The following is a 57,671-nucleotide window of genomic DNA, read 5'->3' as shown; positions in this document are numbered from 1 at the left end:
ATATGAGACGTCCGTGGTGGATTTCGTCGAGAAGGCGCTTGCTCGCGGCTCGGGTATGCAGGGCGGCGGCGGGTGCTGCCCGGAGACTCTGCGGGAACTCGCTCACCGGGCACGCGGGGTTCGCCCGCCGGGAGGGACGGGGGCGCGTCGGCCTCGGACCGTCACCGTGGTGGTGACGCGCACCAGAGCGGGTGCACGGGGCACCGAACCGAACCCGAACCGCACGGGAGGGTCGACGGGGGCGAGGGCGCCGAGATCCTGCCCGTCCAGGAGCGCGGTGGCGTTGCGGAGCCGCGCGTGGTCCCGCGCGTCGTACCGCTCCCGCCGTCCGCCGCCCGCGGTGCCCCGGGTGCGCACCCCGGGCGGCAGCAGCCGGGCGGTCAGGTTCACCAGTGCGGACCAGGCGGGAAGTGCGGCAAGGGGCCGGGGGACCGCGCGGAGCAGGATGCCCAGCGCGCTGCGCCCGCCGATGCCGAAGCGAAGGCTCAAGGTGCCTGCCTCGACCGTCCAGGTGGCCGCTTCCGCCGTGACCGTCACCGGAACCACGAGCACCCGGTCGAACACGTAGGTGGTGGCGACGAACTCCGCGATGTCGGGAGCCGGGGCCAGCAGCAGCCGTTCGCCGTCCGGCTGCTCGATCATCACGTCGCTGAACGGCCCGAACGGCGAGCTCGTCCAGTGGCCGAGCACCAGGCGCGTGCCCGATGAGGTTCCGACTCCGGCGATCCAGCCGTCGAACCGTAGGTCCCTGCCCGTCACGGGGCCGCTGCCCTTCATGGTGACCGGGTGCCCCGAAAAACAAGATCGCCCCAGTGCGGCAGGGCTGTTCCGGCTGATGAGGGAGATGCCGAGACGTTCGTGAAGCACGCCGCGAGCCGCCCACGGGGCGCGGCTCATGGAGGGGAACCGCGGCACTGTCGGGTCCCCCTCCGATGCGGCGTCGACGGAGCGGATTCGCCGACCGCCGCCGAGAACACCTGCCCGGCCGATACATTCGGCCTCCGGCGAAGGAGAGGGATGCGGTGGGGATCAGCGACTGGCAGCACACCACGCTCACGCAGGTGCGGGACGGGCAGGCCGGGACCGGTCACGGCTGGGTCACCGAGAAGTCCGGCATCAACAGGGAGTCCGTCGAGGCACTGCTGAGGCTCGGGCTGTGCGAGACCGCCGACTACGCGGTGCGGGCCGTGATGGAGCCGCAGCCGGTCGAGTGGGCGGCCCGGCTCACCCCCGACGGCCACGACGTGCTGCTCTTCGCCACAGCCCGTCGCGGGGGACCGCCGCCGCACCGAACCGGGAGCGAACCGGCGCCCGGGCGCCGCGAAGTCCTGCTCCGCCCGAGCGAGATGACGGCGCTGAGGGTCTTCCTCCACCTCGCCGGCCGTCTCCGTCTCGACCCCGCGCCCGGACTGGCCGACGCGGTCCGCGACGCGCGCTTCCAGAGCGCGGAGAACCGCTGGGCGCTTCATGTGACGCACGCCCAGATGCATTCGATCGCCCGCGCTTTCCACCTCGAACGCCTCACGGGCCACGCCACCGCGTCCAATCGTTTCGCCCGCGAGTACGGCGTCCGCTATCCACCGGAGGAGCGGTAGCCGTCCGGCTCCGGAGTTCTCCTTCACGGTGGCGGTGCCGGAAGCCTCCTCATCGGTGGGAAAGCGAAATTCCTCGCGCATCGCTGAATATCATCGACAGCTGGGCGGTCCGGCGGATGTGAGAGATTCCGTTCGGGGAGTTCCTGTGGACGGGACGGGTGGGCTGTGCAACGCCGAACCGGTGCCGGAAAGCAGTTCTGGGGACGCCGAACGGAATCGATCCTCTCGACTCCGCTGCGAACGCCGGCCGGGTAGGGGAAGCCGGTGCGGAATCGGTCCGACCTGCTGATGCGTGACGTGCGATGTCGCTCGATTCGTCCTGGTGTGCGGGTGCGGGCCCGAACGGATCCGGCTGTCCCGCCGGATCCGGGGGCGGGTTTTCGGTGGTCCGCCGAGCGCTTGCCGAAGCCTTCCGGACCTGTGCATTCCGAGTTTGAGGGACATCGGGAAAGGACTAGGGTGAGGGCGTCGTTCATCGACCGATTCACGGGGTAAGGACAGAATTTGAATATGGCACGGAAAGCTGTGACCGGTTTCGTCACGGGCGGTGTCGCAGTGGCGGCGCTGTTCGCCGGAACACCCGCGCACGCGGTGAAGAAGGAGCACACCGTCGTCGATGCGTCGAACACGCGGGCCATGGTGCTGATGGCCGACACGGCGACCGACAAGGTGTATTCCGTATCCGGGGTGTACACCACTCCGGAGCGGGGTTCGTACTACGTGCGCAAGATGGTGAAGAAGCCCGGCGAGCCCGCCAAGGCGTGGGGCGGCTGGGAAAAGGCGAAGCGTGACGCGGAGCCGGACCACCTCGGATATCCGCACCGTTTCACCTGGAAGCTCGCGTCGGACGGTGTGAAGTTCCCGAACGGGACCCGTGTCTCCGTCCAGATCAAGGGGCACGGCTCCTCACCGGCCTTCGCCATCTGATCCGGAGCACCACGCCAGGGCCGCCCGAGCCATCGGGCGGCCCTCCGTCGTGTTCGGGTGACGCGGTGGTGTTCCGGCCCTTCATGGCGGGGAAGGGAAGCCGGCGACGGTTCCGCACCGTTGCCGGCGCCGGATGGTGCGCCGATCGCTGTTCCCGCATCGCCGCCGGAGTGGCTGCCGGGCCGACGGCGCATCGGAACGGAGCCTCGGCCGCCGGGGGCTCTCCCCACCGGCACCCCCCTGCTCACCCCCGGGACGGCCCGGGAGCCGGCCGGTGGACCGGTCGGGTGGGGAGCGCCATGGTTCGCAGGACCCCGGTCCGGAAGGCTCCTGAGGCATGACAGAGACCACCGGAGCGCCATCGGACGCCGGTCGGCCGGGAGACCCGCCGTCCGGCCCGCCGCCATCGGTGACCGCACGCCACGCCGTGACCGGCCGCCATCCCACTCCTGGGCGCCGCACCACTGCGCCCCTCCCCTGCGGCGGCCCCGGTCCCACCCGACGCCACGTGTTCCGCGGGCTCGCGGCATCGGCCGTAGGCATGCTGGCTGCCGGCACTGCCGCCGGCACTGGCCATGCCGCACCGTCCCGTACGCCCCGTGACCCGAGCGCACTCGATCGCGCCGCGGTCCGCAGGGAACTCACCGCGCTGATCGCCACCCAGAACCTGCCGGGCGCACAGGCCGTCATCACCGATGCCGCCGGCCGGGTGACCGAGATCGGGGCCGGAGCCGGTGACCTGGACACCGGCCGGCCGTTCCCGCACCGCTCGCGGCTTCGGGTGGGAAGCAACACCAAGTCCTTCATCGCCACGGTCGTACTCCAGCTCGTGGCCGCCGGGCGGGTCGTGCTCGACGCGCCGGTGGAGCGCTACCTGCCCGGGACGCTGCACGGCAACGGTCACGACGGACGCCGCATCAGTGTCCGCCGGCTGCTTCAGCACACCAGCGGCCTGCCCGATTTCGAGCAGGTCGTGGACGTGGAGACGCCGGGCCACCGCCGGCCGGAGCAGGTCGTGGCCCTGACGCTGCGGTACCCACCGCGTTTTCCGCCCGGTGAACGCTGGGAGTACTGCAACCTCAACTACGTCCTCCTGGGCATGCTCATCGAGCGGGTCACCGGGCACTCCTACGAGCACGAGGTGGAGCGCCGGGTCATCCAACCGCTCGGCCTGCCCCACACCTACTGGCCCCGTTGGTCCGAGCAGCGGCTGCACGGCCCTCACCCGATGCCGTACCGGCCGACGGAGAACGGCGGTCACCGCGAAGTCACCTGCGTCAACATCTCCGGGATCGGGGCGGCAGGTGCCCTCGTCTCCACCGCGCAGGACCTCACCGTCTTCTTCACCGCACTGCTGTCCGGCGCACTGCTGCCGGCAGCCCAGCTCGCGCAGCTGAGGGCGTCCGTCCCGGCGGATCTCGCCCGCGGAGCCGAGTACGGCCTCGGGCTCGCCCGCTATCCGCTGGATCCGGCCGCGGGCGGCGGCTGGTTCTGGGGACACGGCGGCACTCTCCCGGGCACCCGTACCCGGGGCGGCGTCGGGGCGGACGGCCGGGCCGTGCTCGTCGCCGTCAACGAGGCGGCAACGGGCCCCGACTCCGCCCAGGCCGTGACCGACACGGTCGGCCGGATCTTCCGGCACGTACCCCGAAAGGCAGCCGTGCACCGACGACTTCTGACGGAAGGTGGCCCCGCATGACGGCCCCGCGCACCGCACGATTCGCGGCGGTCGGCATCCTCGCCGCGGCCACCGCGTTCACCGTGCTCCCCGGCTCCGCCCCCGCGGCGCCACAGCCCGGGAGCACCGCCCGGATCGCGGGGGCCTCGTCGGGCACAACGGTGCCGGCCGCCGCCACCGCCTCCGACTCCCTGCGGCGCTTCGTGGAGCAGCGCCCCGACTGGCGCGCGTGCGAGCACGAGGAACTCGACGAGGCCGGTGCCCGGTGCGCCACCATCCGGGTTCCCCTGGACTACCGGAAACCGGCAGGACGCACGATCACCGTCGGCTTCTCCCGGATCAAGGCCACCGACACCCGGCACCGCATCGGCGTGATGATGCACAACAGCGGCGGCCCCGGTGGCATCACCCTCGACATGCCGCTCCTGTCCGTCCCCGCCATGGGCCGCGAACTGGCCGCCCGCTACGACCTGGTGGGCATGGACCCGCGGGGCGTGGGCCGGAGCAGCGCCCTGCACTGCGGAACCAGCGGGCACTGGCTCCGCTCCGCGGGCTACGACACCGCCGGCTTCCGCGCCCAGGCCCGTTACGAGGCCCGGCTCGTCGACAGCTGCCGGAAGAGATACGGGAAGAACCTGTCGTACCTGCGGCACTTCACCACCCGGAACACCGCCCGGGACATGGATCTGCTCCGAGAGGTGCTGGGGGAGCGGCGGACGTCGTACTTCGGCGTCTCCTACGGCACCTATCTCGGCGCCGCGTACGCGAACATGTTCCCCGGCCGGACGGACCGGCTGCTGCTGGACAGCGCGATCGACCCGGCCCGGTGGAACGTCTCCATGCTCCGCGACGCCGCCCCGGCGAACGAGAGGTTCCTCGACGCCTGGGCACGGTGGGCGGCGCGCCGCGACGGCACCTACGGCCTGGGGCGCACGGCCGCGGAGGTCCGGGCGAACGTCGAGGGCATCGCCCGCCGCGCCGCCAAGGAGCCGCTGACCGTGGGCCGCTACACCGCCGACGGCCAGCTCGTGCCCATGGTGCTGGCCGCCACGATGGCCGACGACCGGCAGTTCGCCCGCGCGGCGAAGAACATCCGGGTGCTGTACGACGCGTCCCGGGGCCGCACGGTGCGCCCCACCGAGGATCTCGCCCTGTTCCTCGGCCGGCCCACCGCCGACATGGACACCCAGAACTCGCTGCAGCTCGCCCTGCAGTGCGGGGACGTCCGGGCGCCCCGCGACCTGGCCTGGTACCGGAGGAACGTGGAGCGCAGCCGGGCGAAGGCACCCCTGTTCGGCCCGTTGTTCAACGGGGTGAACCCGTGTGCCCTCTGGCCCAATGAGCCGCTGGAACCACCGGTGCGCACCGGCAACGCCGCACCCGGGCTGATCGTCCAGTCCACCGGTGACCCCCGCACCAGCTACGGGAACGGGCTCGGCCTGCACCGCAGGATGCCCAACTCCCGCATGGTCACCATCCGGGCCCAGGTGCACGGGGTGTACAGCATGTACCCGAACCGCTGCGTCGACCGGACGGTCAACGACTACCTGCGGACGGGCGAGCTGCCCGCCCGGGACACGGTCTGCGAGAAGGACCGGGGGAGAGGAGCGGGCTGACACCCGGCAGCGGCCGGGGGGCTTTGCTCCCGGTGCGGGCGCCGGCCCGCTTCCCCCACGGCCCCCGAACCGCAAGCGTCCCGTCCACCCGGCGCGAGCAGTGCCGGATGGACGGGACGGGCCGTGCGCCGAGGTCAGCGGTCCTCGTGGAGCACCATGGCCGAGCCGCCGCCGCGGCGTTCGGGCTCGGCCACCGCGGTCATCCGCCCGTCGCGCCGGAACTCCAGAGCGGCAGCCGCCCCGATCTCCGGAGCGGGAGTGAAGGCCTTCGGCGCGAGCACGAACCTGTGGCCGAGACGCTCCAGCCGCTTGCGCTCCGGCGACTTCAGGAAGGCGGGCTCGGCCTCCGTCGCCGCCTGGTTCCGCTGCGAGATGCGCGGTGCGGCGACCGCCTCCGGCAGCGACATCCCGAGGTCGAGCCGGTTGACGAGGGTCTGGAGCACCGTGGTGATGATCGTGGCACCGCCCGGCGAACCGACGGCGAGCTGCGGCTTCCCGTCCCGCAGCACGATCGTCGGCGACATGCTGCTGCGCGGACGCTTGCCGGGGCCGGGCAGGTTCGGGTCCGGGGTGCCCTTCCCGAGGGGCGCGAAGTCGAAGTCGGTCAGCTCGTTGTTGAGCAGGAACCCGCGCCCGGGCACGGTGATGCCGGAGCCGCCGGTCTGCTCGATCGTCAGCGTGTAGGACACCACGTTGCCCCAGCGGTCCGCCGTCACCAGATGGGTGGTCGACGGCCCCTCGTGCGGCTGCTTCGTGCCGGTGCCCCGGTCGCAGCCCGCGTCGGGACGGCGCGGGTCACCGGGGGCGAGCGGACTGGTCAGCGCCTTGTCCGGACGGATCAGACAGGCCCGTTCCGCGGCGAACCCCGTGGACAGCAGCGCCCGGGTGGGCACCTTCGAGAAGGCCGGGTCACCCACCCAGCGGTTGCGGTCGGCGAAGGAGATCCGGCTGGCCTCCAGATAGCGGTGGAGGGCCTGGGTCCGGTCGGCCTTGGACAGCCCCTTCTCCTCCAGGATGTTCAGCGCCTCACCGACGGTGGTGCCGCCGGACGAGGACGGTGCCATGGAGTAGACGTCCAGCCCGTGGTAGCCGGTGCGGGTCGGCTTGCGGGGGACCGGCGCGTACGCGGCCAGGTCGCGCTCGGTCATCAGACCGGGCCGGGCCTTGTGGCCGGACCCCGGGGCCATCGGCGGCTTCTGTGCGGTGCGCACCACATCCCGCCCGATGCCGCCGTGGTAGAGCGCGTCCACGCCGTCGCGGGACAGCTCCCGGTAGGTCCGGGCGAGATCCGGGTTGCGGAAGAGAGAGCCGACCACGGGGAGCTTCCCGTTCGGCAGGAAAAGGTCCTTGGTGGACCGGAAGTAGCGGAACCGCTTCTCGTTCATGGCGGTCTGGGCCCGGAACTCGTCGTTGACCACGAAACCGTCGTCCGCCAGACGCGTGGCCGGCCGCAGCGTCTTCGACAGGGGCATCGTCCCCCAGTCGTCCAGGGCCTTCTGCCAGGTCGCCGGGGTCCCCGGAACACCCACGGACAGGCCCGAGTTGACCGCCTCCTCCGACGGGAGGGGCTTGCCCGTGGCAGGGTCGAGGAACGAGTCCTTGCGCATCTTCGCCGGCGCGGTCTCCCGGCCGTCGATGGTGCGCACCTTCCGGGTCTTCGCGTCGTAGTACACCAGGTAGCCGCCGCCTCCCACCCCCGCGGAGTAGGGCTCGACCACACCGAGCGCGGACGCCGTCGCCACCGCCGCGTCCACGGCGTTGCCGCCCTTGCGCAGCACCTCCAGCCCGGCCCGGGACGCGTACGGGTTCACGCTGGAGACCGCGCCTCCGCTGCCCCGGGCAACCGCCTTCTTGGGCGGCGGCTTCAGCCCGGTGGCGGAGGCGGCCGGCGCGCCGTCGGCGGACGAGGACGGGGCGACCACGGTATGGACGATCAGGGGAAGTGCCAGCGCGGTCACGGACGCGGCAACGACAACGGCACGGCGGACAGCCATGGAGCCTCCGGGGACTTCGGTCGAGGGGTGCCCGAAACCCTCGCAGCGTTGGGGCGGGCCAGCAATGTCGAGCCGCAAGATTTGCGCGGGATCTGAGGTTCCCGGCCGGTAACCGAGCGGCCCGCCGGTCCCGGGAGATGTCCCCGGTTTCCGGCCGTCCGGCCCGTCCGCCACAGATTTTCCAGCCGCTGCGCGAAAAGTGTTATCGCCGTACTGCCGTCCGCTCTCCTCTGTGCCGGACCGACCGGCGCAGCACCCGAGAGAGCGAGCAGCCATGCACCACGAACACGACGACGACACCCGCACCCTGGCCCCGGTCACCGGCAGCGGCGGTGACCGGCGGGCCGGGCGGCGCGGCCGGCGGGCCCGCGCCCGGCGCCTTCCGGGCGGCGTACCGGTGGTGGCGGGAGCCCTGGTGGTCGCCGCCGCGGTGGGCGGCGGCGCCTTCGCCCTGAGCGGGCCGGACGACACCGGCCGGGACGCACCGGCCGCCGCGTCCGTACGCAACGCCCCGGCCGCCGACGCACCGTCGGCTCCCAAGGCCACCCCCACTCCCGCCCGGACCTCCGCCTCCCCGAAGCCGCGCCGCTCCGCGAAGGCCCGGACCGAGCGGTCCGCACGGCCCACCGCGACGCCCCGGAAGCCCCGCCGCACCGCCACCCCCACGCCCGGAACCGGCGGGGGCATCCCCCAGCGCACGGAACGGAACACCCGCGCCCCGCGCAGCACCGGCGGCGCCCCGGTCACGGGCCGTGCGGCGGAGGCCGTGGCGCGGATCGTCTCCCTCGCCAACGCCGAGCGGGCCCGGGCCGGCTGCTCCCCGCTGCGCGTCGACCGCCGGGTGCAGGCCGCGGCCCAGGCGCACGCCGATGACATGGCGGCCCGCAACTTCTACGACCACGCGAGCCCCGAGGGAGGGCAGGCCGACGGCCGGATGCGCCGCGCTGGCTACCCGGCCGGAAAGTGGGGGGAGAACATACACAAGGGGCCGAAGGACCCCGCGACCGCCATGCGTGACTGGATGAAGAGCCCCGCCCACCGGGACAACATCCTCGACTGCGGCTTCGAGGACTTCGGTGTGGGGGTGAACTTCAGCGGCAACGGACCGTGGTGGGTGCAGAACTTCGGCACCAAGGGCTGACCCGGCGGCCCCGGGGGCGTGACGCGGGCTGACGGGTCCTGGCACGGTGCCCGCCCGCGTCGCGCGGCCCGGCACCGCGCGCCGCATTGCCGAACAGCCCTGGTAGCTCCGCTGCAAGAGCTCTCCGGCGCCTTGCGCTGCACGGCGCCGGCCCCGCGACCTCATCGGGCGCTCATCGTGCCGGGACCCTCAGCCCGGCTCGGCGAGCTCCTGCACCCACAGCGTCCCCCCGGGGCCCGGCACCGCGGCGACCCCGGTGTCCCGGTACCGGCAGTCGAGCATGTTCTCCTCGTGGATCGAGCCGTCCGTCCAGGAGTCCACCACCCAGGCGGGGTCCGACGGCCCCCGGTTCAGGTTCTCCGCCCAGCGCGACCAGGCGTAACCCGCCGCCGAGATCCGGGCGTCGGCGTGCTCCCCCTCGGGGCTCGCGTGGTCGTAGTAGCCGCGCGTCGCCATGTCCCGCGCGTGCGCGCGGGCGGCCGCGGACAGCCGCGGATCGATGCGCAGCGGCGCGCAGCCGGCGTCCGCGCGTGCGGCGTTGACCAGGGAGGTCAGCCGCTGCTCCGGCCCGTGCCCCGGCTCCCGCCGCGGCGCGGCGGGGGTGGTGCGGGTGGTGCGGGGCCGGCGGGACGGTTCGGCGGCCCTCGGGGTCCGCTTCGGCGCCGCGGACGGGGGCTGGGCGGTGGCCGTGGACGGAGTGGGGGTGGGCGCCGGGGTTTCGGTGACGGGTCTGCCGGTGGAGGGTGGCGCGGCCACGGACGGACGTTCCGCCGGAGTCTTCCCGGACGGCCAGAGCAGGGCCAGGAGGACGCCTCCGGCCAGCAGCCCGCCGGCTACCGCGGCGGACCGCTTCGCCCGGCCGCCCCCGGCCGTATTCGGGCCGGACACGGCGGGCCCCGGCGGCTGGACGTACGCCGAGCCGGAGCTCAGCAGCGGTGCGTCCGACGTGGCGGAGCTCGATTGTGGGGCGCTCGGCGCGCCGGAACCGGTTACTCCGTCGGCGGGGGCGCCGGGGGCGGGCGAGCCGGGAGTGCCCGGGGCGGAGGCCGGTGGGTTCGGCGCTGCCGGCGACGGCCCGGCAGGGGCGGCGGGCCCGGTGGAAGCGGGCGCCGGATGGCCGGACGGTGCTGCCGCCGGGATCTGTGGTCCCGCGGAGCCGTCCGCCGGGAGGGCCGTCCCGTGGGCGACGGTTCCGGTCGGGCCGGACAGCCACGACGGGGTGCCGGCCCCGGACAGCGGGAGGACCAGGGCCAGCCCCGCGAGCAGCCCCTCGGCGGGAACGAGATCCGTCCAGTGCCCCGCGCAGCGGCGGCAGGTACGGGCATGGCGGGCGATGCGCTTGCGCCACAGTGGTGCGGGCCGGCCGTCCCAAGCCGTGGTGACGGTGGCCAGGGTGGGGCAGCGCGGTTCGGTGGCGAGGGCCCGCACCACCACCCGGGCGACCTCCAGTTGGTCCTTCATCCGCTTGACCCGGACCGCGGTGTGCTGCGGGGTGGTGTCCAGGGCGGCCGCCAGCTCCGCCCGTGTCAGCGTGCCCGCGGCCTCCTGCCACCACAGGGCCAGCAGATGGCGGTCGTCGGCGTCCAGCCAGCGGGTCGCCTCCGCCACTTCGCGGCGCTGCCCGGAGAGACCGAGGCGCAGGATGGTGAGATCCGTGAAGTCGCCCGTGGGGTCCGGGGCCTCCGCCGCCAGGTCGAGGGAGGTGACGGCCGTCTGCTGCCGGGTGTTCCAGCGGCGCCGTATCTGGTTCATGGCGATGGCGACGAGCCAGGAGCGGAAGCCGGTGGGCTCGCGGAGCCCGCCGAGTCCGTCGAGGGCGCGGAACATGGTCTCCTGCACCACGTCGTCCACATCCGCATGCCCGTCCAGGGCCCGGCCCACGATGTTGTAGACCAGCGGGAGACAGTCGGAGACCAGACGCTCCCGGGCCTGTGGATCCCCTGCCCGGGCCGCGGTCACCAGTTCCGGTAAGGGGATGTCGTCCCTGTTCTGCACTGTGCTCGTCCTCGCTCGTTCGGCCCCGTCGTACGGAGATCCGTGGGCGCCGCGCCGATGACGGAAAACCGGGAGCCGAACCCTCCGGGCACGGCGAACGGGGCCGGTCTCCCGGACGGTTCGGTGGGACGGCGCGGGGCGGTGAGGGCGGCACCGCGGCGGGTGCTGCCCTGCTTGGTATGCCGTGGCCGGCCGGGTACCCGACCGGCCACCGCGAACGCTCCGCGGCCGACCGGATGGCAGGGGTGCGGTCCGCCCCCGGACCGGCGGGCCGTGCGGGCGCCGGGACCCGGCGGTCCAGCGGAGTCCGGCTCAGCCGATGACGCCTTCGATCTCCACGAGCAGGTCGGAACGGCAGATGTCGACGGTGAACCAGGCGATGTCCGCCGACGGGTGGAAGGCCTCCTCGCAGGCCTGCCGGACGCGCGCCATGTGCTCGGGGTGCCGGACATAGACCTTCACCTGGGAGAGGTCGGAGAGCTCGTACCCCCGGGGGACGCCGTGCTGCGCGAGGTTGGATCCGCTGATCAGGCGCTCGATGTTCTCCAGCGCCACCTGGCACTGCTTGTCGACGCTGTCGGCGTGGACGGTCTGGTGGCCGAGAATTCCGGCGGTACCCGAGATGTAGAGCAGGTTCTCGTCCGGACCCGCGCCCCGAGGGGCGAGATGGGTGGCCCGGGCGAAACTCGGCGACTTGGGCCCGTATTCGACCGGATAGTTGTAGGCGGGAATCTGGCGCGGGTTCTCGATATTGATCCGGGTGCCGGTGCGGGAGGCGAGAAAGTAGAAGGCGACGCCTCCGCCGAGCGAACCGATGCCGGTCGCCGAGGGCATGTCCCGGCCCTGCGCGGTGTACTGCTCGAATGCCTGCGCCCGGCCGCGGCAGAAGTCGCGGTAGACCTCGAGCCCTTCCTCGTTGGGCTCGTTGATCCGGCCGATCAGGTTCCACATGCGGAAGATGCTCTGGTGACCGAGCCGCTCGACGAGGTCGAAGGCCGCGGCATAGGCGGCGCGGGTGGCATCGGTGTAGAACTGCTGCTCGGGTATGTGCCCGGCGCAGAACAGATAGTCGTCGTTGTAGGCGTAGTGCAGGCCGTTCTCGGTTCCGGTGCGGACCGGCCGGTCGACCGTCCATCGCTCCGTGCGGGCCTGGTCCGCCGTTTCCGTCATGTGGACGCTCAGGACCGGGGCATTCCCGGAGGCAAGCGGAGTCGAGACCTCCGGGCCGTACACGACGTCGCCGATCACGAACCGGCCGGACTGCATTCCGGATTCCTGGCCGGGGACGAGGTACTCGCATCGCAGCATTGCAGTTCTCCAACACGCCGCGGTCAGCGGCCCGGTGATGAGGTGGGTGTGAGAAGGAAGGCGTGGGGGTGGCACGCGGTGACGCACGGCGAAAACCGGCCCGGGGTGCAGGACGCACGCCGGCGGGCCGTCGCGCACTGACCTTACGACACCGATCGTTCTCGGACACAAAGAATGCCGACCTGGTCAACTTTGCGCTCAGGTCCGGAAGTTGTGAATCCCGTCACAGGAGTGCCCGTCAACAGGCCTTCTCAGCAGGGCTGATGGTTCCCTCGGGGCTCGTAGGATTTCGGATCCCGATGGTGTTCGAAGCGGCGCTCCAGGGTTACGAGCGCTGCCCGCGACGAAGGACGAGACAGCCTGATGACCGTACACACCGACCGCGACAACGCCTGGATCCAGCGATTCGGAAGATCTTCCTCCGGCGATCTGTCCCTGGTGTGCTTCCCGCACGCCGGAGGGGCCGCGAGCTTCTACCACCCGCTCTCCCGATTGCTGCCCTCGTCCGTGAACATGCTGGCCATCCAGTACCCGGGGCGGCAGGACCGGCGCGCGGAGCCCTGCGTGGAGAACCTGGCGGAACTGGCCGACCGCGTCCACGAGGTGCTCCAGCCGCTGACCGGGCAGCCGCTGGCCCTCTTCGGTCACAGCATGGGGGCCACCCTGGCGTTCGAGGTGTCCCGGCGGCTGGAGGAGCAGGGCGTCACCCCGGTCCATCTCTTCGTGTCCGGCCGGCGTGCACCCTCCCGGCACCGCTCGGAGGGCGTTCACCTCCGCGACGACCAGGGCCTCATCGAGGAGCTGAAGGAGCTCAGCGGCACGGACGCCAGGCTGCTCGACGACGAGGAACTGCTCAGCATGATCCTTCCCGCGCTGCGGGGCGACTACAAGGCGGCCGAAACCTATGTCTACCGTCCGGGGGACCCGCTGACCTGCCCGGTGACGATGTTCACCGGCGACGCCGACACCCGGGTGAGCCCGGAGGACGCCGCGGCGTGGCGCGAACACACCACCGGCCCCTTCGAGCTGATGACGTTCGACGGCGGGCACTTCTTCCTGACCGGCCACCTGCAGCGCATCACTGAAGTGATCACCAGCGCGCTGCGCTGAGCGGCAGGCCGAGCGGGATGCCGGCGGCGGTCCGGCGTCAAGGGGCTGCCGCCGGGCACGGACTCGTCGGCGGTCGGTGTCATGCCCTGAAGGGGCGTCATGCGGCGCTGTCCCCGCCCGCTGGGGCCGAGCGGTGCGGACTGCGGACGGCGCCCGAGGGGTGGACCGTCCCGGTGCGTGGAACGACGCCCGAGGGGCCATGTCGGACATGATGGCCCATCAATTTGCCCGCCCAGATGTCAGATCATGCACGGATGGGACCTGCGTCACATTGACTTTGTTCGACGCAAGTAAAAAAATCGTCATTTGATGGGGCCATGTCCTCGTCAGGAGCAATCCGCTCGTCGGCACCCAGAGAGGGCGCCGGGCCGGTGACGGCGCGAGCGGGAACGGCCGGTGGGGCTGACCAGCCACCGGTCGACACGGGGGTCAGCCGTCGGAGCAGGGGCGACGGCACAGCAAGGGGGATACGCAGGATGCTCGGTCGGCACGGCTTCACAGAGCCGCCGTCCCACGGCCCCGCCGGCGACGGCAACGGCCGGCACCACACACCGGAGCAGGTGGTTCGGCCCGGCCGCCGTGCCGCCGGTCCCCGCACATCCGGCCTCGGAGCGGACCGCGGCCACCCGCGCGCGTACCTGACCGCGCGGGCGGCGGACGGTGTGCCTGCGGGCGTCACCGCCCCTGCCGCCCCCGCGGACCGGGCCCCCGCGGCAGCCTCCGCAGCACGGCACATCTCGCGGCGCTCCCACGCGCACACCGCCGCACGTCGCGAGCACCGCCCCACACGCCTGGGCTGAACGCCCCACCGGGCTCTGCGCCCGTTTCTGCGGATTCACGAACCATGAGAGGGAAACGACGTTGCGCGCGGAGCTGATCCAGCCACTGTCCGAACTGCTGCGTGCGCACGCCGAGCAGCGCGGGAACAAGGTCGCCTTCGACGACGGGCGGCGCAGCGCGACCTACCGTGACCTCGAACGCCGGACCGCCCGGCTCGGCGGACACCTCGCCGGGCTGGGGCTGGAGCGCGGCGACCGCGTGGTGTTCCTCCTCAACAACAGCGTCGAGGTCGTCGAGACCTACCTCGCCATCACCCGGGCCGCCTGCGTCGGGGTGCCCGTCAACCCCCGCTCCGCCGACGCCGAGGTGGCCCACGCCGTCGACGACAGCGGCGCCCGCGTCATCGTGGCCGATTCCGCACACCTGGAGCAGGTCACGCGCATCCTGCACGACGGCCGCGACCGGGTGACCCTCGTCCTCGTCCAGGACCCGGGCACAGCGCACCCGGCCACGGCCCCGCACCGCTCGTTCGAGACCATGGCGACCACGGACCCGGACACGCCCGCTCCCGACGACCTCGGTCTCGACGAGCCGGCGTGGATGCTCTACACCTCCGGCACCACCGGCCGCCCCAAGGGCGTCGTGTCCACCCAGCGCAGCTGCCTGTGGTCCGTCGCCGCCTGCTACGCACCCGTCCTCGGACTGTCCGAGAACGACCGTGTCCTGTGGCCGCTCCCGCTGTTCCACAGCCTCGCCCACATCCTCTGCGTCATCGGCGTGACCGCGACCGGGGCCACCGCCCGGATCATGGGCGGGTACGCCGCCGAGGACGTGCTCGCCCTGATGCGCGACGAGCCGTTCACCATGACGGCCGGGGTCCCGACGATGTACCACGACCTGGTGCTCGCCGCCCGCGGAACGCGCCTCGACGCATCCGGACTGCGCGTCTGCCTGGTCGCGGGGGCGGTGACCACCCCCTCCCTGAGCCGCGCCTTCGAGGACACCTTCGGCCTCCGGCTCCTCGACGGCTACGGCAGCACCGAGACCTGCGGCATGATCGCGATCAACCGGCCCGACGGCCCCGCGGTCAGCGGATCGTGCGGCCGGCCGGTCCCCGGCCTCGGCGTCCGGCTCGTCGATCCGGACACCGGCCGCGACGTCCCCACCGGCACGGAAGGCGAAGTCCTGGTCAGCGGCCCCAGCCTGATGACCGGCTACCACAACCAGCCCCGGGCCACCGAAGAGGCCCTGCGCGACGGCTGGTACCGCACCGGCGACCTGGCTCGGCAGGACGACGACGGCTACCTGACCATCAGCGGCCGCATCAAGGAACTCATCATCCGCGGCGGGGAGAACATCCACCCCGCGGAGATCGAGGACGCTCTCCGCGCGGCGCCCGGCATCGCCGACGCGGCCGTCGCCGGCCGGCCGCACGAGAGCCTCGGCGAGGTCCCCGTCGCCCATGTGATCCTGGACGACAGCGGCACCTACAGCGGCGAAGAGACCCTCCGCACCTGCCGGGAGCGACTGGCCAACCACAAGCTGCCCGCGGCGCTGTACGCGGTCGACACGATCCCGCGCACCGGCTCCGGCAAGATCATTCGGCATCTGCTCGCCGAACGCCCCGCCCGCCTGCTCACGGTGGGGGACACCGGGCACGAAGCACTGTTCCGGGTCGACTGGGCCGAGGTGCCGACCGCTGGGTCCTCCGGGGCCGCCCAGGACACCGACGCCCCTGACATCGGGGGAACCGGGTGGGCCGAGATCGGCCCCCGGCACCTGCTGACGGGCGCCGCCGGCCACCCGGACCTGGCCGCGCTGCGCGCCGCCGTCGACGCCGGCACGCCTGTGCCGGAGTTCGTGGCCTGCCACCTCCCGCACACCCTGGCCGGCGGGACTCCGGGCCCGCACATCCCGGCCGGCGCGACTCCGGTCCCGCACGCACCGGCCGGGGCCCGCCCCGCCGACGGCGCCACGGCACGCACCGCCGCCCGGGCCGCGCTGGACACCGTGCACAGCTGGCTGTCGGACGACCGGTTCGCCACCTCCCGCCTGGTCCTCGTCACCCGCTCGGCCGTTGCCGCCGTACCCGGCGACCCCGCCCCCGACCTGGCCGGCGCAGCGGTGACCGGTGCCGTACGGTCGCTCCAGACCGCACACCCCGGCCGGCTGATCCTGCTCGACACCGACGACCACCAGGCCTCCCGAGCCGCCGTTCGCGCTCTCGTCGCGACCGGAGAACCGCAGCTCGCCCTGCGCGCGGGCCGGGCATGCGCCCCCCGGCTGCGTCCCGCCCGCTCCACCACGCCCGACATCCGCCCCTGGAACCCGCACGGGACCGTCCTGATCACCGAGGCCCTCGGCACCACCGGCCGACGGATGGCACGGCACCTCGTCCGGGCACACGGCGTGCGCCATCTGGTGCTGGCCGACCCGGCCGCCGACCGCGCCCCGGACGCGGCCGGCCTCCGGGCCGAACTGACCAGCGCCGGAGCCACCGTCACCCTGGCCGCGTGCGACGTGAGCCGACGCGCGGATGCGGCAGGGCTCCTGGCCGGGCTCCCGTCCGAACACCCCCTCACCGCGGTGGTGCACACCGCCGGCACCGCGGACGACGACGCGCCGACCGCCGAACGGTCCCGGCACACCGACGACGTCAACAGCCACCGTGCCGACGGAACGTCCCGCACCGACGGCACCGCTCGCATAGACGGTGCTCTGCACCTCCACGAACTGACCGCGGGCCTCGCGCTCGACGCGTTCGTCCTCTTCTCCGAGGCGCCCGGCACCCCGGGTGGCGGCGCCGCGGCGGGCTTCCTCGACGCCCTCGCCCAGCACCGCCGGGCACAGGGACTGCCCGCCACATCCCTTGCCTGGGGCCCCTGGGCCGGCACCGATTCCCCGGAGACCGCACCGGGACACGGCACGCTCTCCGCCGAAGAAGGGCCGGCCCTCTTCGACCTCTCCAGGAGCCTGGACGACACCGTCCTCGTACCGTTGCGGCTCGACCACGCCGCACTGCGACTGCGCACCGCCGACACTCCGTTGGCCGCCCTCTGCCGCGACCTCCTGCCCCCGGACGCCGAGGACGCCGAGTCCGCCACGGTGCTGTCCGCACTGCGCGACCGGCTGGCCGCCCTGTCCGACGGGGAGCGCCGGCGCGCCCTCCACGAACTGCTGCGCACCCAGGTCGGTGCCGTGCACGGCAACCTCGCCGGGACGGCGCTCCGCACCCACGGCAGCTTCCGGGAACTGGGCTTCACCTCCCTCACCGGAGTGGAACTGCGCAACCGCCTCGCCGCCGCCACCGGGCTGCGGCTGTCCGCGACGCTGGTCTTCGACCATCCCACCCCCGAGGCACTCGTCCGCCACCTCCACACCGAACTGCTGGAGACCGCCGAACGGCGGGACACCGCGGAAACCCCGGCCTCCGCCGGCGCGGCCGCCCAGGACGACCCGGTGGTCATCGTCGGCATGGCCTGCCGTTTCCCCGGCGGCGTGACCTCGCCGGACGATCTGTGGCAGCTCCTCGCGTCCGCCGGCGACGCCGTCTCCGGCTTCCCGGACGACCGCGGCTGGGACCTGGAACGCCTCTACCACCCGGACCCCGGCCACTCCGGCACCAGCTACGCCCGTGAGGGCGGTTTCCTGCACGATGCGGCGGAGTTCGACGCCGGGTTCTTCGGTATTTCGCCGCGTGAGGCGCTGGCGATGGACCCGCAGCAGCGCCTGCTGCTGGAGGCCTCCTGGGAGGCTCTGGAGCGGGCCGGCATCGACCCGCTCTCGCTGCGCGGCACCCGGACCGGGGTCTTCGCCGGCGTGATGTACCACGACTACGCCGCCCGACTGGACACGGTGCCCGAGGACATCGAGGGCTTTCTCGAAACCGGCAACGCGGGCAGCGTCGCCACCGGCCGCATCGCCTACACCCTGGGCCTGGAGGGCCCCGCGGTCACGGTCGACACGGCCTGCTCGTCGTCGCTGGTCGCCCTGCATCTGGCGGCGCAGTCGCTGCGGCAGGGTGAGTGTTCGATGGCGCTGGTGGGCGGTGCCACGGTGATGTCGACGCCGGGTGTGTTCGTGGAGTTCAGCCGCCAGCGGGGTCTGGCGGCGGACGGCCGGTGCAAGTCCTTCGCGGGCGCGGCTGATGGCACCGGTTGGGCTGAGGGTGTGGGGATGCTGCTGGTGGAGCGGCTGTCGGACGCCCGCCGGAACGGCCACCCGGTACTGGCGGTGCTGCGGGGCAGCGCGATCAACCAGGACGGCGCGTCGAACGGTCTGACGGCGCCGAACGGTCCGTCGCAGCAGCGGGTGATCCGGCAGGCGCTGGCGAATGCCGGGCTGTCCGCCGAGCAGGTGGATGCGGTGGAGGCGCACGGTACGGGGACGACGCTGGGCGACCCGATCGAGGCGCAGGCGTTGCTGGCCACGTACGGTCAGGGGCGTGCGGCGGAGCGGCCGTTGTGGCTGGGTTCGGTGAAGTCGAACCTGGGGCACACGCAGGCTGCCGCGGGTGTTGCGGGTGTCATCAAGATGGTGCTGGCGATGCGGCACGGCGTTCTGCCGCAGACCCTGCACGTCGACGAGCCCTCGCACCACATCAACTGGGCAGCGGGAGACGTCCGGTTGCTCACCGAGCCCGTCGGCTGGCCGCGGACCGGCGGCCCGCGCCGGGCCGCTGTGTCGGCCTTCGGCGTGAGCGGCACGAACGCCCACGTCATTCTGGAGGACCCGGCCGCCGACACCGCGTCGGCCACGGTTCCCCCGACCGGTGTCCCGGCGACTGATGCCGAACCCACTGCTGTGCCGCTGCGTGAGATCCCGGCGGTGGTTCCGTTGGTGTTCTCGGCGCGGGGTGGGGAGGCTCTGGGGGCTCAGGCGGGGCTGTTGGCTTCGTTGTTGGGGTCGGGGTCTGCTGTGTCGCCGGTGGATGTGGGGTATTCGCTGGTGTGTGGTCGTGCGGGGTTGGAGCATCGTGCGGTTGCTCTGGTTCCGGGTGGTGAGCCGTTGTCTGCGGCGGCGGTGTTGGCCGGTGGTGGGGCCGGTGCGGGTGTGGTGCGGGGTGTGGCCGCGGCCGGTAGTGCTGGTGTGGTGTGGGTGTTCCCGGGTCAGGGTTCGCAGTGGGCGGGGATGGCCGAGCAGTTGTGGTTGTCGTCGTCGGTGTTCCGGGGGCGTATGGCGCAGTGTGCTGCGGTGCTGGATCCGTTGACGGGTTGGTCGTTGACGGATGTGGTGCGGGGTGTTGAAGGCTGTGCGTCGTTGGATCGGGTGGATGTGGTCCAGCCGGTGTTGTGGGCGGTGATGGTCTCCCTTGCGGAGGTGTGGCGCTCGCACGGTGTGGAGCCGGTCGCGGTGGTGGGGCATTCACAGGGCGAGATTGCTGCTGCTTGTGTGGCGGGGGCGTTGAGCTTGGAGGACGGCGCCCGTGTGGTGGCGTTGCGCAGTCGTCTGATCGCGGAGATGGCTGGTGATGGCGGGATGCTGTCGGTGGCGCTCCCGGTGGATGAGGTCACCAGGGCTCTGGCGGATTCGGGTCCGGCGGTGTCGGTGGCTGCGGTGAATGGTCCGGCGAGTGTGGTGGTCTCCGGTGAGCGGGCTGTGCTGGAGGTGTTGCAGGGGCAGTGGGAGGCCGAGGGTGCGCGGGCGCGGATGGTCCCGGTGGATTACGCGTCCCACTCGGTGCAGGTGGAGCAGATCGAGGAGCAGCTGAGTGAGGTGCTCTCGGGGCTTCGGCCGAGCACGGCACAGGTGCCCATCTATTCGGCGTTGACCGGTGGCGTGGTTGATGGTGCGGAGTTGGACGGCGGGTACTGGTACCGGAATCTGCGGGAGACGGTGAACTTCGCGGGGGCGACGGAGCGTCTGCTGGCTGATGGTTTCGATGCGTTCATCGAGGTCAGTGCGCATCCGGTGCTGTTGATGGGGGTGCAGGAGACCGCTGACGCCGCCGACCGTGAGGTGACGGCTGTGGGTACGTTGCGGCGTGGTGAGGGTGGTCCGGAGCGGTTGCTGACGTCCCTGGCGGAGGCCTGGTGCGCGGGTGTCGACGTCGACTGGCGCACCGTGTTCGACGGCACAGGCGCACGCCGGGTCGACCTGCCCACCTACCCGTTCCAACGCCGCCGCTACTGGCTCGAAGCACCTGCGGCCGCACACCGTCACGCCGGGGCGGAAGGCATCAGCGCTGCGGAGAACACCTTCTGGGATGCGGTCGAACGCGAGGATCTCGCCTCCCTGACCTCCACGCTGAAGGTGGCGGAAGGCGAGCCGTTCCGTACGGTGCTGCCCGCGCTGTCGTCCTGGCGGCGGCAGCACCGCGAGCTGTCCACGGTGGACCAGTGGCGCTACCGCATCGACTGGCAGCAGTTCCCCGGAGCACAGGCACGTGCCCTCGCCGGGACCTGGCTCGCCCTGGTGCCCCGCGACGGTTCCGGAGACCGCTGGGCGGACGCACTGGAGGCGCGCGGTTCGCACCTGATCCGTGTGCCGCTCGGCACGGAACCCCTGCGCGAGGAAGTCGCCGGGCGGCTCCGCCGGGCCGTCGACGCCGCCGGGCCGGTCGCGGGCGTGCTGTCGTTCGCCGCACTCACCGGCGGCGCACATCCGGTGCACCCGGCTCTGCCGTCCGGCACGGCCGCCACCGTGGTGCTGACGCAGGCACTGGGCGACGCCGGCGTCGACGCCCCGCTGTGGCTGGTGACCGCGGGCGCCGTCGCCACCGGCCGCGCCGGTGAACTCCCCGATGCCGCACAGGCCCAGATCTGGGGGCTCGGCCGAGTCGTCGCACTGGAGCACCCGGACCGCTGGGGCGGTCTGATCGACCTCCCGCAGACACAGGACCCCCTGATCCTCGACCGGCTCCTCGACCGGCTGTGCGGAGTGCTCACGGAGAGCGGGGACGAGGACCAGCTCGCTGTCCGTTCCTCCGGCGTGTACGCCCGTCGGCTCGTCCGTTCCCCGCTGGCCGGTACGCCGGCCGTACGGAACTGGCAGCCGACCGGCACCGTCCTCGTCACCGGCGCCACGGGAGGCCTGGGGCCGCACATCGCGCGCTGGCTGGCCCACCGCGGCGCGGAGCACCTGGTGCTCACCAGCCGGCGCGGAACGGACGCCCCGGGAGCGGCCGAACTGGTCGACGAGCTGAGCGCGCTCGGGGTCAGGGTCACCCTCACGGCCTGCGACGTCTCCGACCGCGACGCCGTCGCCGCCCTGGCCGAACGGCTCGCGGAAGCCGGGGAACCGGTGCGGGCCGTGCTGCACGCGGCCGCCTACACCGAGCTGGCCGCACTGGCGGAAACCGAGCTCGCCGACTTCGCCGCCGTGGTCGACGCCAAGGCGCGGGGCGCGGAGCACCTCGACGAGCTGTTCGGCCCGGAGGTCGACGCGTTCGTCCTGTTCTCCTCGATCTCCGGCGTCTGGGGCAGCGGCAACCACGCCGCCTACGCCGCCGCCAACGCCCACCTGGACGCGCTCGCGGAGCGGCGCCGGGCCCGGGGTCCCGGCGCGACCTCGGTGGCGTGGGGCATCTGGGACAGCGGTGCCGACCGTGCAGAGGTGCTGCCCGAGCAACTGCGGCGTCAGGGGCTGCCCTTCATCGCACCCGAGCCGGCGTTCACCGCGCTCCAGCAGGTCCTCGACCACGACGAGACGTTCGTCGCGGTGGCCGACGTCGACTGGGACCGCTTCGTGCCCGCCTTCACCATGGCGCGGCCTCGTCCCCTCCTCGACACCGTGCCCGAGGCGCGGGTCGCCGTGGAGAGCGCCGACAGCGCCGCCCTCGCGCTTGCCGGCGACGGCGGCACGGGCGAGCCGGGGGAGACGTCGGCCGCCGGCCGGCTCGCCGCGCTGCCCGCGGACGAGCGGCGGACCGCGGTCCTCGAGCTCGTACGGACGCACGCCGCCGCGGTGCTCGGCCACACCTCGGGGGAGTCCGTCGCGGCGGACCGGGCCTTCCGGGACATCGGGTTCGACTCACTCACCGCCGTCGAACTGCGCAACCGGCTCCAGACGGCGATCGGCGTCCGGCTCCCGGCGACCATGATCTTCGATCACCCGACCCCGCAGGCCCTCGTCCGCCATCTGACCGGGACACTCCTCGGCGGCACGACGGACCAGGGCGGGACGGCGGCCTCCGCCACCGCGCCGGCCGGCCCGGCGACCGTGGCAGCCCCGCACGACGACCCGATCGCCATCGTGGGCATGAGCTGCCGCTACCCGGGCGGCGTGCGGTCCCCCGAGGACCTGTGGCAGCTGCTCACCGCCGGCGGCGACGCGATCTCCGGTTTCCCGACCGACCGCGGCTGGGACCTGGACGGGCTGTTCGATCCGGACCCGGATCGTCCGGGCACGAGCTATGTCCGTGAGGGCGGCTTCCTGCACGACGCGGCGGAGTTCGACGCCGGGTTCTTCGGCATCTCGCCGCGTGAGGCGCTGGCGATGGACCCGCAGCAGCGCCTGCTGCTGGAGACCTCGTGGGAGGCGCTGGAGCGTGCGGGCATCGACCCGACGACCCTGCGCGGAACCCGCGGCGGCGTCTTCGTGGGCGCTGCCGCCCAGCCCTACGGCGGCGACCCGCGGCAGGCCCCGGACGGTGCCGAGGCCCACCTGGTCACCGGGACCGCGGCGAGTGTGCTGTCGGGCCGGGTCTCCTACACGCTGGGCCTGGAGGGCCCCGCGGTCACGGTCGACACCGCCTGCTCGTCGTCGCTGGTGGCTCTCCACTGGGCGGTGCAGGCCCTGCGGCGGGGCGAATGCTCACTGGCGCTGGCCGGCGGCGTCGTGGTCATGCCGACACCCGGCCCGTTCGCGGGATTCAGCCGTCAGCGTGTCCTGGCGGCCGACGGCCGCTGCAAGGCATTCTCCGGGGCGGCCGACGGCATGGGCCTCGCCGAGGGTGTGGGGATGCTGCTGGTGGAGCGGCTGTCGGACGCCCGCCGCAACGGCCACCCCGTACTGGCGGTGGTGCGCGGTTCGGCGGTGAACCAGGACGGTGCGTCGAACGGCCTGACCGCGCCCAACGGACCCTCCCAGCAGCGGGTCATCCGCCAGGCACTGACGGACGCCCACCTCGCGCCCGAGCAGATCGACGCGGTGGAGGCGCACGGTACGGGGACGGCGCTCGGTGATCCCATCGAGGCGCAGGCGCTGCTGGCCACCTACGGTCAGGAGCGCGCTGCCGAGAGCCCCCTGTGGCTCGGCTCGGTGAAGTCCAACATCGGTCACACCCAGTCGGCCGCGGGCGTCGCGGGCGTCATCAAGATGGTGCTGGCGATGCGGCACGGCGTCCTGCCGCGGACGCTGCACGTCGACGAGCCGTCACCGCATGTGGACTGGTCGGCAGGGGGCGTGGAACTGCTGACGGAGCCGGTCGACTGGCCGGAGGACGGCCGGCAGCCGCGTCGTGCCGGTGTGTCCTCGTTCGGCATCAGCGGCACCAACGCCCATGTGATCCTCGAAGACGCCCCGACGAACGAGCCGCAGGTCGAAACGGTTCGTGACGACGACGGGGGAGCCGTATCGCCCCTGGTGGTGCCGTGGGTGCTGTCCGGGCGGAGTGCGGAGGCGTTGCGGGCGCAGGCGGGTCGGCTGGTTGCGTTGTTGGAGCGTGAGCCGGGTCTGTCGGTTGCGGATGTGGGTTTCTCGTTGGTGACGTCGCGTGCTGCGTTGGAGCACCGGGCCGCGGTCGTAGCCTCCAGCCGTGAGGACGGAGTGACGGCGCTGATGACTTTGGCGTCGGGTGGTGTGGCGCCGGGTGTGGTGGAGGGTGTTGCGGGTTCGGGGAAGTTGGCGGTGTTGTTCACCGGTCAGGGTTCCCAGCGCTTGTCGATGGGCCGGGAGCTGTATGAGCGCTATCCGGTGTTTGCGGAGGCGTTGGACGCGGTCTGTGGTGAGCTGGACCGGCATGTGGAGCGTCCGCTGCGGGATGTCGTTTTCGGTGCTGATGCCGGGGTGTTGGACCGGACGGGCTTTACGCAGCCTGCGTTGTTCGCGGTTGAGGTGGCTCTGTTCCGTTTGGTGGAGTCGTGGGGTGTGCGGCCGGAGTTTGTGGCCGGTCATTCGGTGGGTGAGCTGACGGCTGCCCATGTGGCGGGTGTGTTGTCGCTGGCTGATGCTGCGGTGCTGGTGTCTGCGCGTGCGCGGTTGATGCAGGCGCTGCCGGGGGGTGGGGCGATGGTGGCCATCGCTTCTTCCGAGGCAGAGGTGCGGATGGTCCTCGAGGACACCTGCGGTGTTTCCGTTGCTGCGGTCAATGGTCCGCAGTCGGTGGTGATTTCCGGTGACCGCGATGCTGTTGTGGCGGTGGCCGAGCGTTTCTCTGCTGCTGGTGTGAAGACGTCGCGTCTGCGGGTGAGTCATGCGTTCCACTCGGCTCACATGGACGGCATGCTCGACGCTTTCCGTGCTGTGGCGGAGAAGTTGTCGTTCGAGGCGCCGCGGATTCCCGTGGTCTCGAACCTCTGGGGTGCTCTGGCTACGGCGGAAGAGCTCTGTTCGCCGGAGTACTGGGTGCGGCATGTCCGTGAGGCGGTGCGCTTTGCTGATGGCATCCGAGCCCTTCACGCCGAAGGTGTCTCGCGGTTCCTGGAACTGGGCCCGGACGGTGTGCTGACCGCCATGGCGCGGGAGTCCCTGCCCGAGGACAGTCAGGCGTTCCTCGTCCCGTCCCTCCGCCGCGACCGGTCGGAGTCGGAAACGCTGCTGAGTGCGGTCTCGTCCCTGCACGTTCACGGCATGGAGATCGACTGGAAGGCCGTTTTTGCCGGCACCGGCGCGCGCCGTATCGACCTGCCGACGTATGCCTTCAAGCGTGAGCGGTATTGGATCGTTCCGGAGCCGCAGTCCTCGGGGCGGGAGGGCGGCGGGGCGGATTCGGCCTTCTGGGAGGCCGTCGAACGTGAAGACGTCCCCACCTTGGCAGCGGCGCTCGACCTGTCGGATGAAGCGTCCCTGCACCAAGTGATCCCCGCGCTCTCTTCGTGGCGGCGCAGGCACCGGAACGCGTCCCTGATCGACAACTGGCGTTACCGCATCGAGTGGAAGCCCCTGCCCACCGTCCGGCCGTCGACGCTCACCGGCACCTGGATCGTCGTCGTCCCGACGCACCGTGCCGACGGCGGAGACGGCCCGGCCTGGCTGTCGCTGCTGGAAGGGCGGGACGCGCAGTTCGTGCGCGTTCCCGTCGATGCCACCGCCGATCGACGAACCGTCGCGGACCTCCTCCGGGAGGCCGTCGGCTCGCAGGACATCACCGGCGTGCTGTCGCTGCTGCCCCTCGGCGAGGACGGCTGCTCGCTCCCCGGTGCCCACGCCTCCGGTGTTGTGGGGTCGGTGGTGTTGGTGCAGGCGTTGGGTGATGTGGGTGTGGTGGCTCCGTTGTGGGTGGTGACGGAGGGTGCGGTTTCGGTTGGTTCCGGGGATCGTTTGGTGAGTGCGGTGCAGGCTCAGGTGTGGGGTCTGGGTCGTGTGGTGGGGCTGGAGCATCCTGATCGGTGGGGTGGTCTGGTGGATGTGCCGTCGGTGGTTGATGGTGTTGTGGCGGGCCGTTTGTGTGGTGTGTTGGCTGGTTGTGGTGGTGAGGATCAGCTGGCGGTTCGTGGGTCGGGTGTGTTCGCGCGGCGGTTGGTGCGGGCGGGGTCTTCTGTGGGTTCGGGAGGTTCTGGTTCGTGGGTGCCGGGTGGGACGGTGTTGGTGACCGGTGGTACGGGTGCGTTGGGTGCTCGTGTGGCGCGGTGGTTGGTGGGTGAGGGTGCGGAGCGTCTGGTGTTGGTGAGCCGGCGTGGTCCGGATGCCCCTGGTGCGGTCGAGTTGCGGCAGGAGCTCACCGCGCTCGGTGCCGAGGTGAGGTTCGCGGCCTGCGACGTCGCCGACCGCGAGGCACTGGCCGGCCTACTGGCTTCCCAGCCCGCGGAACACCCGCTGACCGCTGTGATCCACACATCCGGCGTCCTCGACGACGGCGTCATCGAGTCGCTCACGCCTGAGCGCTTCGCCACGGTCCGTAAGGCCAAGGCGGATGCGGCGTGGAATCTGCATGAGTTGACGCGTGATCTGGATCTGTCGGCGTTCGTGATGTTCTCCTCCTTCGCGGGCACGGCGGGGAGTGCGGGGCAGGGTAATTACGCGGCTGCGAATGCGTTTTTGGATGCGTTGGCGGTGGTGCGGCGTCAGGAGGGTCTGCCTGCTACGTCGGTGGCGTGGGGCGCGTGGGCCGATGAGGGGATGGCTGCTGACGGTCGTGCCGTGGAGGAGCGGTTGCGGCGCAGTGGTGTGGGTGCGATGGCACCCGATCTGGCGTTGGCTGCGCTGCGGGAGGCGTTGCAGCAGGACGACGCGGTGGTGACGGTGGCGGACCTGGACTGGGAGCGATTCGTCCCGTCCTTCACCGCCGCCCGCCCCAGCCCCCTTCTCGCCGAACTCCCCGAAGTGCAGAGGATATTGGTTGGCTCCGGCACCGCGGTCTCATCGGATCCGGCACCCACTCCGGGACTCGGAGACCGTCTGAAGGAACTGCCAGCGGCTGAGCGTGAGGCCGAGATACTCGACCTGGTCACCGAACAGGCCGCTCTCGCCCTCGGACACGCCTCGCCGGATGCGGTGCAGTCCGGGCGCGCCTTCCGTGACCTCGGGTTCGACTCGCTCACCGCAGTCGAACTCCGTACCCGGCTGCAGCGGAGCACCGGACTCGCCCTGCCCGCCACCCTCGCGTTCGATCACCCCACCCCCGAGGCTCTGGCGCGCCATCTCCTCGCCGAACTCACGGAGGAGAACCCGGAGGCCTTCTCCGGGCCTCCGGTCGAGGGCAGCCTCCCCGCGGACGACGACCCGATCGCCATTGTGGGAATGAGCTGCCGGTTCCCCGGGGGCGTCAGCTCCCCCGAGGAGCTGTGGAACCTCGTGGCCGAGGGGCGCAGCGGCCTTTCAGGTTTCCCCACCGACCGCGGCTGGGATCTGGACGGGCTGTTCGATCCGGACCCGGATCGTCCGGGCACGAGCTATGTCCGTGAGGGCGGCTTCCTGCACGATGCGGCGGAGTTCGACGCCGGGTTCTTCGGTATTTCGCCGCGTGAGGCGCTGGCGATGGACCCGCAGCAGCGCCTGCTGCTGGAGACCTCCTGGGAAGCCTTCGAACAGGCGGGAATCGACCCGCTGTCCGTACGGGGCAGCCGCGTCGGTGTCTTCGCGGGCACCAACGGCCAGGACTACGCGACGCTGTCCCGGCATGCTCCGGAGAGCACCGAGGGCTACCGGGGCATCGGCCATGCCGCGAGCGTCGTATCGGGCCGCGTGGCGTACACACTGGGCCTCGAAGGCCCGGCGGTGACGGTCGACACGGCCTGCTCGTCCGCGCTGGTCGCTCTCCACTGGGCCGCACAGTCGCTGCGCCAGGGCGAATGCACGATGGCCCTGGCCGGCGGTGTCACCGTCATGGCCACCCCGGCCGCCTTCATCGAGTTCAGTCGTCAGCGGGGTCTGGCCGCGGACGGCCGGTGCAAGGCGTTCGCGGATGCGGCGGACGGTACGGGCTGGGCCGAGGGTGTGGGGATGCTGCTGGTGGAGCGGCTGTCGGACGCCCGCCGGAACGGCCACCCGGTACTGGCGGTGCTGCGGGGCAGCGCGATCAATCAGGACGGCGCGTCGAACGGTCTGACGGCGCCGAATGGTCCGTCGCAGCAGCGGGTGATCCGGCAGGCGCTGGCGAATGCCGGGCTGTCCGCCGAACAGGTGGATGCGGTGGAGGCGCACGGTACGGGGACCGCACTGGGCGATCCGATCGAGGTGCAGGCGTTGCTCGCCACCTATGGGCAGGGGCGTCCGGCGGACCGTTCGCTGCGCCTCGGCTCGGTGAAGTCGAATCTGGGGCACACGCAGGCCGCCGCGGGTGTCGCGGGCGTCATCAAGATGGTGCAGGCCATGCGGCACGGTGTCCTGCCCCGAACGCTCCATGTCGATGAGCCCACCTCGCAGGTGGACTGGTCGGCCGGTGCTGTCGAGCTCGTGACGCAGCCGGTGGACTGGCCGGAAACCGGGCAGCCGCGCCGAGCGGGAGTGTCCTCGTTCGGAGTGAGTGGCACCAATGCGCACGTCATCCTCGAAGCACCCCCGGCCGTCGCCGAAGTCCCCCTTCCGCATCCCGACTCCGACCCCTCGGTGGTGCCGTGGGTGCTGTCCGGGCGGAGTGCGGAGGCGTTGCGGGCGCAGGCGGGCCGGCTGGCGTCGCTGCTGAAGGATGAGCCGGGGCTGTCCCTTGTCGATGTGGGCTTTTCGCTGGTGACGTCGCGTGCTGCGTTGGAGCACCGGGCCGCGGTCGTAGCCTCCAGCCGTGAGGACGGAGTGACGGCGCTGATGGCTTTGGCGTCGGGTGGTGTGGCGCCGGGTGTGGTGGAGGGTGTTGCGGGTTCGGGGAAGCTCGCGGTGTTGTTCACCGGTCAGGGTTCCCAGCGTCTGTCGATGGGCCGGGAGCTGTATGAGCGCTATCCGGTGTTCGCGGAGGCGTTGGACGCGGTCTGTGGCGAGCTGGACCGGCATCTGGAGCGACCGCTGCGGGACGTGGTCTTCGGCTCCGACGCCGGGGTGCTGGACCGCACCGGCTTCACGCAGCCTGCGTTGTTCGCGGTTGAGGTGGCTCTGTTCCGTTTGGTGGAGTCGTGGGGTGTGCGGCCGGAGTTTGTGGCCGGTCATTCAGTGGGCGAGCTGACGGCTGCCCACGTAGCCGGTGTGTTGTCGCTGGCTGATGCTGCGGTGCTGGTGACGGCGCGTGCGCGGTTGATGCAGGCTCTGCCGGAGGGCGGGGCGATGGTGGCCATCGCCACCTCCGAAGCCGAGGTGCGTGAGTCGATCACGAGTGTCTCCGGTGTTTCCATCGCTGCGGTCAACGGTCCGCAGTCGGTGGTGATTTCCGGTGACCGCGATGCTGTTGTGGCGGTGGCCGAGCGTTTCTCTGCTGCTGGTGTGAAGACGTCGCGTTTGCGGGTGAGTCATGCGTTCCACTCGGCTCACATGGACGGGATGCTGGAGGAGTTCGCTTCGGTCGTCGGGACGTTGTCGTTCGAGGCGCCGCGGATTCCGGTGGTCTCCAACCTCACCGGCACGCTGGCCACCCCGGATGAACTGTGCTCGGCGGAGTACTGGGTGCGGCACGTCCGTGAAGCGGTCCGGTTCGCCGACGGTGTTCAGGCCTTGCACGAGGAAGGCGTCTCGCGGTTCCTGGAGCTCGGGCCGGACGGTGTCCTCACCGCCATGGTCCGCGACTGCCTGCCCGAGGACAGTCAGGCGTTCCTCGTCCCGTCCCTCCGCCGCGACCGGTCCGAGGCGGAAACGCTGCTGAGCGCGGTCTCCGGCCTGCACGTTCACGGTGTGGAGATCGACTGGCAGGCGGTGTTCGCGGGTACCGGTGCCCGTCGTGTCGACCTGCCGACGTATGCCTTCGAGCGTGAGCGGTACTGGATCGTTCCGGAGCCGCGGTCCGACGAGCAGCGGCTCAACACCGCGGACTCGGCCTTCTGGGAAGCCGTCGACAGCGAGGACGTCGCCACCCTGGCGTCCGTGCTGGACGTGCCGGACGACGCATCGGTGCGTGCGATGGTGCCGTTGCTGTCCCGATGGCGACAGCAGGGCCGGGAGCGTTCGACGATCCAGGGCTGGCGCTATCGCGTGGAATGGCGGCCGGTGAGCGAGCCCTCCCCTCAGCCGCTCTCCGGAACCTGGCTCGTGGCCATGCCCGAGGGCAGCCGAGTCGGCACCTGGGCCGGCGATGCGCTCCGAGCCCGTGGAGCCGAGGTCCTGCCCCTCGAACTGCCGGACGGGACACCGGACCGTGACGAACTGGCCCGTCGACTGAGCGATGTCATCGCAGACCATCCGACACTCTCCGGTGTGCTGGCCGTCCCCTCCGGTGTTGTGGGGTCGGTGGTGTTGGTGCAGGCGTTGGGTGATGTGGGTGTGGTGGCTCCGTTGTGGGTGGTGACGGAGGGTGCGGTTTCGGTTGGTTCCGGGGATCGTTTGGTGAGTGCGGTGCAGGCTCAGGTGTGGGGTCTGGGTCGTGTGGTGGGGCTGGAGCATCCTGATCGGTGGGGTGGTCTGGTGGATGTGCCGTCGGTGGTTGATGGTGTTGTGGCGGGCCGTTTGTGTGGTGTGTTGGCTGGTTGTGGTGGTGAGGATCAGCTGGCGGTTCGTGGGTCGGGTGTGTTCGCGCGGCGGTTGGTGCGGGCGGGATCTTCTGTGGGTTCGGGAGGTTCTGGTTCGTGGGTGCCGGGTGGGACGGTGTTGGTGACCGGTGGTACGGGTGCGTTGGGTGCTCGTGTGGCGCGGTGGCTGGTGGGTGAGGGTGCGGAGCGTCTGGTGTTGGTGAGCCGGCGTGGTCCGGATGCTCCTGGTGCGGTCGAGTTGCGGCAGGAGCTCGCCGCGCTCGGTGCCGAGGTGAGGTTCGCGGCCTGCGACGTCGCCGACCGCGAGGCACTGGCCGACGTGTTGGACGGCATTGCACCGGAGCATCCGCTCGATGCTGTCGTCCACTGCGCGGGCACACTCGACGACGGTGTGGTGGAAGCCATGACCGCCGAGCGCGTCGACACCGTGCTGCGACCGAAGGCGGATGCGGCGTGGAATCTGCATGAGTTGACGCGTGATCTGGATCTGTCGGCGTTCGTGATGTTCTCTTCCTTGGCGAGCACGGCGGGGAGTGCGGGGCAGGGTAATTACGCGGCTGCGAATGCGTTTTTGGATGCGTTGGCGGTGGTGCGGCGTCAGGAGGGTCTGCCTGCTACGTCGGTGGCGTGGGGTGCGTGGGCCGATGAGGGGATGGCTGCTGACGGTCGTGCCGTGGAGGAGCGGTTGCGGCGCAGTGGTGTGGGTGCGATGGCACCCGATCTGGCGTTGGCCGCCCTGCGGGAGGCGTTGAAGCAGGACGACACGGTGGTGACGGTGGCGGACCTGGACTGGGAGCGGTTCGCCCCGTCCTTCACCGCCGCCCGCCCCAGCCCCCTCCTCGACGAACTCCCCGACGCACAGCAGGCCCTGAACGTCACGGACGCGAAGGCAGGGGCATCGACCGAGCCGGTCGGCACCGATCTGGCGGAGCGTCTCGCCGGACAGTCCACGAGCGGACGGCGGCGCATCCTCCTGGAGGTGGTCCGCACCCAGGTCGCCACGGTCCTCGGGCACACCTCGCCCCAGTCGGTGGAACCCGATCGAGGCTTCCTCGACCTGGGCTTCGACTCCCTGACCGCGGTCGAACTCCGGAACGGACTGCGGCGTCTGACCGGCATCGCCCTGCCGGCCACGCTGCTCTTCGACCACCCCACACCGAGCGCGCTCGTCGCGCATCTGTGTGACATGACGGCTTCGAGCGAGCAGACCGACGCCCCTGCGGCCGGACCGGTGTCGGCGGACTCCACGCTCGCGGAGCTCGGCAGGATCGAGGCCGCTCTGGCCTCGATGGAGTCCGACCAGGACCGTCGAGAGGTCGTCACCAGGCTGAACGACATGCTGACGAAGTGGCGCGGCGCCGTTCCCGTACCGGACGGGGACGCAGACCGGATCGACGCGGCCACGGACGAGGAAATCTTCCAGCTCATCGACGAGGAGCTCGGAGAGTTCTGAGAACTGCCGTATCCGATCCGATCACGTTGACTGTCTCGCAATTCCAGCTGGGGTGATGTGCTGTGTCCACTGAGGTACCGAACGAAGAGAAGCTCCGTGAATACCTCAAGCGGGTCACGACCGACCTGCGCCGGACCCGGCGCCGTCTTGCGGAGCTGGAGGACGGCACCCATGAACCGGTCGCCATCGTCGGAATGAGCTGCCGCTTTCCCGGCGGGGTCACCTCGCCGGAAGGGCTGTGGGACCTGCTCTCCGCCGGCCGGGACGGCATGACCGAATTCCCGGCCGACCGTGGCTGGGCACTCGATCAGCTCTTCGATCCGGACCCCGACCACCCCGGCACCAGCTATGTGCGTGAGGGCGGTTTCCTGCACGACGCCCCGCAGTTCGACGCCGACTTCTTCGGGATATCCCCGCGCGAGGCCGCGGCCATGGACCCGCAGCAGCGGCTGCTCCTGGAGACCTCGTGGGAGGCGCTGGAGCGGGCCGGCATCGACCCGCTGGCGCTGCGCGGCAGCCGGACCGGTGTCTTCGCGGGCACCAACGGCCAGGACTATCCGCAGCTCCTGGCCGACGCGGAGGACGACACGGCGGGCTACCTGGGCACCGGGAACGCCGCCAGCGTGCTGTCGGGCCGGGTGTCGTACACCCTCGGTCTGGAGGGCCCGGCCGTCACGGTGGACACCGCGTGCTCCTCGTCCCTCGTGGCCCTGCACCTGGCCGCCGAAGCCCTGCGGCACGGGGAGTGCTCCCTTGCCCTGGCGGGTGGTGTGACGGTGATGTCGACGCCGGGTGCGTTCCTCGAGTTCAGTCGTCAGCGGGGTCTGGCGGGGGACGGTCGGTGCAAGGCGTTCGCGGATGCGGCGGACGGTACGGGGTGGGCCGAGGGCGCCGGCGTTCTGCTCCTGGAGCGGCTGTCGGACGCCCGCCGGAACGGTCACCCGGTCCTGGCGGTGGTACGGGGTTCCGCCGTCAACCAGGACGGTGCGTCGAGTGGGTTGACGGCGCCGAACGGTCCGTCGCAGCAGCGGGTGATCCGCCAGGCGCTGGCGAATGCCGGGCTGTCCGCCGAGCAGGTGGATGCGGTGGAGGCGCACGGCACCGGAACTGCACTCGGTGATCCGATCGAGGCGCAGGCTCTCCTGGCCACGTATGGCCAGGGGCGTGCGGCGGAGCGGCCGTTGTGGCTGGGTTCGGTGAAGTCGAACCTGGGGCACACGCAGGCTGCCGCGGGTGTTGCGGGTGTCATCAAGATGGTCATGGCGATGCGGCACGGGGTGCTGCCCCGGACGCTCCATGTCGACCAGCCGTCGTCGAAGGTGGACTGGTCGGCCGGTGCGGTCGAGCTGCTGACCGAGGCCGCCACCTGGCCCGACACCGGCGAGGCCCGGCGGGCCGGTGTGTCCTCGTTCGGCGTGAGCGGCACCAACGCCCACGTCATCATCGAAGGCGCCCCCACTTCTGCTGCCACCGAGGAGCCCCGAGAGGCCACAGCTGCACCGGCGGTGGTTCCGTTGGTGTTCTCGGCGCGGGGTGGGGAGGCTCTGGGGGCTCAGGCGGGGCTGTTGGCTTCGTTGTTGGGGTCGGGTGCTGCTGTGTCGCCGGTGGATGTGGGGTATTCGCTGGTGTGTGGTCGTGCGGGGTTGGAGCATCGTGCGGTTGCTCTGGTTCCGGGTGGTGAGCCGTTGTCTGCGGCGGCGGTGTTGGCCGGTGGTGGGGCCGGTGCGGGTGTGGTGCGGGGTGTGGCCACGGCCGGTAGTGCTGGTGTGGTGTGGGTGTTCCCGGGTCAGGGTTCGCAGTGGGCGGGGATGGCCGAGCAGTTGTGGTTGTCGTCGTCGGTGTTCCGGGGGCGTATGGCGCAGTGTGCTGCGGTGCTGGATCCGTTGACGGGTTGGTCGTTGACGGATGTGGTGCGGGGTGTTGAAGGCTGTGCGTCGTTGGATCGGGTGGATGTGGTCCAGCCGGTGTTGTGGGCGGTGATGGTCTCCCTTGCGGAGGTGTGGCGCTCGCACGGTGTGGAGCCTGCCGCGGTGGTGGGGCATTCTCAGGGTGAGATCGCTGCTGCTTGTGTGGCGGGGGCGTTGAGCTTGGAGGACGGCGCCCGTGTGGTGGCGTTGCGCAGTCGTCTGATTGCGGAGATGGCTGGTGACGGCGGGATGCTGTCGGTGGCGCTCCCGGTGGATGAGGTCACCAGGGCTCTGGCGGATTCGGGTCCGGCGGTGTCGATTGCTGCGGTGAATGGTCCGGCGAGTGTGGTGGTCTCCGGTGAGCGGGCTGTGCTGGAGGTGTTGCAGGGGCAGTGGGAGGCCGAGGGTGCGCGGGTGCGGATGGTGCCGGTGGACTACGCGTCCCACTCGGTGCAGGTGGAGCAGATCGAGGACCGTCTGCGCGAAGTACTCGCGTCCATCCGTCCGGTGTCGGGGAAGGTGCCGTTCTATTCGGCGTTGACCGGTGGCGTGGTTGATGGTGCGGAGTTGGACGGCGGGTACTGGTACCGGAATCTGCGGGAGACGGTGAACTTCGCGGGGGCGACGGAGCGTCTGCTGGCTGATGGTTTCAATGCGTTCATCGAGGTCAGTGCGCATCCGGTGCTGCTGATGGGCGTGCAGGAGACCGCTGACGCCGCCGACCGTGAGGTGACGGCTGTCGGCACGTTGCGGCGTGGTGAGGGTGGTCCGGAGCGGTTGCTGACCTCCCTGGCGGAGGCCTGGTGCGCGGGTGTCGAGGTCGACTGGCGCACCGTGTTCGAGGGCACGGGCGCACGCCGGGTCGACCTGCCCACCTACCCGTTCCAACGCCGCCGCTACTGGCCCCGCCGCTCCGCCGCCGCGCTGCACGATGTCGGCTCGATCGGTATGCGGTCCGCCGGCCACCCCCTGCTCGGTGCGGGAGTCCGGCTGGCCGACACGGGCGGATACGTGTTCACCGGCAGGCTGTCGCTCCGGACCCAGCCGTGGATCGCGGACCACGCCGTGGCCGATGCCGTACTGCTCCCCGGTACCGCGCTGCTGGAGCTGGCGGCCCACGCCGGTGACCAGGTCGGCTGCCCGCACGTGGACGAACTCACCCTGGAGACACCACTCGTCCTGCCGCACGAGGGCGCCGTCGAGGTCCAGGTCGTGGTCGGCGGACCCGAGACGGACGGCACCGGTGCCTCCGGCACTCTCCGCACGGGCATGGACGGCACCGGCACCCCCGGCTCTCGCCGCACGGGCACGGACGGCACCGGCGCCGTCGAGGAGTCGCGGGCGCTGTACCTCTACTCCCGGCCCGGTGATGCCCCGGCCGATCAGCCGTGGATCCGGCACGCGAGCGGCCTGCTGACCCTCGGCGGCGAGGACGAGCGGGCCGCCGTCCCCGCGGAGACCGGTGCCTGGCCGCCGGCCGGCGCGGAGCCCGTCGAACTCGACGGCTGCTACGACGACCTGCGGGAGCGGGGCTACGGCTACGGTCCTGCCTTCCAGGGGCTGCGACGGGCCTGGCGCCGGGAGGACGAGGTCTTCGTCGAGGTCTCCCTCCCCGAGGGGGTCGGCGAGGCGGACCGGTACGGCATCCACCCAGCGCTCCTCGACGCCGCCCTGCATGCGATCGGCTTCAGCTCCGGTCTCGGCACCGGGACCGGTGAGGGCCAGGCCCGGCTGCCGTTCTCCTGGAGCGGGGTCTCCCTGTTCGCCACCGGCGCATCGGCGCTGCGCGTCCGCCTCGCACCGGCCGGAGACGAAGGGGTCGCCCTGACGGTCTCCGACGACAGCGGCCGCCCGGTGGCCACCGTCGGCGCGCTGACCCTGCGCCCCGTCGCCCTGGACCGGCTCACGCCCGCACAGGTCCACCAGAACGCCCTGTTCCGCGTGGACTGGACCACCCTGCGGGCCTCCGGCACGGCATCGGATTCCGCGAACCGCGAGGCCGGCACGGATGCCGCGAACCCCGCCACCGGAACGGCGCCCGGCATCCCTGAACCCGGAACGGTCCTCGGCAGCACCGACGCTGAAGACGCGCTCCGCGACGGCCGGTACGCCGTCCTGGGCGAGCTCGCCCCGATGGCCGGCAAGGCGCTCCCCGGCAGCGCGGTCCACGACGACGTCGCGTCGCTGAGCCGGGCCGTCGACGCTGGAGCGAGCATGCCGGAGACCGTGCTGTTCTTCGCGCCGCGCCCCGACACCGCTCCGCGCTCCGACACCGCTCCGCGCTCCGACACCGCTCTGCGCCTCGACACCGCTCCGCGCCCCGACACCACTCCGCTTCCTGAAGGTGCCGGCGAGGGCAACCGCGACGGTCACAGCGGCAGCGCCCTCGCCGAGGCCGTCCGGCAGTGCGCGCACCGGACCCTCGGGCTGGTGCAGGCGTGGCTGGCGGACGACCGGTTCGCCGCCTCCCGGCTGGTCTTCGTCACCCGTGGCGCCGTCGCCACGGAACGCGGCGAGCACCTCACCGACCTGGTCACCGCCCCCGCGTGGGGCCTGATCCGGTCGGCGCAGTCCGAGCACCCCGACCGGTTCGTCCTCCTCGACCTCGACGACCACGACAGCTCGTATGAGGCGCTGCCCGCCGCCCTCGCACGCGCCGCCGACGAACCGCAGCTCGCCCTGCGGCAGGGCGAGCTGCGGGCTCCCCGGCTGGCCCGTGCCACCGCGGGTACCGAGGCGCTGCTGTCGCCGCCCGCCGGCATCGATGCCTGGCGGCTGGACATCCCGGTCAAGGGCAGCCTGGACGGCCTCGCCCTGGTCGAACACGCCGCGGCGACCGCCCCGCTCGGGGAAGGACAGATCCGGGTCGCCGTCCGCGCCGCCGGACTCAACTTCCGGGACGTCGTCCTGGCCCTCGGGGTCGTGCCGCGCGAGGAGACCATGGGCAGCGAGGGCGCCGGTGTGGTCCTCGACGTGGGCCCCGGCGTCACCGATCTGGCCCCCGGCGACCGGGTGATGGGCCTGTTCGTCGGCGGGTTCGGACCGGTCGCGGTCACCGACCGCAAGGTCGTCGCCCGCATCCCGGACGGCTGGTCGTACGTCCGGGCGGCGTCGATTCCGGTGACCTTCCTGACCGCCTACTACGCCCTCACGGACCTCGCCGCCGTACGGCCGGGTGAGGCCGTCCTCGTCCACGCGGCGGCCGGTGGCGTCGGAACGGCGGCCGTCCAGCTCGCGCGGCACTTCGGAGCCGAGGTCTTCGGCACCGCGAGCCCCGGGAAGTGGGCCGCCCTGCGCGGCCTCGGGCTCGACGACGCGCACATCGCCTCCTCCCGGGACGACGCCTTCCACCAGCGGTTCCTGGCCGCCACCGGCGGCAGGGGCATGGACATCGTCCTCGACTCCCTCTCCGGGGAGCTCGTCGACGCCTCGCTGCGCCTGCTGCCGCGCGGCGGACGGTTCCTGGAGATGGGCAAGACCGACATCCGCGACCCCCAGGAGGTCGCGGCCCGTCACCAAGGCGTCCGCTACCGGGCCTTCGACCTCGGCGAGGCCGGCCAGGACCGGATCGGGCAGATGCTCGGCGAGATCCTGGAGCTGTTCGAGCGCGGTGTGCTCCACCCGCCGCGGGTCACCGCCTGGGACGTGCGGCGCGCCCCCGAGGCCTTCCGCCACCTGGGCCAGGCCCGCCACATCGGCAAGGTCGTGCTGACCCTGCCGTCCGCCCCGAACCCCGAGGGAACGGTTCTGCTCACCGGCGCCACCGGCACCCTGGGCAGGCTCCTCGCCCGGCACCTGGTGACCCGGCACGGCGTGCGGAACCTGCTGCTGACCAGCCGGCGCGGCCCCGCGTCGCCCGGCGCCGACGAGCTGCTGGCCGAGCTCACCGCGGCCGGCGCCCGGGCCCGGCTGGTCGCCTGTGACACCGCCGAGCGGACGGCGCTCGCCGAGGTCCTCGCCTCCGTGCCGGCCGAACACCCGCTGACCGGAGTCGTGCACGCCGCCGGCGTCCTCGACGACGGGGTCGTGGAGGCCCTGACCCCCGACCGGCTCGACACCGTCCTGCGCCCCAAGGCCGACGCCGCCGTCCACCTGCACGAGCTGACCCAGGACGCGGACCTGGCGTTCTTCGTCCTGTTCTCCTCCGCGGCATCCACCTTCGGCAGCGCCGGCCAGGGCAACTACGCGGCGGCCAACGCCTTCCTCGACGGTCTGGCCCAGCACCGGCGTGCCCGGGGACTGCCCGCCACCTCCCTCGCCTGGGGGCTGTGGGAGCAGGCCAGCGACATGACCGGCCACCTCGCCGACACCGACCTGACCCGGATCAAACGGCAGGGCGCCGCCCTGCTCACCTCCGAACAGGGCCTGGAGCTCTACGACCTGGCCACCGCGGCCGACACGCCCCTGCTGGTCCCCGTACCGCTCGACACCGGATCGCTGCGCCGCGAGGACGGCGCCGTGCCCGCCCTCTTCCGGGCGGTCGCCGCCGGGCACCGGCGCCCGCGCCGCGCCGCCTCCGGGCTCGCGGCCACCGACGGAACCACCCTGGTGGAGCGGCTCTCCGCCCTCCCGGCGGCGGAACGCCACGAGGCGCTCCTCGACCTGATCCGCACCCAGGCGGGCGGGGTGCTCGGCCACTTCTCCCCGGAACTCATCGACACCGGACGGGCGTTCCGGGACCTCGGCTTCGACTCGCTCACCGCGGTCGAGTTCCGCAACCGGCTGGGCACGAGTACCGGCAGGCGCTGGCCGGTGACCCTGGTCTTCGACCACCCGACGCCCGCCGCCCTCGCCGGCCACCTGGCGGCGAAGCTGTTCCCCGAGGGCGCCACCAGGGACACCGAGTCCGCGCCCGGCGGCCCGGAGCGGCCTTCGGCGCAGGCCCCGGACGGCACCGCCCTCCTCGAGGAACTGGACCGGCTGGAGGCCGTGTTCGCCACCGCCGAGCCCGATGACGCCACCCGCACCGGCATCGCCGAACGCCTGCAAACCCTGCTGTCGAAGCTCACGGAGAACCCCGCCCCGGCCGGTGCCACCGGCCCGGACGACGACCCCGGGAAGTCGGTCACCGCAGCGTCGCTGTTCGCCTACATCGACCAGAAGTACGGCAAGCACTGACGGTCCCGCCCCACCGCCCCGCTCGACCACTCACACAGGTGACACATCCCATGGCAAACGAAGAGAAGCTCCTGCAGTACCTCCAGCGGGTCACGGCCGACCTCGACCAGGCGCACGCCCGCCTGCGCGAGATCGAGGACGCGGCCCAGGAGCCGATCGCCGTCGTGGGCATGGGCTGCCGCTACCCCGGCGGTGTCACCTCCCCGGACGAGCTGTGGGACCTGGTCACCTCGGACCGGGACGCGGTGTCCGCGTTCCCGTCCGGGCGTGGCTGGAACCTGGACGAGCTGTTCGACCCGGACCCCGACCGTCCGGGCACCAGCTACGTCCGCGAGGGCGGCTTCCTCGACGACGCGGGCGGCTTCGACGCCGGATTCTTCGGCATCTCGCCGCGTGAGGCGCTGGCCATGGACCCGCAGCAGCGGCTCTCCCTGGAGACGGCCTGGGAGGCGCTGGAGCGGGCGGGCATCGACCCGTACGCGCTGCGCGGCAGCCGGACCGGCGTCTTCGTCGGATCCAGCGGCCAGGACTACGCGACCCTCCTGCGGCAGTCCGCGGACGACGTCGAGGGCTATGTGATGACGGGCAACACGCCGAGCGTGGTGTCCGGCCGCACGTCGTACACCCTCGGCCTGGAAGGCCCCGCGGTCACCGTCGACACCGCCTGCTCGTCGTCGCTGGTCGCCCTCCACCTGGCCTGCCACGCGCTGCGCCAGGGGGAGTGCACCCTGGCCCTGGCCGGCGGCGTGTCCGTCATGGCTGTCCCCAGTCTGTTCGTCGAGTTCAGCCGACAGCGCGGCCTCGCGTCCGACGGCCGCTGCAAGTCCTTCGCCGCGGCGGCGGACGGCACCGGCTGGGCCGAAGGCGTCGGCATGCTGGCCCTCGAGCGGCTCGCCGACGCCGAACGGAACGGGCACCGGGTGCTCGCGGTCGTCCGGGGCTCCGCGGTGAACCAGGACGGCGCCTCCAACGGCCTGACCGCGCCCAACGGGCCCGCGCAGCAACGCGTCATCCGCCAGGCGCTGGCCAACGCCCGCCTCACCCCGCAGCAGGTCGACGCCGTCGAGGCGCACGGCACCGGCACCACCCTGGGCGACCCCATCGAAGCCCAGGCCCTCCTGGAGACCTACGGGCAGCAGCGGCCCGCCGGCCGCCCGCTGTGGCTCGGCTCCGTGAAGTCCAACTTCGGGCACGCCCAGGCGGCCGCGGGCGTCGCGGGCGTCATCAAGATGGTCATGGCGATGCGGCACGGCGTCCTGCCCCGGACCCTGCACGTCGACGCCCCCACACCGCACGTCGACTGGACCGACGGCGCCGTCGAGCTGCTCACCGAGCCGGTCACCTGGCCGGAGACCGGCGAACCGCGGCGCTCCGGCGTCTCCTCCTTCGGCGTCAGCGGCACCAACGCCCACGTCATCCTCGAACAGGCCCCCCACACCGCGTCCGACGGCACCCCGGGCGCGACCCCGTCCCCCCGCTCCACGCAGCACACGCTCCCCGGCCCGGCCGGGCACGGCGCCGCGGCTGCGGAGGGCACCGGGACGCCCGCGCAGCACGACGCCACCCCCGACCGCCCCGCCCCGCTCGTGCCCTGGACCCTGTCCGCACGCACCGAGGAAGCCCTGCGCGCCCAGGCCCGGCGCCTCGCCGACCACCTCGACCGCACCCCGGACCTGTCCCCGGCGGCCGTCGGCCACGCCCTCGCGGCCACCCGGACCCGCTTCGGCCACCGCGCCGCGGTCGTGGCCGCCGACCGCGACCGGTACGCCGCCGCCCTCACCGCCCTCGCCGACGGAGCGGACGCCCCCGGAGTGATCCGCGGCACGGCCGGCACCGGAAAGCTCGCGGTGCTCTTCACCGGCCAGGGATCCCAGCGGCTCGGCATGGGCCGCGAACTGTACGCGCGGTACCCCGTCTTCGCCGCGGCGTTCGACGCGGTCTGCGCCGAGCTGGACCGGTACGGCGAACGCCCGCTGCGCGAGGTGGTGTTCGGTGCGGACACGGAGCTGCTGGACCGCACCGGCTTCACCCAGCCCGCGCTCTTCGCCGTCGAGGTCGCGCTGTACCGGCTGACCGAGTCCTGGGGCATCACCCCCGACTACGTCGCCGGCCACTCGATCGGCGAACTGACCGCGGCCCACGTCGCGGGCGTGCTCTCCCTCGCCGACGCCGCCACCCTCGTCACCGCACGCGCCCGCCTCATGCAGGGCCTGCCGCCCGGCGGCGCGATGGTGTCCGTCGCGGCCCCCGAGGACCGGGTACGGGCCGCCATCGACGAACTCACCGGCGACGGACCCGTCCGTCTATCGGTCGCCGCCGTCAACGGACCCGCCTCGGTCGTGGTCTCCGGCGACTCCGACCCGGTGCACCGCGTCGCGGAGACCCTCGCCGCGACCGGCGTGAAGACGAAGCAGCTGCGCGTCAGCCACGCCTTCCACTCGCCGCACATGGACGCGATGCTCGCGGACTTCCGCCGGTTCGCCGGGATCCTCACCTACCACACCCCGCGCATCCCGGTGATCTCGCACCTCACCGGGGACGTCGCGACCGCCGGCGAACTGTGCTCGCCCGAGTACTGGGTGCGGCACGTCCGTGAAGCGGTGCGGTTCGCCGACGGCATCCGCACCCTCGACCGCCTCGGCGTCACCCGGTACCTGGAACTGGGCCCCGACGGAACCCTCACCGCCATGGCCCGCGACTGCCTCCCCGAGGACGGCCCAGCCGTGCTGGTGCCCGCCCTCCGCCGCGACCGGCCCGAGGAGCACTCCCTCCTCGGCGCGGTCTGCCGGCTCCACGTCCACGGCGTCACGCCGGACTGGGACGCGGTCCTCCCCGGCACCGGGGCACACCCCGTCGAGCTGCCCACCTACGCCTTCCAGCACCGCCACTACTGGCCGACACCGTCCCCCGACCGCGCCGGTGATGTCGCCGCGGCCGGCCTGACCCGGGCCGAACACCCCCTCCTCGGCGCCGCCATCGGCCTGGCCGACGGTGACGGGCACCTCTTCACCGGGCGGCTCGGCCTCGACACCCACCCGTGGCTCGCCGACCACACCATCGCCGGAACCGTGGTGGTCCCCGGCACAGCGATCCTGGAACTCGCCGTACGCGCCGGGGACCAGGCCGGCTGCAACCGCGTCGACGAACTCACCCTCGAAACCCCCCTGGTACTGCCCGCGCACGGAGCGGTGCAGCTCCAGATCTCGGTCGGCGCGCCCGACGACACCGGGCGGCACCCGTTCCACCTGTACTCCCGGCCCGCCACGGGCGCGGCCGACCGGCCCTGGACCCGGCACGCCGCCGGAGCCCTCGGCCGCCGCGCCGGCACTCCGTCGCAGGACCTCGGCGCCTGGCCCCCGGCCGACGCCGTCGAAGTGGACGACATCCAGGCGGTGTACGACCGGCTCGCCGCGAGCGGTACCGCGTACGGCCCGGCCTTCCGCGGCCTGCGCGGCGTATGGCGACGTGGCGACGAGGTCTTCGCCGAGGTCGCCCTCCCGGCGGACGCCGAGGCCGACGCCGGCCACTTCGGCCTGCACCCGGCCCTCCTCGACGCGGCCCTCCACCCCGTCGGCATCGGCGGCGGACTCCTCGTCCGGGACACCGGGCAGGCCCGCATGCCCTTCGCCTGGAGCGGCGTGTCCCTGTACGCCTCCGGGGCCACCTCGCTCCGCGTCCACCTGCGGCCCGTCGGCGCCGACAGCATCGCTCTCGAAGCGGCCGACGGCACCGGAACCCCCGTCGCCTCGGTCGACTCCCTGGCCCTGCGCCCGGTCCCGGCCGAGCAGCTGACGGGGGAGCCGCGCACGGCGGGCGGACACGGCGACTCCCTGTACCGCTTGGCATGGCCGGCCTGGGAGGGGACGACGCCGGCGGCGAATCCGGCCACCGCGTCCCGGGCCGTGCTCGGTGAGGGGGCGGAGGGCACCGCCCTGCTGCAGGCTCTGGGGCTTCCCGCGGTGTGCCCGGACCTGGACGCACTCTGCGCGGACGGTCCGGCGCCGGACGTGGTGTTCTTCGCCTGCGATGGTGCCCCGTTCGGTGCGGGCAGGGGAGCCGGTGCGGGCACGGGAGCCGGTGCAGGCGCCGACTCCGCCGACGCTGCCGCCGGTGTTCGGGCTGCGACGCATCGCGTGCTCGCGTTGGTGCAGTCGTGGCTGATGGACGAGAGGTTCGGCTCTTCCCGTCTGGTGGTGGTGACGCGGGGTGCGGTGGCGGTTGATCCGAGCGAGGGCGTTGCGGATCTGGCGCATGCGGCGGTGTGGGGGCTGGTGCGCTCGGCACAGTCGGAACATCCGGACCGCCTGGTGCTGGCCGACCTGGGTGCCGGTCCGGTGGCGGACGACGATGTGGACCTGACCGGCGTGCTGGCGTCGGTGGTGGCCTCGGGTGAGCCGCAGGTTGCCGTTCGCGCGGGCGCGGTGCATGTTCCGCGTCTGCTGCGGGCGACGCCGGTGCCGTCGGATTCCGGGCCCGCCACTGCGTGGGACGCCGCGGGTACGGTGTTGATCACCGGTGGTACGGGTGCGTTGGGTTCGGCCGTCGCTCGGCATCTGGTGGTCGAACACGGGGTGCGTCACCTGCTGCTGACCAGCCGTCGCGGCACCGACGCGCCGGGCGCGGCAGAGCTTCGGGAGGAGCTCGCCGGTCTCGGCGCGGAGGTGACGATTGCGGCCTGTGATGCGGCGGACCGCACGGCCCTGGCAGCTGTCCTGGCGGACATCCCGGCCGAGGCGCCCCTCACCGGCGTGGTCCACACGGCCGGCGTCCTGGACGACGGAGTCGTGTCCGCTCTGACGCCGGAGCGACTGGACACCGTGCTGCGGGCGAAGGCCGATGCCGCCCTGCACCTGCACGAGCTGACCCAGGACATGGACCTGTCCGCGTTCGTGCTGTTCTCCTCGGCGGCCGGCCTGCTGGGTGCGGCCGGGCAGGGCAACTACGCCGCCGCCAACGCCTTCCTGGACGGCCTGGCCACGTACCGGACGGCCAACGGTCTGCCGGGCCAGTCCCTCGCCTGGGGCCTGTGGGACCGGAGCGGCGGCATGACGGGCGGGCTGTCCGAGGCCGATGTGTCGCGGATGAAGCGCGCCGGGCTGCGCCCGCTGTCCGAGGCGGAGGGGCTGGCGCTGCTCGACGCGGCCCGAACGACCGAGCACGCCGTCCTCGCCCCCGTCCACCTGGACCCTGCGTCCTTCTCCCACGGCCCCGGACTGCCCGCCGTCCTGCGCTCCCTCGTCCGCACCCCGGCCCGCCGGGCCGCAGCCCGCACGGGATCGGCGTCGAGGGGCGACGGCACCGACGCCGAGCGCCTGATGGACCGCCTCACGCGGTCCTCCGCGGCGGAACGCGACCGGATCCTGCTCGACCTGGTGCGCACCCGCGCGGCGGCCGTGCTCGGACACGACGGTCCCGACGCGGTGCCCGCCGAGACCGGCTTCCTCGACGCGGGGTTCGACTCGCTCACCGCCGTCGACATGCGCAACGCCCTCCATGCCGCCACCGGGCTGCGGCTCGACCCGACGCTGCTGTTCGACTACCCGACCCCGCTCGCCCTCGCGCGGCACCTCCGTGACGAACTCGTCGGCGAGGCACCGGAGCCGCTGCGCCCGTCCCCGTCGGCGACACCTGCCACCGATGACGACCCGATCGCCATCGTCGGCATGAGCTGCCGCTACCCGGGCGGCGTCACCACACCCGACGAGCTGTGGGACCTGCTGGCAGCGGGCGGTGACGGGGTTTCCGAGTTCCCCACCGACCGCGGCTGGCAGATCGACCGGCTCTTCGACACGGACCCGGACGCCTCCGGGACCAGCTATGTGCGGGAAGGCGGCTTCCTGCACGACGCGACCGAGTTCGATGCCGGGTTCTTCGGGATTTCGCCGCGTGAGGCGCTGGCGATGGACCCGCAGCAGCGGCTGCTGCTGGAAACCTCCTGGGAGGCCTTCGAACGGGCCGGTATCGACCCGCAGTCCGTGCGCGGCAGCCGCACCGGCGTCTTCGCCGGCCTGATGTACCACGACTACGGCGCACGACTCCACACCATCCCCGAGGGGCTCGAAGGACTCCTCGGCAACGGCAGCGCCAGCAGCGTGGTGTCGGGCCGGGTCGCCTACACGCTGGGCCTGGAGGGCCCGGCGCTCACCGTGGACACCGCGTGCTCGTCGTCGCTGGTCACCCTGCACCTCGCGGCACAGGCGCTGCGGCAGGGGGAGTGCTCGCTGGCCCTGGCGGGTGGTGTGACGGTGATGTCGACGCCGGGTGTGTTCGTGGAGTTCAGTCGTCAGCGGGGTCTGGCGGGGGACGGCCGGTGCAAGGCGTTCGCGGATGCGGCGGACGGTACGGGGTGGGCCGAGGGCGCCGGCGTTCTGCTCCTGGAGCGGCTGTCGGATGCCCGTCGGAACGGTCACCCGGTCCTGGCGGTGGTACGGGGTTCCGCCGTCAACCAGGACGGTGCGTCCAGTGGGCTGACGGCACCGAACGGTCCGTCGCAGCAGCGGGTGATCCGGCAGGCGTTGGAGAGTGCGGGGCTGTCCGCCGAGCAGGTGGACGCGGTGGAGGCGCACGGTACCGGGACGACGCTGGGCGACCCGATCGAGGCGCAGGCTCTGCTGGCCACGTACGGCCAGGGGCGTGCCGCGGAGCGGCCGTTGTGGCTGGGTTCGGTGAAGTCGAACCTGGGGCACACGCAGGCGGCTGCGGGTGTTGCGGGTGTCATCAAGATGGTCATGGCGATGCGGCACGGGGTGCTGCCCCGGACGCTCCATGTCGACCAGCCGTCGTCGAAGGTCGACTGGTCGACGGGCGCGGTGCAGTTGCTGACCGAGTCGGTGGCGTGGCCGGAGACCGGCGAGCCCCGCCGGGCCGGCGTGTCCTCGTTCGGCGTGAGCGGCACCAACGCCCACGTCATCCTCGAAGCGCTTCCCGCAGCAGGCGTCCCCGCGGAAGCCGTCCCCGCACCGGACCAGCCGGAACAGCTGGAGGCGGCGGACCACGGCACCGACGGAGGTTCCGTCGTTCCGCTGATGTTCTCGGCGCGGGGTGCGGAGGCTCTGGAGGCACAGGCGCGGCAGTTGGCCTCGTTGCTGGAGTCCGGTGCTGCTGTGTCGCCGGTGGATGTGGGGTATTCGCTGGTGGGTGGTCGTGCGGGGCTGGAGCATCGTGCGGTGGTGCTGGGTGCTGGTCGTGCGGGGCTGGTTTCGGGTCTGTCGGTGGTGGCCGGTGGTGAGGCCGGTTCGGGTGTGGTGCGCGGTGTCGTGAGCGCTGGTAGTGCTGGTGTGGTGTGGGTGTTCCCGGGTCAGGGTTCGCAGTGGGCGGGGATGGCCGAGGAGTTGTGGTTGTCGTCGTCGGTGTTCCGGGGGCGTATGGCGCAGTGTGCTGCGGTGCTGGATCCGTTGACGGGTTGGTCGTTGACGGATGTGGTGCGGGGAGCTGCTGGGTGTCCGTCGTTGGATCGGGTGGATGTCGTCCAGCCGGTGCTGTGGGCGGTGATGGTCTCCCTCGCGGAGGTATGGCGCTCGCACGATGTGGAGCCTGCTGCCGTGGTGGGGCATTCCCAGGGTGAGATCGCCGCCGCCTGCGTCGCTGGGGCATTGAGCCTGGAGGACGGCGCCCGGGTGGTGGCGTTGCGCAGTCGTCTGATTGCGGAGATGGCGGGGGATGGCGGGATGCTGTCCGTCGCACTCCCGGTGGATCAGGTCACCCGAGCCTTGGCTGACGCAGGCTCGGCGGTGTCGGTGGCGGCGGTGAATGGTCCGGCGTCGGTGGTGCTGTCGGGGGACCGTGAGGCCCTGGTGGCGTTGCAGGCGCGGTGGGAGGCCGAGGGTGCGCGGGTGCGGATGGTGCCGGTGGATTACGCCTCGCATTCGGTGCAGGTGGAGCAGATCGAGGACCGTCTGCGGGAGGTACTGGCCTCCATCCGTCCGGTGTCGGGGCAGGTGCCGTTCTATTCGGCGTTGACCGGTGGTCTGGTTGATGGTGCGGAGTTGGATGGCGGGTACTGGTACCGGAATCTGCGGGAGACGGTGCGGTTCGATCAGGCCACCCGGGCTGTGCTGGACGCGGGCTACCGCACGTTCGTCGAGGTCAGTGCGCATCCGGTGCTGTTGATGGGGGTGCAGGAGACGGCTGATGCCGTCGACCGTCAGGTGACCGCCGTGGGTACGCTGCGGCGTGGTGAGGGTGGTCCGGAGCGGTTGCTGACCTCCCTGGCGGAGGCCTGGTGCGCGGGTGTCGACGTCGACTGGCGCACCGTGTTCGAGGGCACGGGCGCACGCCGTGTGGACCTGCCCACCTACCCGTTCCAACGCCGCCGTTACTGGCTCGACGCAGTGCAGGGCGCGGCCGACGTGGGTGCGGCCGGCATGGTGTCGGCCGATCACCCGCTGCTGGGCGCGGCCACCGAGCTGGCGGAGGCGGATTCGTACCTGTTCACCGGTCGGCTGTCGCTTCGCTCGCACCCGTGGCTTGCGGACCACGCGGTGTGGGGCACGGTGCTGTTGCCGGGCGCGGCCTTCGTCGAGTTGGCCACCCGGGCCGGGGACGAGATCGGTGGCGCCCGCATCGAGCAGCTCACGCTCGAAGCCCCGCTCACCATCCCGGAGCAGGGCTGGATCCGACTGCAACTGGCGGTCGGCGCCGCGGACGGCACAGGGCGCCGCACGGTGACCGTGCACTCGTGCGCGGAAGCATCGGGCGAGAGCGGTGAGGAGCAGCTGTGGACCCGGCATGCCAGTGGTGTGCTCGCCGCAGACGACCGGCCCGCCGCGTTCGACCTGCGTGCCTGGCCCCCCGCCGACGCCGAGGAGGTGCCCGTCGAGGGTGCCTACGAGCGTTTCGCCGATGCCGGCTATGTCTACGGCGATGTCTTCCAGGGACTGGAGCGGGTCTGGCGGCGCGGTGAGCACCTCTTCGCCGAACTGGCGCTGCCCGAGGAGACAGCGGGGGAGGCGGCCCGGTTCGGCCTGCACCCGGCGCTGCTGGACGCCGCCCTGCACGCCTTCGCGCTCGCACACGAGGGCGAGGCGCACCTGCCGTTCGAATGGCGGGGTGTGTCGCTCCATGCCACCGGTGCGTCCTCGCTGCGGGTGCAGCTCTCACCGGGCGCTCAGGGCTCGTTGTCCCTGACGGTTGCGGACGCTGCCGGTGACCCGGTGGCCTCGGTCGACGCGCTCTCCTTGCGTCCGGTCTCCAGCGAGCAGATCCAGGCGGCGCGGCGCGGGTCGCAGGACGCACTGTTCCGCGTCGACTGGCAGCCACTGACCACGACCGAGGGTGGCCCCTCGGCGGACGGCTGGGCAGTGATGGGCGCTGAGGACTCCATGCTGACCGCGGCCCTGAGGGCCCAGGGCTGTGAACCCCAACTGGTGGACGGACTCGCTGAGTTCACCTCGGGCTCTGTGCCCGATGTCGTCGTCGTGCCGTGCGCCGGTACCGCTTCCGGTGCCGGCACGGGGTCCGATGTTCGGGCCGCGGCGCACCGCGTGCTGGCGTTGGTGCAGTCGTGGTTGGCGGACGAGCGGTTTGCGTCCTCGCGTCTGGTGGTGGTGACGCGTGGTGCGGTGGCGGTTGATCCGGACGAAGGTGTCGCGGATCTGGCGCATGCGGCGGTGTGGGGTCTGGTGCGGTCGGCGCAGTCGGAGAACCCCGACCGGTTCGTCCTGATCGACCTCGACACCGAATCCGAGGCGGACGCGGGCGCAGCCCTGACCGGTGCGGTGGCGTCGGGTGAGCCGCAGGCCGCGGTGCGCGCGGGTACCGTGCGAGTCCCGCGGCTTGTGCGGGCGGAGGCTGCGTCGCCGGTCGAGGATTCCAATGTCTGGAACGCTGCGGGTACGGTGCTGGTCACCGGTGGTACGGGTGCGTTGGGTTCGGCAGTGGCCCGGCATCTGGTGGTCGCACACGGCGTGCGCCACCTGCTGCTGACCAGCCGTCGTGGCGTCGATGCGCCCGGTGCTGCGGAGCTTCGGCAGGAGCTCGCCGACCTCGGTGCGCAGGTGCGTATCGCCGCGTGTGATGCCGCGGACCGCACGGCCCTGGCCGCCCTCCTGGCGGACATTCCGGCGGAGGCTCCCCTCACTGGTGTGGTGCACACGGCAGGTGTTCTGGACGACGGTGTGGTGTCGGCGTTGACGCCGGAGCGGCTGGACACGGTCCTGCGTCCGAAGGTGGACGCGGCGCTGAACCTGCACGACCTGACGCGGGACATGAACCTCTCCGCGTTCGTGTTGTTCTCCTCTGCTGCCGGTCTGCTGGGTGCGGCCGGGCAGGGCAACTACGCCGCCGCCAACGCCTTCCTGGACGGCCTGGCCAGGCACCGGAAGGCCGACGGCCTGCCGGGGCAGTCCCTCGCCTGGGGCCTCTGGGCCCAGGACAGCGGCGTGAGCCGGAGCAGCGGCATGACCGGTCATCTCGATGAGGACGCCCTGCGGCGGCTGACGCGCATGGGGCTGGCACCGCTCTCGACCGAGCAGGGACTCGAGCTGTTCGACGGGGCCTGTGCCCTGGACGAAGCGCTCGTGGCTCCCGTCATGCTCAACACCGGCGCCCTGCGCGCCCAGGTGGGAGCGTCCGAGGCCCCCGCGCTGCTGCGCGGCCTGGTGCGGACTCCCGCCCGACGGAAGACGGCCCGGTCCGTCACGGAAGCCGGTGCGTCGCTGCCGGCGCGCCTCACGGGTGTGTCCGCAGCCGAGTCGGATCGCCTCCTGCTCGATCTGGTCCGTACGCATGCGGCGGCGGTCCTGGGGCACGCGTCCGCCGCGACCATCGAACCGGTACGGGCCTTCCGGGAGTTCGGTTTCGACTCGCTGACCGCCGTCGAACTCCGGAACCGGCTGAGCACGGCCACCGGTCTGGCACTCCCCGCAACCCTGGTGTTCGATCACCCGACCCCCGAGGCACTGGCCGCGTTCCTCAAGGAAACCCTGCTGGAATCCGCCCCCGAGGCGACCGTGGCGGCGTCGGCGCCTGTCCCGGCCACCGATGACGACCTCATCGCCATCGTCGGCATGAGCTGCCGATTCCCCGGCGGAGTCACCTCCCCCGAGGAGCTGTGGCAGCTCGTCGCGGAGGGGAGCGATGCCGTCTCCGCGTTCCCGACCGATCGGGGCTGGGTGCTCGACGGCCTCTACGACCCCGACCCCGAGAACCGTGGAACGTCCACCACGTTCGAAGGCGGTTTCCTCTACGACGCGGCCGAGTTCGACGCGGAGTTCTTCGGGATTTCGCCGCGTGAGGCGCTGGCGATGGACCCGCAGCAGCGGCTGCTGCTGGAAACCTCCTGGGAGGCCTTCGAACGGGCCGGTATCGACCCGCAGTCCGTGCGCGGCAGCCGCACCGGCGTCTTCGCCGGCCTGATGTACCACGACTACGGGGCACGGCTGCACACCGTCCCCGAGGGCGTCGAAGGGTACGTCGGCAACGGCAGCGCGGGCAGCGTGGCCACCGGCCGGATCGCGTACACGCTGGGCCTGGAGGGCCCCGCGGTCACCGTCGACACGGCCTGCTCGTCGTCGCTGGTCGCCCTGCATCTGGCGGCGCAGTCGCTGCGGCAGGGCGAGTGCTCGATGGCGCTGGTGGGCGGTGCCACGGTGCTCGCCACTCCCGATGTCTTCGTGGAGTTCAGCCGCCAGCGGGGGCTGGCCGCGGACGGCCGCTGCAAGGCGTTCGCCGGTGCCGCGGACGGCACGGGGTGGGCCGAGGGCGTGGGGATGCTGCTGGTGGAGCGGCTGTCGGACGCCCGCCGGAACGGTCACCCCGTACTGGCGGTGGTGCGCGGTTCGGCGGTGAACCAGGACGGTGCGTCGAACGGTCTGACCGCGCCCAACGGTCCCTCCCAGCAGCGTGTGATCCGGCAGGCGCTCGCCAACGCGCGGCTGTCCGCCGAGCAGGTGGACGCCGTCGAGGCGCACGGCACCGGGACGACGCTGGGCGACCCGATCGAGGCCCAGGCGCTGCTGGCCACCTACGGGCAGGAACGGCCCGTCGAACGACCGCTGCGCCTCGGCTCGGTGAAGTCGAATTTGGGGCACACACAGGCCGCCGCGGGTGTCGCGGGCGTCATCAAGATGGTGATGGCGATGCGCCACGGCGTTCTGCCGCAGACCCTGCACGTCGACGAACCGACCCCTCATGTGGACTGGTCGGCCGGTGCGGTGGAGCTGCTGACCCGGCCGATGGACTGGCCGGACACCGGGCAGCCGCCCCGGGCGGGCGTCTCGTCCTTCGGTGTGAGCGGCACCAACGCGCACGTCATCCTCGAAGGGACTCCGGTCACCGACCGGCCGACGGACACCGGGCAGTCGGAAGACCTTTCGGACGCCCCGTCCTCGCCCGTCCCGTGGGTCCTGTCGGCACGCACGCCTGCCGCGCTGTCCGCCCAGGCCCGACAGCTGGCAGCGTTCCTCGCGCCGCGGCCCGACTGCGACCTCGTGGCCGTCGGCCATGCGCTCGCCACCACACGCGCACTGTTCCGGCACCGCGCCGTCGTGTTCGCCGACGACAGGGACGCAGCCCTCGACGCACTCACCGCGACCGCCGACGGACATGACGCACCCGGCGTCGTCCGGGCCGAGGCGGACACCACCGGTGGTGCGGTGTGGGTGTTCCCGGGCCAGGGTTCGCGGTGGACCGGCGCGGCACGGGATCTGTGGGAGTCGTCCTCCGTGTTCCGGGGGCGTTGGGAGGAGTGCGCTGCCGCGCTGGATCCGCTGACGGGCTGGTCGTTGACCGATGTGGTGCGCGGTGTCGACGGCAGTCCGTCGCCGGACCGGGCGGATGTGGTCCAGCCGTTGCTGTGGGCGGTGATGGTCTCCCTCGCGGAGGTGTGGGGCTCGCACGGTGCCGAGCCCGCCGCGGTGGTCGGGCACGCCCAGGGCGAGATCGCCGCCGCGTGTGTGGCGGGTGCGCTGAGCCTGGAGGACGGCGCACGCGTGATCGCCCTCGGCAGCCGCCCGCAGCACGGGACGGCCGAGCGGACGGAGCCGACGGCACAGAAGGCCCGGAGCGAAGACGCGCCGGCCCTCGTCCGGCCGGGGGCGGCACAGGTGCCGTTGTACTCGGCACTGACCGGTGGCCGGATCGACGGCGTGGACCCGGACGGCGGCCACTGGTTCCGCAGCATGGACGAGACGGTGGACTTCGCCGGGGTCACCAAGTCCCTGCTGGACGCCGGCTTCGACGCGTTCATCGAGGTCAGTACCCATCCGGTCCTCCTGGAGGACCTGCGCCGGGCGGCCCTCGCCGAGGACCGGGCGGTCACCGCCATCGGCACCCTCGACGACGGCACCGACGCGCGGCAGCGCATCCTCACGGCCCTGGCCGAAGCCCACGTCCACGGCATCACCGTCGACTGGCAGTCCCGGTACGAGGGCGCGGGCGGGCGCCGGGTCGACCTGCCCACCTACCCCTTCCAGCGGGAGCGGTACTGGCTCGACGCCCCCGCACCCGTCCCCGCCGAACCGACCGCCGGCCAGGGGGAGGACGCCGCGGAGAGCCGCTTCTGGGAGGCGGTCGAGCGGGAGGACCTCGCCGAACTCGCCGGCACCCTGGCGATCGACGACGGTGCACAGGCCACGCTCAGCCCGCTGGTGCAGGCCCTCTCGTCCTGGCGGCGCCGCCACCGGGACCAGGCGGCCGCGGACGCCTGGCGGTACCGCGAGACGTGGCAGCCGCTCGGCGACGCCCCGGCCGGTGCCCTGGCGGGCACCTGGCTGGTGGTGACCCCGCCCGGGCACCACGACGACGAACTGGTCACCGGGGCCGTGCAGGCACTCACCGAACACGGTCTGCGGGTGGTCCGGGCCGAGCTCACCGAGGGCGACCTCGACCGGACCGGCCTCGCCGACCGGCTGGCCGGCCTGGCCGGAGCGGAGAACGGCACGGATGCGGCCGACGGTCCGTCCGCTTCCTTCCGGGGCGTGCTCTCCCTGCTCGCGCTCGCCGAGGAACCGGCCGAGGAGCACCCGGCCACCCCGGTCGGCTTCGCGCTCTCCGTCACACTCGTCCAGGCCCTGGACGACGCGGGCATCCGGGCACCGCTGTGGTGCGCGACCCGTGGCGCGGTCGGGACCGGTGCGCCGGACTCCGCCGTCCGGCCCGCCCAGGCTCTCCTCTGGGGGTTCGGCCGGGTCGCCGCCCTGGAGTACCCGCAGCAGTGGGGCGGCCTCGTCGACCTGCCCGGCTCACTCGACGCCCGGGGCCGGTCCCGGCTGCGCGGCGTGCTGTCCGGCATCGGTGACGAGGACCAGCTCGCCGTCCGCCCGTCCGGGGTGCTCGCGCGGCGGCTGGAGAACGCACCGCTGGGCGCGGCCACCGCGGAACGCGCCTGGAAGCCGTCGGGCACGGTACTGATCACCGGTGGCACCGGCGCCCTGGGCGCCCACACCGCCCGCTGGCTGGCCCGCAACGGCGCGGAACACCTTCTGCTGGTCAGCCGCCGCGGACCCGGGGCACCCGGCGCGGCGGAGCTGGAAGCGGAACTCGCCCGGACCGGCGCCCGCGTCACCGTGGCCGGCTGCGATGTCACCGACCGGGACGCGCTGGAACGGCTCCTGGCGTCGCTGCCCGAGGAATTCCCGCTCACCGCGGTGATGCACACCGCCGCGGCCCTGGACGACGGCATGATCGGCACGCTCACCCCCGCACAGCTCGACCGGGCCCTGGCCGCGAAGGCCCGCGCCGCCGCCCAACTGCACGACCTCACCCGGGACAAGGAGCTGTCCGCGTTCGTCCTCTTCTCCTCGGTGGCCGGCACGATCGGCGCCTCCGGGCAGGGGAACTACGCGCCGGGCAACGCCTATCTGGACGCGCTGGCCCGGCACCGCCGGGAGGCGGGCCTCCCCGCCACCTCGGTGGCCTGGGGTGCCTGGGACGGCGACGGCATGGCCGAGGGATCCTTCGGGGAGAAGCTGGACCGGCACGGACTGTCGGCCATGGACCCCGCAGCGGCCACGGCGGCGCTGCAACGCGCCCTGGACCACGACGAGACCTGCGTCATGATCGCGGACATCGCGTGGGAACGGTTCTCCGTCGCCCTGACCGCGACCCGGCCGAACCCGTTCATCGCCGGCCTCCCCGACGTCGCGCGGCTCGCCGAGGCCGGCACCGGCACCGGTGCGGGCACTCGGGAGGAACGGCCGGAACTGGTCCGCAAGCTGGCCGCCACCCCGGCGGCCGGACGGCGCGCCCTGCTCGTGGACGCGGTCCGCGCCCAGGCGGCGAACGTCCTCGGATACGCCTCGCAGGACGCCATCCGGGGCGACCGGGCGTTCCGGGAACTCGGACTCGACTCGGTCACCGCGGTCGAACTGCGCAACCGGCTCGGCGCTCTCACCGGTCTGCGCCTGCCCGCAGGGCTGGTCTTCGACTACCCGAACCCGGTGGCCGTCGCCGACCACCTGAGCCGAGAACTCGTCGTGGAGGCGGACCCGGACACCGGCGAGCAGCCGTCGTCCGCCTCGGCCCTCGACGACTTCGAACGGCTCGAGGCGGTCCTCGACGGCATGGACCGGGACAGCGCCGAACGCACCAGGATCCTGATGCGTATGCAGACGCTCGTCTCGCAGTGGCGGGACGCCGGCGACACCGCGCCGGGAACGGACACCGCCGAGGATCTGACCTCGGCAACGGACGACGAGATGTTCGACATCATCAGCAAGAAGTTCGGCATTTCCTGACAGCGGACGCACGTCGCTGATTGACATGTCGAGATCCCACGTACGGAGATTCTGATGGGGAATGAAGAAAAGCTTCGTTACTTCCTCAAGCGAGTAACGGCTGACCTGGAACAGGCGCACGAGCGTCTGCGAGTGAGGGACACGAAGGACCAGGAGCCCATCGCGATCGTCAGCATGAGCTGCCGGTTCCCCGGCGGCGTGCGCTCGCCCGAGGAGCTGTGGCAGCTCCTCGCCGCGGGCGGCGACGGGATTTCCGGCTTCCCGGACAACCGCGGCTGGGATCTGGACGCCCTGTACGACCCGGACCCCGACAACCCGGGCACCAGCTATGTGCGCCGGGGCGGTTTCCTGGACGACGCGGCCGGATTCGACGCCGCGTTCTTCGGCATGTCCCCGCGCGAAGCCGTCGCGACGGATCCGCAGCAGCGACTGCTGCTGGAAGCCTCCTGGGAGGCGCTGGAGCGGGCCGGCATCGACCCCGGCACGCTGCGCGGCAGCCGGGTCGGCGTCTTCACCGGCACCAACGGCCAGGACTACGGCGCCACTCTGGAGCGCTCCTCCGAAGAGGCCGAGGGCTACCTCATGACCGGCGCTTCCGCCAGCGTCATGTCGGGCCGGGTCTCGTACACCCTGGGCCTGGAGGGCCCGGCGGTCACCGTGGACACGGCCTGCTCGTCGTCGCTCGTCGCCCTGCACCTCGCGGCACAGGCGCTGCGCAAGGGCGAGTGCTCGATGGCCCTGGCCGGCGGTGTCACCGTCATGGGCACCCCGAGCATCTTCGTGGCCTTCAGCCGTCAGCGCGGCCTGGCGGCCGACGGGGCCTGCAAGTCCTTCGCGGACGGCGCGGACGGCACCGGCATGGCCGAGGGACTCGGCATCCTCCTCCTCGAACGCCTTTCCGACGCCGAGCGGAACGGACACCCGGTCCTGGCGGTACTGCGCGGTTCCGCGGTCAACCAGGACGGCGCGTCGAACGGCCTCACCGCGCCCAACGGTCCCGCCCAGCAGCGCGTCATCCAGCAGGCCCTGACGAACGCCCGCCTGACACCCGAGCAGGTGGATGCGGTGGAGGCGCACGGTACGGGGACGACGCTGGGCGACCCGATCGAGGCGCAGGCGTTGCTGGCCACCTATGGTCAGGGGCGTGCGGCGGAACGGCCGTTGTGGCTGGGTTCGGTGAAGTCGAACCTGGGGCACACGCAGGCTGCCGCTGGTGTGGCGGGTGTCATCAAGATGGTGCTGGCGATGCGCCACGGTGTGCTCCCGCAGACCCTCCATGTCGACAGGCCCTCCGCCCAGGTGGACTGGTCCGCGGGCGCGGTCGAGCTGCTGACCGAGGCCGTCGCCTGGCCGGAGACCGGGGAACCGCGGCGGGCGGGTGTGTCCTCGTTCGGCGTGAGCGGCACCAACGCCCACGTCATCCTGGAACAGGCACCCGAGGCGACCGACGCTCCGGAACCGTCACCTGCCGGCGCTTCCTCCTCGGTGGTGCCGTGGGTGTTGTCCGGTCGGAGTGCGGAGGCGTTGCGGGCGCAGGCGGGCCGGCTGGTTGCGTTGTTGGAGCGTGAGCCGGGTCTGTCAGTTGCGGATGTGGGTTTCTCGTTGGTGACATCGCGTGCTGCGTTGGAGCAGCGTGCGGCGGTGGTGGTGTCCGCCGGTCGTGAGGCGGGTGTTGCTGCTCTGACCGCTTTGGCGTCGGGTGGTGTGGCGCCGGGTGTGGTGGAGGGTGCTGCGGGTTCGGGGAAGCTGGCGGTGCTGTTCACCGGCCAGGGCTCCCAGCGCTTGTCCATGGGTCGTGAACTCTACGATCGCTATCCGGTGTTCGCGGAGGCGTTCGATGCGGTCTGTGGTGAGCTGGACCGGCATGTGGAGCGTCCGCTGCGGGATGTGGTCTTCGGTGCTGATGCCGGGGTGTTGGACCGGACGGGGTTCACGCAGCCTGCGTTGTTCGCGGTTGAGGTGGCTCTGTTCCGTTTGGTGGAGTCGTGGGGTGTGCGGCCGGAGTTTGTGGCCGGTCATTCGGTGGGTGAGCTGACGGCTGCCCATGTGGCGGGTGTGCTGTCGTTGGCCGATGCTGCGGTGCTGGTGGCGGCGCGTGCGCGGTTGATGCAGGCTCTGCCGGAGGGTGGGGCGATGGTGGCCATCGCTTCTTCCGAGGCAGAGGTGCGTGAGGCGATTGCGGATGTCTCGGGTGTCGCTGTAGCGGCCGTCAATGGCCCCCGTGCGGTGGTGATTTCCGGTGATGCGGATGCGGTGTCGGCGGTGGCCGAGCGCTTCTCTGCTGCTGGTGTGAAGACGTCGCGTCTGCGGGTGAGTCATGCGTTCCACTCGGCTCACATGGACGGCATGCTGGAGGAGTTCGCTTCGGTCGTCAGGACGTTGTCGTTCGAGGCGCCGCGGATTCCCGTGGTCTCGAACCTCTCGGGTGCTCTGGCTGCGGCGGAAGAGCTCTGTTCGGCGGAGTACTGGGTGCGGCATGTCCGTGAGGCGGTGAGGTTTGCCGATGGCATCCGAGCCCTTCACGCCGAAGGTGTCTCGCGATTCCTGGAGTTGGGGCCGGACGGTGTGCTGACCGCCATGGCGCGTGAGTCCTTGCCCGAGGACAGTCAGGCGCTCCTCGTCCCGTCCCTCCGCCGCGACCGGTCGGAGTCGGAAACGCTGCTGAGTGCGGTCTCGTCCCTGCACGTTCACGGCATGGAGATCGACTGGAAGGCCGTTTTTGCCGGCACCGGCGCGCGCCGTATCGACCTGCCGACGTATCCCTTCCAGCACGAGCACTACTGGCCGAAGGAGTCGTTCCTCTCGTCCGGAGACGCCACGGCGCTGGGTCTGAGCGCCACTGACCACCCGCTCCTCGGTGCGGCCACCTCCCTGGCCAACGACGAAGGGCTGCTTCTCACCGGACTCCTCTCGCTCCGCACACACCCTTGGCTCGCCGATCACGCCGTGATGGGCTCCGCCGTGCTGCCCGGCACCGCGTTCCTGGAAATCGCTGTTCAGGCCGCTGATCAGGTGGGGTGTGGGCGGGTTGAGGAGTTGACTTTGGAGGCGCCGTTGGTGTTGCCGGAGTCGGGTGGGGTGCAGGTGCAGGTTTCGGTGGGTGCGGTGGATGAGGGTGGGCGTTGTGCGTTCGCCTTGTTCTCGCGTTCTGCGGACTCTGCCGGGTCTGTGGGTTCTGCGGTCTCTGTTGGTTCGGGTGTTGGTTCGTGGGTGCGGCATGCCAGTGGGTT

At 72.2% G+C, this 57,671-nt stretch carries 13 protein-coding genes and 1 pseudogene; 10 read left to right on the top strand and 4 right to left on the bottom strand.

Going from position 1 to position 57,671, the window contains the following annotated elements:
* Positions 1 to 102: 102 nt before the first annotated feature.
* Positions 103 to 759: a hypothetical protein gene (locus ACFYYR_RS05765; RefSeq protein ID WP_388847322.1), complete on the bottom strand. Its 657-nt coding sequence runs from the start codon at positions 757 to 759 to the stop codon at positions 103 to 105.
* A gap of 263 nt (positions 760 to 1,022) precedes the next feature.
* Between ACFYYR_RS05765 and ACFYYR_RS05760 the strand changes: the two genes are divergently transcribed.
* The 4 genes from ACFYYR_RS05760 to ACFYYR_RS05745 all read left to right on the top strand — a co-directional run bounded on the left by ACFYYR_RS05760 (position 1,023) and on the right by ACFYYR_RS05745 (position 5,816).
* On the top strand, positions 1,023 to 1,595 hold the full coding sequence (locus ACFYYR_RS05760; protein ID WP_388847320.1) for a DUF6417 family protein: 573 nt from the start codon (positions 1,023 to 1,025) through the stop codon (positions 1,593 to 1,595).
* Positions 1,596 to 2,105: 510 nt separating this feature from the next.
* Positions 2,106 to 2,522 carry a hypothetical protein gene (locus ACFYYR_RS05755; RefSeq protein WP_388847319.1) on the top strand — a complete coding sequence of 139 codons (417 nt, stop codon included), beginning with the start codon at positions 2,106 to 2,108 and terminating at the stop codon, positions 2,520 to 2,522.
* Positions 2,523 to 3,063: 541 nt separating this feature from the next.
* On the top strand, positions 3,064 to 4,221 hold the full coding sequence (locus ACFYYR_RS05750; RefSeq protein WP_388847317.1) for a serine hydrolase domain-containing protein: 1,158 nt from the start codon (positions 3,064 to 3,066) through the stop codon (positions 4,219 to 4,221).
* Positions 4,218 to 5,816 (top strand): alpha/beta hydrolase, encoded by a 1,599-nt coding sequence (locus ACFYYR_RS05745; protein WP_388847315.1) that lies wholly within the window; start codon positions 4,218 to 4,220, stop codon positions 5,814 to 5,816. Before ACFYYR_RS05750 ends, ACFYYR_RS05745 begins: the two co-directional genes overlap by 4 nt.
* Positions 5,817 to 5,950: 134 nt before the next feature.
* Here ACFYYR_RS05745 and ggt read toward each other — a convergent pair whose 3' ends face one another.
* On the bottom strand, positions 5,951 to 7,810 hold the full coding sequence (gene ggt / locus ACFYYR_RS05740) for a gamma-glutamyltransferase (RefSeq protein WP_388847313.1): 1,860 nt from the start codon (positions 7,808 to 7,810) through the stop codon (positions 5,951 to 5,953).
* A 274-nt stretch (positions 7,811 to 8,084) separates the two neighbouring features.
* Between ggt and ACFYYR_RS05735 the strand changes: the two genes are divergently transcribed.
* Positions 8,085 to 8,951, top strand: coding sequence for a CAP domain-containing protein (locus ACFYYR_RS05735; protein WP_388847311.1), 867 nt, complete (start codon positions 8,085 to 8,087; stop codon positions 8,949 to 8,951).
* Positions 8,952 to 9,140: 189 nt separating this feature from the next.
* On the opposite strand, the gene ACFYYR_RS05730 is transcribed toward ACFYYR_RS05735, so the two are convergent.
* Complete coding sequence (locus ACFYYR_RS05730) at positions 9,141 to 10,946, bottom strand: sigma-70 family RNA polymerase sigma factor (protein WP_388847309.1); 1,806 nt, start codon at positions 10,944 to 10,946, stop codon at positions 9,141 to 9,143.
* Between the two features lie 312 nt (positions 10,947 to 11,258).
* Positions 11,259 to 12,254 (bottom strand): FkbO/Hyg5 family chorismatase, encoded by a 996-nt coding sequence (locus ACFYYR_RS05725; protein WP_388847307.1) that lies wholly within the window; start codon positions 12,252 to 12,254, stop codon positions 11,259 to 11,261.
* Positions 12,255 to 12,617: 363 nt separating this feature from the next.
* Between ACFYYR_RS05725 and ACFYYR_RS05720 the strand changes: the two genes are divergently transcribed.
* The 5 genes and pseudogenes from ACFYYR_RS05720 to ACFYYR_RS05700 all read left to right on the top strand — a co-directional run.
* Positions 12,618 to 13,364 (top strand): thioesterase II family protein, encoded by a 747-nt coding sequence (locus ACFYYR_RS05720; RefSeq protein WP_388847305.1) that lies wholly within the window; start codon positions 12,618 to 12,620, stop codon positions 13,362 to 13,364.
* 861 nt (positions 13,365 to 14,225) lie between these two features.
* On the top strand, positions 14,226 to 31,742 hold the full coding sequence (locus ACFYYR_RS05715; protein WP_388847303.1) for a type I polyketide synthase: 17,517 nt from the start codon (positions 14,226 to 14,228) through the stop codon (positions 31,740 to 31,742).
* A gap of 113 nt (positions 31,743 to 31,855) precedes the next feature.
* A pseudogene (locus ACFYYR_RS05710) lies at positions 31,856 to 38,767 on the top strand (SDR family NAD(P)-dependent oxidoreductase); the annotation flags it as partial.
* Between the two features lie 50 nt (positions 38,768 to 38,817).
* Positions 38,818 to 54,441 carry an SDR family NAD(P)-dependent oxidoreductase gene (locus ACFYYR_RS05705; RefSeq protein WP_388847301.1) on the top strand — a complete coding sequence of 5,208 codons (15,624 nt, stop codon included), beginning with the start codon at positions 38,818 to 38,820 and terminating at the stop codon, positions 54,439 to 54,441.
* Positions 54,442 to 54,495: 54 nt separating this feature from the next.
* Positions 54,496 to 57,671, top strand: a 3,176-nt coding sequence (locus ACFYYR_RS05700; RefSeq protein WP_388847299.1) for a type I polyketide synthase, incomplete at its 3' end; no start/stop codon positions are given.

Origin of the sequence: Streptomyces sp. NPDC001922 (assembly GCF_042891165.1) — a bacterium.
Taxonomy (GTDB): domain Bacteria; phylum Actinomycetota; class Actinomycetes; order Streptomycetales; family Streptomycetaceae; genus Streptomyces.
The sequence above is the reverse complement of the archived record's forward strand: the minus strand, read 5'-3'. Positions and strand labels throughout refer to the sequence as shown.

What these genes read in the sequence shown, in the direction of transcription:
- ACFYYR_RS05725 (WP_388847307.1), bottom strand. Translation starts at nt 12,254, where the DNA reads ATGCTGCGATGCGAGTACCTCGTCCCCGGCCAGGAATCCGGAATGCAG.
- ACFYYR_RS05735 (WP_388847311.1), top strand. Translation starts at nt 8,085, where the DNA reads ATGCACCACGAACACGACGACGACACCCGCACCCTGGCCCCGGTCACC.
- ACFYYR_RS05750 (WP_388847317.1), top strand. Translation starts at nt 3,064, where the DNA reads ATGCTGGCTGCCGGCACTGCCGCCGGCACTGGCCATGCCGCACCGTCC.
- ACFYYR_RS05705 (WP_388847301.1), top strand. Translation starts at nt 38,818, where the DNA reads ATGGCAAACGAAGAGAAGCTCCTGCAGTACCTCCAGCGGGTCACGGCC.
- ACFYYR_RS05720 (WP_388847305.1), top strand. Translation starts at nt 12,618, where the DNA reads ATGACCGTACACACCGACCGCGACAACGCCTGGATCCAGCGATTCGGA.
- ggt (WP_388847313.1), bottom strand. Translation starts at nt 7,810, where the DNA reads ATGGCTGTCCGCCGTGCCGTTGTCGTTGCCGCGTCCGTGACCGCGCTG.
- ACFYYR_RS05755 (WP_388847319.1), top strand. Translation starts at nt 2,106, where the DNA reads ATGGCACGGAAAGCTGTGACCGGTTTCGTCACGGGCGGTGTCGCAGTG.
- ACFYYR_RS05745 (WP_388847315.1), top strand. Translation starts at nt 4,218, where the DNA reads ATGACGGCCCCGCGCACCGCACGATTCGCGGCGGTCGGCATCCTCGCC.